Annotated in this window: 47 protein-coding genes (1 of these 47 cut by a window edge); 28 read left to right on the plus strand and 19 right to left on the minus strand. The window is 46.0% G+C overall.

Annotation, left to right across the window (positions count from 1 at the left end; translation table 11 throughout):
- Positions 1–393: PUA domain-containing protein (locus K339_RS0112110; RefSeq protein WP_028523811.1), on the plus strand; the 393-nt coding region annotated here is incomplete at its 5' end.
- Positions 394–469: 76 nt separating this feature from the next.
- Here the strand turns inward: K339_RS0112110 and K339_RS0112115 are convergent.
- On the minus strand, positions 470–901 hold the full coding sequence (locus tag K339_RS0112115; protein WP_028523812.1) for an Hsp20/alpha crystallin family protein: 432 nt from the start codon (positions 899–901) through the stop codon (positions 470–472).
- A 203-nt stretch (positions 902–1104) separates the two neighbouring features.
- Here K339_RS0112115 and K339_RS35930 point away from each other — a divergent pair, with 203 nt between their 5' ends.
- Complete coding sequence (locus K339_RS35930) at positions 1105–1959, plus strand: CPBP family intramembrane glutamic endopeptidase (protein WP_051397976.1); 855 nt, start codon at positions 1105–1107, stop codon at positions 1957–1959.
- A 697-nt stretch (positions 1960–2656) separates the two neighbouring features.
- Positions 2657–3823 carry a ComEC/Rec2 family competence protein gene (locus tag K339_RS0112125; RefSeq protein ID WP_229598733.1) on the plus strand — a complete coding sequence of 389 codons (1167 nt, stop codon included), beginning with the start codon at positions 2657–2659 and terminating at the stop codon, positions 3821–3823.
- Positions 3824–3844: 21 nt separating this feature from the next.
- On the opposite strand, the gene K339_RS0112130 is transcribed toward K339_RS0112125, so the two are convergent.
- Both K339_RS0112130 and K339_RS0112135 read right to left on the minus strand, forming a co-directional pair.
- Positions 3845–4537 (minus strand): response regulator transcription factor, encoded by a 693-nt coding sequence (locus K339_RS0112130; protein WP_157607609.1) that lies wholly within the window; start codon positions 4535–4537, stop codon positions 3845–3847.
- A gap of 7 nt (positions 4538–4544) precedes the next feature.
- Positions 4545–6302, minus strand: a complete 1758-nt coding sequence (locus tag K339_RS0112135) for a sensor histidine kinase (protein WP_229598734.1) — start codon at positions 6300–6302, stop codon at positions 4545–4547.
- Between the two features lie 134 nt (positions 6303–6436).
- On the opposite strand from K339_RS0112135, the gene K339_RS0112140 reads away from it, so the two are divergent.
- Entirely contained in the window at positions 6437–7321 is an 885-nt protein-coding gene (locus tag K339_RS0112140; RefSeq protein WP_028523816.1) for a T9SS type A sorting domain-containing protein, read from the plus strand.
- A gap of 178 nt (positions 7322–7499) precedes the next feature.
- Here K339_RS0112140 and K339_RS0112145 read toward each other — a convergent pair whose 3' ends face one another.
- The 6 genes from K339_RS0112145 to K339_RS0112175 form a co-directional block, all read right to left on the minus strand.
- A complete protein-coding gene (locus K339_RS0112145) occupies positions 7500–7916 on the minus strand; it encodes a hypothetical protein (protein ID WP_157607569.1) in 417 nt (138 codons plus the stop codon).
- A 110-nt stretch (positions 7917–8026) separates the two neighbouring features.
- On the minus strand, positions 8027–8449 hold the full coding sequence (locus tag K339_RS0112155) for an Ig-like domain-containing protein (protein ID WP_028523432.1): 423 nt from the start codon (positions 8447–8449) through the stop codon (positions 8027–8029).
- 188 nt (positions 8450–8637) lie between these two features.
- The gene (locus K339_RS0112160) at positions 8638–9006 is read right to left on the minus strand and encodes a hypothetical protein (RefSeq protein ID WP_157607548.1); all 369 of its coding nucleotides are present in this window, start codon (positions 9004–9006) and stop codon (positions 8638–8640) included.
- A 282-nt stretch (positions 9007–9288) separates the two neighbouring features.
- The gene (locus tag K339_RS0112165; protein ID WP_157607570.1) at positions 9289–9705 is read right to left on the minus strand and encodes a hypothetical protein; all 417 of its coding nucleotides are present in this window, start codon (positions 9703–9705) and stop codon (positions 9289–9291) included.
- A 111-nt stretch (positions 9706–9816) separates the two neighbouring features.
- Positions 9817–10224 carry a hypothetical protein gene (locus K339_RS0112170; protein WP_028523819.1) on the minus strand — a complete coding sequence of 136 codons (408 nt, stop codon included), beginning with the start codon at positions 10222–10224 and terminating at the stop codon, positions 9817–9819.
- 71 nt (positions 10225–10295) lie between these two features.
- Positions 10296–10766 (minus strand): Lrp/AsnC family transcriptional regulator, encoded by a 471-nt coding sequence (locus K339_RS0112175; RefSeq protein ID WP_028523820.1) that lies wholly within the window; start codon positions 10764–10766, stop codon positions 10296–10298.
- Between the two features lie 183 nt (positions 10767–10949).
- On the opposite strand from K339_RS0112175, the gene K339_RS0112180 reads away from it, so the two are divergent.
- Complete coding sequence (locus tag K339_RS0112180) at positions 10950–11894, plus strand: NAD-dependent epimerase/dehydratase family protein (RefSeq protein ID WP_028523821.1); 945 nt, start codon at positions 10950–10952, stop codon at positions 11892–11894.
- Positions 11895–11898: 4 nt separating this feature from the next.
- Entirely contained in the window at positions 11899–13092 is a 1194-nt protein-coding gene (kbl, locus tag K339_RS0112185; protein ID WP_028523822.1) for a glycine C-acetyltransferase, read from the plus strand.
- Positions 13093–13209: 117 nt separating this feature from the next.
- Here the strand turns inward: kbl and K339_RS0112195 are convergent, their stop codons facing one another.
- Positions 13210–14082 (minus strand): AraC family transcriptional regulator, encoded by an 873-nt coding sequence (locus K339_RS0112195; RefSeq protein ID WP_028523823.1) that lies wholly within the window; start codon positions 14080–14082, stop codon positions 13210–13212.
- Positions 14083–14204: 122 nt separating this feature from the next.
- Between K339_RS0112195 and K339_RS33535 the strand changes: the two genes are divergently transcribed.
- The 6 genes from K339_RS33535 (at position 14205) to K339_RS0112225 (ending at position 21367) form a co-directional block, all read left to right on the plus strand.
- Positions 14205–15878 carry an alpha-L-fucosidase gene (locus tag K339_RS33535; protein WP_051397979.1) on the plus strand — a complete coding sequence of 558 codons (1674 nt, stop codon included), beginning with the start codon at positions 14205–14207 and terminating at the stop codon, positions 15876–15878.
- A 156-nt stretch (positions 15879–16034) separates the two neighbouring features.
- Complete coding sequence (locus K339_RS0112205) at positions 16035–17261, plus strand: enolase C-terminal domain-like protein (protein ID WP_028523824.1); 1227 nt, start codon at positions 16035–16037, stop codon at positions 17259–17261.
- 12 nt (positions 17262–17273) lie between these two features.
- Positions 17274–18038, plus strand: coding sequence for an SDR family NAD(P)-dependent oxidoreductase (locus K339_RS0112210; protein WP_028523825.1), 765 nt, complete (start codon positions 17274–17276; stop codon positions 18036–18038).
- 5 nt (positions 18039–18043) lie between these two features.
- Entirely contained in the window at positions 18044–18400 is a 357-nt protein-coding gene (locus K339_RS0112215; protein WP_037300240.1) for an L-rhamnose mutarotase, read from the plus strand.
- Positions 18388–19632 carry an L-fucose:H+ symporter permease gene (gene fucP / locus K339_RS0112220; RefSeq protein ID WP_028523827.1) on the plus strand — a complete coding sequence of 415 codons (1245 nt, stop codon included), beginning with the start codon at positions 18388–18390 and terminating at the stop codon, positions 19630–19632. The genes K339_RS0112215 and fucP overlap by 13 nt, the downstream gene beginning before the upstream one ends.
- Before the next feature lie 16 nt (positions 19633–19648).
- Positions 19649–21367 (plus strand): alpha-L-fucosidase, encoded by a 1719-nt coding sequence (locus K339_RS0112225; RefSeq protein WP_028523828.1) that lies wholly within the window; start codon positions 19649–19651, stop codon positions 21365–21367.
- A 103-nt stretch (positions 21368–21470) separates the two neighbouring features.
- On the opposite strand, the gene K339_RS0112230 is transcribed toward K339_RS0112225, so the two are convergent.
- Entirely contained in the window at positions 21471–22616 is a 1146-nt protein-coding gene (locus tag K339_RS0112230; protein ID WP_028523829.1) for a LacI family DNA-binding transcriptional regulator, read from the minus strand.
- 292 nt (positions 22617–22908) lie between these two features.
- On the opposite strand from K339_RS0112230, the gene K339_RS0112235 reads away from it, so the two are divergent.
- The 3 genes from K339_RS0112235 to K339_RS0112245 are packed head-to-tail and all read left to right on the plus strand — an operon-like array spanning position 22909 to position 29958.
- Positions 22909–25926, plus strand: a complete 3018-nt coding sequence (locus K339_RS0112235) for a SusC/RagA family TonB-linked outer membrane protein (protein WP_028523830.1) — start codon at positions 22909–22911, stop codon at positions 25924–25926.
- Between the two features lie 27 nt (positions 25927–25953).
- Positions 25954–27441 carry a RagB/SusD family nutrient uptake outer membrane protein gene (locus K339_RS0112240; protein ID WP_028523831.1) on the plus strand — a complete coding sequence of 496 codons (1488 nt, stop codon included), beginning with the start codon at positions 25954–25956 and terminating at the stop codon, positions 27439–27441.
- Entirely contained in the window at positions 27442–29958 is a 2517-nt protein-coding gene (locus K339_RS0112245) for a glycoside hydrolase family protein (protein WP_028523832.1), read from the plus strand. It abuts the gene before it with no gap.
- On the opposite strand, the gene K339_RS37135 is transcribed toward K339_RS0112245, so the two are convergent.
- Both K339_RS37135 and K339_RS0112255 read right to left on the minus strand, forming a co-directional pair.
- A complete protein-coding gene (locus tag K339_RS37135; protein WP_157607571.1) occupies positions 29959–30105 on the minus strand; it encodes a hypothetical protein in 147 nt (48 codons plus the stop codon).
- A gap of 33 nt (positions 30106–30138) precedes the next feature.
- Complete coding sequence (locus K339_RS0112255; protein ID WP_051397980.1) at positions 30139–30579, minus strand: DUF6934 family protein; 441 nt, start codon at positions 30577–30579, stop codon at positions 30139–30141.
- 37 nt (positions 30580–30616) lie between these two features.
- Between K339_RS0112255 and K339_RS0112260 the strand changes: the two genes are divergently transcribed.
- From K339_RS0112260 to K339_RS0112270, 3 genes are all read left to right on the plus strand, one after another.
- On the plus strand, positions 30617–32332 hold the full coding sequence (locus K339_RS0112260) for a sodium:solute symporter family protein (RefSeq protein ID WP_028523834.1): 1716 nt from the start codon (positions 30617–30619) through the stop codon (positions 32330–32332).
- 207 nt (positions 32333–32539) lie between these two features.
- Positions 32540–34549: a glycoside hydrolase family 2 protein gene (locus K339_RS0112265; RefSeq protein ID WP_028523835.1), complete on the plus strand. Its 2010-nt coding sequence runs from the start codon at positions 32540–32542 to the stop codon at positions 34547–34549.
- Positions 34550–34669: 120 nt separating this feature from the next.
- The gene (locus K339_RS0112270) at positions 34670–37000 is read left to right on the plus strand and encodes an FAD-dependent oxidoreductase (RefSeq protein ID WP_028523836.1); all 2331 of its coding nucleotides are present in this window, start codon (positions 34670–34672) and stop codon (positions 36998–37000) included.
- 266 nt (positions 37001–37266) lie between these two features.
- Here the strand turns inward: K339_RS0112270 and K339_RS0112275 are convergent, their stop codons facing one another.
- On the minus strand, positions 37267–38688 hold the full coding sequence (locus K339_RS0112275; RefSeq protein ID WP_028523837.1) for an SGNH/GDSL hydrolase family protein: 1422 nt from the start codon (positions 38686–38688) through the stop codon (positions 37267–37269).
- Between the two features lie 254 nt (positions 38689–38942).
- Positions 38943–39230: a hypothetical protein gene (locus tag K339_RS37140; protein ID WP_157607572.1), complete on the minus strand. Its 288-nt coding sequence runs from the start codon at positions 39228–39230 to the stop codon at positions 38943–38945.
- Between the two features lie 347 nt (positions 39231–39577).
- Between K339_RS37140 and K339_RS0112285 the strand changes: the two genes are divergently transcribed.
- From K339_RS0112285 to K339_RS0112310, 6 genes are all read left to right on the plus strand, one after another.
- Entirely contained in the window at positions 39578–40147 is a 570-nt protein-coding gene (locus K339_RS0112285; protein WP_028523839.1) for an adenylate kinase, read from the plus strand.
- 102 nt (positions 40148–40249) lie between these two features.
- The gene (obgE, locus tag K339_RS0112290) at positions 40250–41242 is read left to right on the plus strand and encodes a GTPase ObgE (protein ID WP_028523840.1); all 993 of its coding nucleotides are present in this window, start codon (positions 40250–40252) and stop codon (positions 41240–41242) included.
- Positions 41243–41364: 122 nt separating this feature from the next.
- Positions 41365–45195, plus strand: a complete 3831-nt coding sequence (locus tag K339_RS35940; protein WP_051397981.1) for a T9SS type A sorting domain-containing protein — start codon at positions 41365–41367, stop codon at positions 45193–45195.
- Positions 45192–45947: a shikimate dehydrogenase family protein gene (locus tag K339_RS0112300; RefSeq protein ID WP_028523841.1), complete on the plus strand. Its 756-nt coding sequence runs from the start codon at positions 45192–45194 to the stop codon at positions 45945–45947. Before K339_RS35940 ends, K339_RS0112300 begins: the two co-directional genes overlap by 4 nt.
- 215 nt (positions 45948–46162) lie before the next feature.
- Positions 46163–46951: a metallophosphoesterase family protein gene (locus K339_RS0112305; RefSeq protein WP_028523842.1), complete on the plus strand. Its 789-nt coding sequence runs from the start codon at positions 46163–46165 to the stop codon at positions 46949–46951.
- A 114-nt stretch (positions 46952–47065) separates the two neighbouring features.
- The gene (locus K339_RS0112310) at positions 47066–48292 is read left to right on the plus strand and encodes a 4-hydroxy-3-methylbut-2-enyl diphosphate reductase (RefSeq protein WP_028523843.1); all 1227 of its coding nucleotides are present in this window, start codon (positions 47066–47068) and stop codon (positions 48290–48292) included.
- 15 nt (positions 48293–48307) lie between these two features.
- Here K339_RS0112310 and K339_RS0112315 read toward each other — a convergent pair whose 3' ends face one another.
- Together K339_RS0112315 and K339_RS0112320 are read right to left on the minus strand one after the other, a co-directional pair.
- On the minus strand, positions 48308–49873 hold the full coding sequence (locus tag K339_RS0112315; protein ID WP_028523844.1) for a calcineurin-like phosphoesterase C-terminal domain-containing protein: 1566 nt from the start codon (positions 49871–49873) through the stop codon (positions 48308–48310).
- A 147-nt stretch (positions 49874–50020) separates the two neighbouring features.
- The gene (locus K339_RS0112320; protein ID WP_028523845.1) at positions 50021–51001 is read right to left on the minus strand and encodes a hypothetical protein; all 981 of its coding nucleotides are present in this window, start codon (positions 50999–51001) and stop codon (positions 50021–50023) included.
- 250 nt (positions 51002–51251) lie between these two features.
- Between K339_RS0112320 and K339_RS0112325 the strand changes: the two genes are divergently transcribed.
- Positions 51252–52061, plus strand: a complete 810-nt coding sequence (locus K339_RS0112325) for an SDR family oxidoreductase (protein WP_028523846.1) — start codon at positions 51252–51254, stop codon at positions 52059–52061.
- Between the two features lie 4 nt (positions 52062–52065).
- Here K339_RS0112325 and K339_RS0112330 read toward each other — a convergent pair whose 3' ends face one another.
- Positions 52066–53223, minus strand: coding sequence for an alpha/beta hydrolase family protein (locus K339_RS0112330; RefSeq protein WP_028523847.1), 1158 nt, complete (start codon positions 53221–53223; stop codon positions 52066–52068).
- Positions 53224–53243: 20 nt separating this feature from the next.
- Positions 53244–54002, minus strand: coding sequence for a uroporphyrinogen-III C-methyltransferase (gene cobA / locus K339_RS0112335; RefSeq protein ID WP_028523848.1), 759 nt, complete (start codon positions 54000–54002; stop codon positions 53244–53246).
- A gap of 362 nt (positions 54003–54364) precedes the next feature.
- On the opposite strand from cobA, the gene nirB reads away from it, so the two are divergent.
- The 3 genes in view from nirB to K339_RS0112350 are tightly spaced (at most 34 nt apart) and all read left to right on the plus strand, a layout consistent with a single transcriptional unit that may run on beyond the window.
- Complete coding sequence (gene nirB, locus K339_RS0112340) at positions 54365–56908, plus strand: nitrite reductase large subunit NirB (protein ID WP_028523849.1); 2544 nt, start codon at positions 54365–54367, stop codon at positions 56906–56908.
- Between the two features lie 34 nt (positions 56909–56942).
- Complete coding sequence (nirD, locus tag K339_RS0112345) at positions 56943–57281, plus strand: nitrite reductase small subunit NirD (protein WP_028523850.1); 339 nt, start codon at positions 56943–56945, stop codon at positions 57279–57281.
- A gap of 11 nt (positions 57282–57292) precedes the next feature.
- On the plus strand, positions 57293–57671 hold the start of the coding sequence (locus tag K339_RS0112350; RefSeq protein WP_028523851.1) for an ATP-binding protein. 1058 nt of this gene lie beyond the right edge of the window; only the first 379 of its 1437 coding nucleotides appear in the window; it begins with the start codon at positions 57293–57295; its stop codon lies beyond the right edge, outside the window.

The following is a 57671-nucleotide window of genomic DNA, read 5'->3' on the forward strand; positions in this document are numbered from 1 at the left end:
ACGCGTATGGGCATTCGTACCATTATTTTTGGAATGAACGTGCCCGATGGCATTCTTTGTGCGATTCGTGAGGAAACGGGGACGGTGTTTGCCCCTCAAGACAATAGCCTCTCGGCGCGTAATCGCTGGTTGGGGAGTGGTAGCTTAGTGGCGGGTCGTATTACGATAGATGAAGGTGCGGCACAGGCGCTCCAAAACCGTAAAAGTTTACTGGCTGTGGGTATTAAAAACGTTTCGGGAGATTTTGAGGCAGGAGAGGTGGTCGAGCTGCTGGATGTAGAAGGAAGCCTACTGGCAGTTGCCAAAGCCCGCGAATCGTCGGTGGTGATTGCGCAAAACCTTCGTACTCAGAATTTTGAAGTGGCAAATGCCAACGACATCGTATTATTATAAAAAAAATGTCGGGGTGTAAGCACCCCGACACACGCCGTATGAGCTGGGGTACTCGTACCCCGACATACAGGCTTACTTACGCAATTTCAATCAAGCGAGGAGTTTTCTTCGCTTCTTCTTTTTTAGGAAGCTCTACGTTCAATACCCCGTCGGTATAAGTAGCTGCGATTTTCTCGCCGTCGATGGTATTCGGCAAAGTGAATGAGCGACGGAAGCTGTTAAAGCTAAACTCTTTGCGGGTATATTTTTCGGTAGTTTCTTCGTTTTTTTGCTCCTTTTGAGCCGAAATGCTCAGTACATTATTTTCCAAGTTGATTTTAAAATCTTCCTTCTTCAAACCTGGAGCAGCTACCTCAAGACGGAATCCGCTTTCGCCTTCCACAATGTTTACGGCAGGTACACCGTAGTTTGTCAAGTTAGCGGGAGCAAAAAGCTCGTTAAAATCTTTTCCGAATACGTTGCCGAACAAAGTGGGGAAGTTGCCGTTGGTTTTTACTAAAGTTGCCATGGTTGCTAGTAGTTTTAAGTTTTTATGTTGTTTGTAATTGAGTTGTGCTAGTTATTGTCTTTTTTTACTGCATCAACGCCTTACTAAGGTCAAATCCTGTACCACGCGATTTTTTTGATAATTTCAATGACAAAATGTCGCATTTAGTGGTTTTTTTATTTTTTGTTAATGACAAAATGTCTTAATTTACTACAAATACCCCTATGTTTCCACTTCAACCCAACTCCTTTATTGACGCTTCCAAGCAAGGCGACAATCGCCTTGGCCTTTACGTAGCGGTTTTTTTGCTGGTAATTATTGCCAACGTCGTTGGGTCTATCCCAGGCGCTTGGGCAATGGTCGAACTGCGCTCAAACGAGCTGTCTTTGCCCATTTATTTGGTGATGGCGTTGGTTTTTCTCTCCTTCGTAGTAGCCTTGGGCACGCTTTGGTTTTGTGTACAGTACATTCACAAGCGCTCACCGTTTACGATGATTGTCCCCTCGGGGCAAGTCAACTGGAAACGCGTGGCGGCGTCGGGTGGGCTGTGGCTTGGCTGTTCAGTAGCCGTGGAGCTAGTTACTTACTTGCTTTTTCCTGATAAATATCGTTTGAGCCTAAACTGGTCGGAATTTTTACCGTCATTGATTGTGGGGCTGCTTTTTATTCCTTTTCAAACCTCTTTTGAGGAGTTGTTTTTTCGGGGGTATTTGATGCAGGGCATTGGTTCTTGGAATTTTTGGGTAGGAGTGACCATTCCCGCTATCTTGTTTGGGTTGGCGCATAGTTTCAACGATGAGGTAGAGGCGGCAGGCTCGCTGGGCATTGCCATGATTTACTACATTGGCGTAGGGGTCTTTTTTGGTCTTCTTACGGTGTACGACCGAAGTCTTGAGCTACCTTTGGGGGTTCATGCGGCCAACAACCTGTACGCGTTTTTGGTGGTGGGTTATCCGAGTAGTTCTATTCCTACGGCGACCATTTGGATGATGAACGAGCTTAATTTTCCCTTGATGATTGGGCAATGGTTACTGACGTTAGGACTATATCTTTTGTTGCGCAAACGACTTGTGAAGTGAGTTTGGTTGTCTGGTTTTCAGTTTTGGGTTTTCAGTTTTGGGTTTTTCGGCTGAATAATGTGCTTTTCCTTCTTAGTTGCTGGTCGGGTTGTGAGCAACCCTTCACACATTAAGTTCGGTCTTCAAAATGGCTTTTGGTTCTCTCTTTCGTTTTCTTACTCGTCGGTTTATGACTAACGCTGCACAAATTAGCCCTTCTGCCCTTTGCACTCGACATTCTCAGCATTCGTCGGGTTGTGAGCAACCCTCCCCACGGAGGAGCATTCGCCCTTCTGCACTTTGCACTCGACATTCCCAGCATTCGTCGGGTTGTGAGCAACCCTCTGCACGGAAGAACATTCGACATTCTGCACTCTACCCTCGACATTCCCAGCATTCGTCGGGTTGTGAGCAACCCTCTGCACTGTGGAGCATTCGCCCTTCTGCCCTTTGCACTCGACATTCCCAGCATTCGTCGGGTTGTGAGCAACCCTTTCCACGGAGGAACATTCGCCCTTCTGCACTTTGCACTCGACATTCTCAGCAGGCGTCGGGTTGTGAGCAACTCTCCCCACAGTGGAACATTCGACATTCTGCACTCTACCCTCGACATTCCCAGAAACCGTTCTCCCCTTGGCTTGCCTTTCGCCCTTTCCTCTTTGTCCTTTGTCCCTTACTTTTTGCCTTTTGCTCCTTGGCACAGCAGGTCGGGCAGCCGTTGCCGAAGTGGAAAGAAGGTGGGTTGGATATTCACCATATCAACACAGGACAAGGTAGTGCTACGCTGCTGGTATTTCCCGATGGAACAACCTTACTGGTGGATGCGGGTGCTATCAATTCACGAGATTGGCGGACGAATAAACCCCGAAATATCCCAACAAAACCCTCCAACGAACGACAAGCAGGGGAGTGGATAGCGCGCTATGTACAGAAAGCATTGGGGCACCAGACTTCACCCGTTATTGACTACGCTCTAATTTCTCATTTCCACGACGACCACATGGGGACACCTCTCAATGTTACCAAGCAATCGAGCGCTGGATATACCTTGGCAGGAATTACAGAAGTGGGGGAGTTTATTCCAATTCGAAAAATCATTGATCGGGGCTGGCCTGATTATTCGTACCCTGCTCCCATGACGGCTGATTCGATGGTGAGTAATTATCGGCGGTTTTTGCAATGGCAACAGCAGCGTAAAGGCTTAATTGTCGAGAAATTTCGGGCAGGAAGTAACGATCAAATTGTGCCCTTGAAAAGCAAAAAATATCCTTTTGAGGTGCAAAACATTGCCGTTAATGGGGAAATGTGGATGGGGGTAGGTAATCAAACAACATCACTTTTTCCACCGCTGTCTTCGCTAAAACCCGCTGATTTTCCCAACGAAAATATGTGTAGTGCCGTGTTTCAAATTCGCTATGGGAAATTCGATTATTTCTCGGGGGGAGATTTACAAGGGGTGATTCGATTTGGAGCGCCTGCGTGGCACGATGTAGAAACGCCGATTGCCCAGGTAGTAGGGCCAGTAGATGTTCAATTGGTTGACCACCACGGCTATCCCGATTCCCAAAATGGTACTTTATTGGCTCGTTTACAGCCGCGCGTGATGGTGGTTCCGAGTTGGGCATCGTCGCACCCAGGGAAGGATGTTCTTGAGCGGATGTTTTCGGAAGAGTTTTACAAAGGCCCGCGCGATGTATTTATGACCAACTTGCTTCCAGAGGCCAAAACTGCCATCGCTGATTTGTTGCCTCGCCTCAAAAGCGAAGGTGGACACGTGGTGATAAGGGTCGAAAAAGGCGGAAAAACGTACCAAATAATGGTGTTGGACGATACCACCGAATCGTTTCGTATCAAGGCAGTCTATGGCCCGTACCAGTCGAAGTAAATAAAACCTTATAGGTCTAAATTATAGGTCTTCCAACAACTTAAACCCTTCGCCGTGCAGGTTCATAATTTGAAGCGCGGGGTCGTCTTTGAGGTATTTTCTTAGCTTGGTAATATAGACATCCATGCTTCGGGCATTGAAGTATGAATCATCTCCCCAAATCAATTTTAACGCAAAACTGCGGTTGATGGGTTGGTTTTTATTTTCGCAAAACAACTTCAATAAGCCCGATTCTTTGCTCGTCAGCTTCTGCGGAACGCCGTTTCTTGTGAGTAATTGATGGTCTGCGTCAAACGTATAACTTCCCAGTTGAAACACACTCGGCTGAGACTCCAAAGTAAAAGTTGTTTTTTGATAACGACGCAGCACTGCCTGAATCCGAAGCAGCAATTCTTCCATGCTAAACGGCTTGGTGATGTAGTCGTCTGCTCCCACTTTAAAACCCTGAATCGTATCTTCTTTCATACTTTTGGCCGTCAGAAAGATAATGGGGACGTCTTTGTCGGTCAGGCGAATTTCTTTGGCCAATGAAAACCCGTCTTTTTTGGGCATCATCACGTCAAACAAACATAAATCGTACGTTCCCTCTAAAAATGCCTTTAACCCCGCATTCCCGTCGGTGGCCAATTCTGTTTTATAGCCTTTACTGATGAGGTATTCTTGTAAAAGTTGCCCCAAATTCGGGTCATCTTCAGTCAAAAGGATACGGGTAATGGGTGGTTTAGTCATGTTTCAATGGCAATTTTACGGTAAATGTACTTCCTTTTCCTAGTTTACTTTCCACGTCGATGGCTCCACCGTGTGCTTCTACCATCTTTTTGACGTAGCTAAGGCCAAGGCCAAAGCCTTTCACATCGTGAATATTTCCCGTTGGAACGCGGTAGAAAGGGTCAAAAATTTTGGTTTGTTGCTCTTTGGTCATTCCGCGCCCTTGGTCACTTACGCTTACATAGACAAAATTATCATCGCTGTGGGTGCCTACGGCAATGTGAGGTGCTTCGGGCGAGTACTTGTTGGCATTATCAAGCAGGTTGGTCAAAATATTGGTCAGGTGCAATTCGTCGGCTTCCACCAATTCGTTGGTGGCCTCAAAACTCAATTCAATTTCGCCCTCCCGTTGCTCCAATTGTACCCCCAAATTGTTGAGCACTTTTTCAATCACATCATGGATGTTTACTTCGGTAGGTTTGAGTTTGATTTCGCCACGGTCGAGCAGCGCCATTTGTAGTACCTTCTCTACGTGCCCGCCCAAACGCAGCGTTTCGTCCCGAATGATGCCCAAATACCGTTGGATTTTACTTTTTTCACTTTGCGGCGTTTCCACTTGTTCGCGGGCCATGCTCACGGCCAACGAAATCGTCGAAAGCGGCGTTTTGAACTCGTGGGTCATGTTGTTGATAAAATCATTTTTGACATCCGAGAGTTTTTTCTGCTTCAAAATGGTCGTCACCGCCACGTAAAAACACCCCAAAATCACCAATAATAACAAAGCGGAGCTAATCAGCGTAAAGCTCATGTTTTGTAAAATAAATGCTTGCCGTTCGGGAAAATAGACCAGTAACTGACTCGGTAGCGTATTGATTTCGTTGGGGAACAAACTCGCCCGAAACAGCTCACTCCCCGTCGTGTCGGGGCGGTAAGCAACGGTCGAGAACAGCACATTCGACTGATTGTTGTTTTGAATCGCAAATTCATAAGGTAGTCCAATGCCGCGTTCGGCCAACGATTTTTTCAACAACGAATCAATCATCAAACGGTTGACGCGTTGCTCCATCGGGCGTTTGCTAAACAGCAGGTCTTTGAATACATCTTTCAACAAGTCGGTCTGCGAGGCCAGCGTTTTTGATTTTGTATCGTTTTCGTCACGTATTGCTCTTTTTTCGAGCGGTTGACGGGCTTTTTGAACCGACGAGCGCACTGCCATCATCACCGAACTATTGCCGAGCGTATCAGCGGGCATCAACACGCGCCCCATTTGGTCAAACCATGCTTCAAACATCCGTTCTTGTTCGGCGTGAATCCGCAAAAACCGCTCAATGTGAGGTAATTCGTCGTTTCGTTGTCTTAAAATTTCATTGATAAGGTTGGCCTGAAAATCGGTCATCGACCGATTGCGCGGCGTCAGTGCATCGGTCGGGTTGGTGCCCGTCAGGTTGCCATCTCGCCCCGCTGAGGCCGTATATTCGTCGGGTAGTCGGTGCTTGGGTGTTTGCGTTTTTTGGGCCAAACGGTTCTTATTCAGCGCCTCCAGTTTGCGCTGCTGCTGTTCGATTTCCTCGCGTTGTCGAATCAAATAAATGATTTCTTGTTTCTCCAGTTTGCGGACGACATCTTGCAACGCGTCCGAGACTTTGAGCTCAAACTGCTCATTGCGCAACGCCAACGCACTCGTAATCCAATACCATTGAAAACCCATCAGACTAAGCGCCGCCAGCCCCATCAGAGAAATCAACAAGCGTATTTTTTGTTTCGTCATCATTTTTTTTTCAACTCATGCAACGTTTCGTTTCCTAACCCCGACTTTCTAAACGTATCCGTCGATTGCACCTCCAAAATAACGCAATTCGGTCAACCCTTTAACACATTTTAAGAAACTTTAACACGGTCAATCCTATGAAAACAAACATGACTTTTTTTGCGCTGGTAGTAGGGCTGGGAGTAGCCACTACGGCAATGTCGCAAGACGTTAAAAAAGAAGAAAAAGCCGCCGACAAAGACAAAGTGACGATTCGCGTGCGGATGTCGGAGGAGAAAGACGGTAAAGTAGAAACCTTTGAGCGGACTTATACCTACAACGGACTTTCGGAAGAAGAACGGGAGAAAAAGGTAAAAACCATCATGGATTCGCTCCGAAACGACAGCAAAGCAGCGGCCAATCGTCGTTTAAGCGTCGAAATTGAGGAGGGGTCGAGCGTGGTGCGTGACAAAGAACGTTGGGGCAACCAAGAACATATTGCCGTTATCCCGAAAGATGGCCGCAAGCGTGACGTACAAATTTATCGCTACGAGCAGCCGTCTGACCGACGCGAGCGCAATGGTGACCGCAAAAGTGAACGTACGTACGAATTTAAGTTTGACGACGAAGCCTTTGCCGACCGTATGCAGCGGGTTGAAAAGCGAATTGAGCCCCAAATGCGTAAATTAGAACGTAACATGGAAGAATGGAGTCGCGATTTTGAGCCCAAATTCAAAGAGTTTTGGCACGGCGATGTCAACATCAGCGGGGCAGGAAAACCTGCCTCCATCCGTGGCTTAGAGGCGTATCCCAACAACCCCGAAAAAAATGAATTGAACATTCGTTTTTACGCCCCCGCCAAAGGCGACGTGACCATCTCAGTCACTGACACCAAAGGCAAACAAATCGCCAAAAAAGAAGTGAAAGATTTTACGGGCGATTACGTAGGTCAGTTGGATTTAGGAAAAAATGTGAAAGGCACTTATTTTATCAGTGTTGTTCAGAATGAAGACGGCACGGTGAAACGCGTAGTGGTAGAGTAAAATAACTAAATACATAACATAAAAAGGCGATTCTCTAAAAGAGTCGCCTTTTTATGTTAAACTAAAAATATTATTTGACAATCAAAAACTTCCGCGAGACTATCTGTACGGTCTTGACGGCAGTAGCGCAGATAAGGGTGGATGGATGTCCAAAGGTAAGTTTTACGTTGAGGCAATTTTATTTGGGAAGCATAACGAAATCATATTGCGTTTTTGAGCCGATTTCTACTGGACAACAAAAATTTGTTCGCTTGCCGTCTTTTAAAGTAGAATAATCACGGTATTTAGAAATAAACTTGTATTCATATAAATTTATCACACTAAGTTTGTGAAATTCTTTAGGAGCATCAACGACAACATTGTACTTGCCATTGGCATCTGTAAATACAGTTTTTAGTGGGTGGCTTACAGACCCTAATATGCCTTTTTCGCCATCAATTGCAATTTCAAGATTAGCTACTGGCAACTTGGTATCAAAATCCGTCACTGTCCCAAATACAGTAGTTTGTCGGCTTTTGGTGGGGTCAGAGAAGCAGCCTTCTGTTAGTAGCAGCACTCCCGCTGCATAGAGCCAAGGTTTTACTAATCGTTTCATTTTCAAACGTTGTTTTCGAGAAGTGAAGTTTTTGAGTTTTAGGAACATGAAAGGCTGGAAGCCTTTTGATAATTATCACGAGTCGGGCCTCGCGCTATCGGGTATGGATTTTATTTGGGAAGCATGATGAAATCGTACTGCGTTTTTGAGCCTATTTCTACTGGACAACAAAAATTTATTCGATTACTGTCTTTTAAAGAAAAATAGCCCTTGTATTTTAAAGTGTACTTTAATTTATCAAAGTACCTATTTATTACAGTTATTTTATGATAACCATTAGGAACATCAATCGTAGTAGAGTAATAGCCTTGTTTGTCAGTATAAATTATCTTCAGTTGATCGGCATTAGAAGCAAATACTCCTTTTTCTCCAGTAATCATAACTTGCACACTATCCACTGGCAACTTGGTATCGTTATCGGTCACTGTACCAAAGACGGTGGTTGTTCGGCTTTTAAAAGGGGTCGAAAAACAGCCTTCTGTCAGTAGCAGCACTCCCGCTGCATAGAGCCAAGGTTTTACTAATCGTTTCATTCTCATACGTTGTTTTCGAGAAGTGAAGTTTTTGAGTTTTAGGAACATGAAAGGCTGGAAGTCTTTTGATAATTATCACGAGTCGGGTCCTCGTGCTATCGGGTGTGGATTTTGAGTTATTAGTCGTCTTTTTCTATAGTTTATAAATAAAAGACAAAATAATACAGTATTTTCATGGTGAAAGCTGTTTAATCGATCTTGACAATTTTGTCAATTACAATGTAAGGGGAGGCGCCAACCCCAAAGGTAGGACAAGCATCACAGTTAAAGATTCGTCCCCAAATTCGATATTTAAAAGGCTGAGGCTTTCCCCTCACATAGGTATTCTCATAAGGTAAGATTTTTTCTTCCTGAAAGGGACAAATAAGCGGCGCATCACCTCCTTCAATGACAAACCCAGCACTTTGGTATAAATCAGCACGGGCATTTTTAACTGTTTTGATGTAGTTGTAATGTCCATTTTCAGGTCCACAGGAAGTTGGGTCTTTTTTCTTACAACTCACGCTCATCAGCAGCACAGCGGCGGCGTAGAGCAGAGGCTTAAATAATCGTTTCATGTTCATACGTTGTTTTTAAAAGTGAAGTTTTAATGCAAAAATCAGGGTTTTTCATAGGCAGCAGCGTGGATAAGGGTGGATGGATGTCCAAAGATATATGCTTTAGTTATAAAGTCAATATTGTATTTTGATTATTTAGTAATTGATAACTATATAAAACATTGTTTGTAATAATGACCCAAAAATGGGTATTTTATATATATTGGTTGTAAGTAATGTGCTTGGAAGCGAAGAGAATAAAGTTTTACATACTTTTCTGTAGTATTTTACGTTAAGGGGGTTTTATTGGGGAAGCATAATGAAATCATATTGCGTTTTTGAACCTATTTCTACCTTGCAGCAGTTGCCTGTTCGCTGTCCATTTAGATATGTTTGATAGCCTCGGTATTTGGGGTAAAACTTACGATCCCATAAATTTCCTACGTTAAGTGAATGAAATTCTTTTGGGGCATCAATGACTACATTGTATTTACCGTTGGTATCTGTATATACCGTTTTTAGTTCGCTACTCACAGATCCTAATATACCTTTTTCGCCATCAATTGCAATTTCAAGATTAGCTACTGGCAACTTGGTATCAAAATCCGTCACTGTCCCAAATACAGTAGTTTGTCGGCTTTTGGTGGGGTCATAGAAGCAGCCTTCTGTTAGTAGCAGCATTCCCGCTGCATACAGCCAAAGCTTTACTAATCGTTTCATTTTCATACGTTGTTTTCGAGAAGTGAAGTTTTTGAGTTTTAGGAAAATGAAAGGCTGGAAGCCTTTTGATAATTATCACGAGTCGGAGCCTCGCGCTATCAGGTGTGAATTTTATTTGGGAAGCATGATGAAATCGTACTGCGTTATTGAACCTACTTGAACAGGGCAACAAAAATTTGTTTGTTTGCCATCTAAAAAAAGTAAAAAATCCCTATGTTTATAAACATTAAAAATATTATCTAAATTAAGGGAATGGTAGTTTTTAGGAACATCAATTACGGCTGAATACTTACCATCCTTATCTGTAAATACAGTTTTTAATTTTATGCCTTTGAATGCCAATACGCCATTATTTCCCCAAATAGCTATTTCATTATTTTCGACTGGTAATTTGGTATCATTATCGATGACTGTTCCAAATATTGTTGTGGTTTGGCTTTTGGTGGAGTCAGAGAAGCAGCCTTCGGTCAGGAGCAGTACTCCCACTGCATACAGCCAAGGTTTTACTAATCGTTTCATTTTTATAAGTTGTTTTTAAAAGTAAATATAAACAACTATAAGGAGAATAAATGCTAAAAAAATAATTATCATCACTTTACCGTATAACTCCAACTGTGCTTAATGACTTTGAGTGAAAAGGTACTGTTGAGCGTGCCTATATTTTCAATTTTTGACAATTTGTTTCGGACAAAGTGGTGGTATTCGTCCAAACTCCCCACGTTGATTTTTAACAAGAAATCTACTTGCCCCGCCATGTGGTAGCACTCTTGTACTTCCTCCAACTTTTGAATTTCTTCTTCAAAGCTCTCAATAAATGCCTTGTCGTGGTAACGCATCGACACTTGGCAAAAGATTGTAATGGGCTGTCCAAGCAAGTCTTTGTCCAAAATAGCCACGTACTGTTTAATAAACCCAAGCTGCTCCAAACGCTTGATTCGCTCATAAACGGGCGACAAGGTAAGGCCCAACCGAGCCGCCAATTCTTTGGTCGTGAGCTTGGCATCGGCCTGCAAAAGCCGCAGTAGTTTTTTGTCAATGTCATCAAGTGATTCGAGTGCCATAAAATTTTCTTTTTATACTATCTCAATTTAATCCTGTTTAGTGATATTTTCTTTAAAAGAAATAAAATTCAGTAAAATTAATGGATTTTTTGGGATAATGTGCGTCAATAGTAGTGTCTATATAACTTTGCGCCGTTAATTACACTTCATCAAAAGTTAAAAATCAGCTAAAACGCCACAGTTATGAAACAGGAAACGATTTTAGTGATTGGCGCAAATGGTCAGATTGGAACGGCATTGTTGCCTCATTTACAACGCCTCTACGGCTGGGAGAATGTCATTGCCAGCGACCTCCGAGCGGGAGAAAACCAACAAGCAATTTTTGAACGCCTAGATGCCACCGACGCCACGATGCTCGCCAGCGTTGTGCAACGTTACCGCGTTACTCAAATTTATCATTTGGCGGCGATTCTTTCGGCCAAAGGCGAGGCTGACCCGCTTTGGGCGTGGAACCTCAACATGCAAACCCTGCTCAACGTACTGGAAGTAGCTCGCCTCCACCAAGTCAAAAAAGTATTTGTACCGAGTTCTATTGCGGCTTTTGGCACGCAGGCTCCCAAGTACGAAACGCCGCAATCGGCCCTGCTCGACCCCTCAACGGTCTATGGCATTAGCAAAGTGGCCGCCGAAAACTGGTCGGTTTATTACCACAAACGCTATGGCCTCGATGTGCGCTCGCTGCGCTACCCAGGCGTTATTAGTTACCAATCTATGCCTGGTGGCGGCACTACCGACTACGCCGTTGCCATTTACCACGAGGCCGTCCAAGGCAACCGTTTCGAGTGCTTTTTAGCGGCTGATACCTTGTTGCCCATGATTTACATGGACGATGCCCTCCGCGCTACGTTGGAATTGATGGAAGCCCCCGAAGCGGCCATCACGGTACGGACGTCGTACAATTTGGCTGGCATGAGCTTTACCCCTGCCCAAGTGGCGGCTTCTATTCAGACGTATTTTCCTGATTTTCAGGTTGACTACAAACCCGATTTCCGTCAAGCGATTGCTGACTCATGGCCCAAAACCATTGACGATTCGGTCGCACGGCGCGATTGGGGCTGGAAACCCCGCTTCGATTTGCCCAAAATGACGAAAGAAATGATTACCCACCTCACCGAAAAAGTTATCTAAACGTATGTACGCAAGCATCAAAAACGAACTCCAACAGGAACTAAACGCCCTCAAAGAAGCAGGGCTTTATAAATCAGAACGTATTATTGTATCGCCACAATCGGCAGAAATCACCGTGCAAGACGGCCGCGAAGTACTGAATTTTTGTGCCAACAATTACTTGGGATTATCATCTCATCCTGAGGTTATCAAAGCTGCCCACGAAGCCCTCGAAACGCACGGTTTTGGCCTTTCGTCCGTACGGTTTATTTGTGGTACACAAGATATTCACAAAGAACTTGAGCGCCAAACTGCCGCTTTTGTGGGGGCCGAAGATTGCATTTTGTACGCCGCTGCGTTTGATGCCAACGGCGGTGTTTTTGAGCCGTTGTTGGGAGAAGAAGACGCCATCATCTCCGACGAACTCAATCACGCGTCCATCATCGACGGGATTCGTTTGTGCAAAGCCAAACGCTTCCGTTACCAGCACAACAACATGGAGGATTTGGAAGCGCAACTCCGCGCGAGTGCCTCGTGTCGCCGCCGATTGATTGTCACCGACGGCGTATTTTCGATGGACGGAACGATTGCTCAATTGGATAAAATCTGCGACTTGGCCGACCAATACCAAGCGTTGGTGATGGTGGACGAATGCCACGCCAGCGGTTTTATGGGCAAAACAGGCCGTGGTACGCCCGAACACAAAGGTGTTTTGGGTCGAATAGACATTATCACTGGTACGTATGGCAAAGCCTTGGGTGGCGCGTCGGGTGGTTTTACGGCGGCTCGTAAAGAAATCGTTGAGTTGTTGCGTCAGCGTTCACGGCCGTATTTGTTTTCCAATACCCTCGCTCCTTCCATCGTAGGTGCGTCGCTCAAAGTATTAGAATTGCTCCGCCAATCGACTGCTTTGCGCGATAAACTCGAAGCCAACACCCGCTATTTTAGAGAAGCCATGACCGCAGCGGGTTTTGACATTTTGCCAGGCGAGCACCCGATTGTTCCCATTATGTTGTACGACGCGCCTCTGGCGCAGGAGTTTGCCAAACAATTGTTGGAAGAAGGTATTTACGTCATCGGCTTTTTCTATCCAGTAGTTCCCAAAGGCAAAGCCCGAATTCGGGTACAAATTTCGGCGGGTCACGAGCCAGAACACTTACAACGCGCCGTCGAAGCGTTTGTAAAAGTGGGACAACGTCTGGGGGTTATTGCTGGCTAAACTTTTCCCGCAGATTGACGCAGATTTTAAACCGCAGATGTTCGCAGACTATTATCAGCGCTACTCTGCGAGTCAAATCTGCGTCAATCTGCGGGGAACAATAGATAAAAAAGCCATCTAACGTAAAGTACTTATTTGAGCCCGAAACTCTCTGGGCGTACGTTGGTGTATTTTTTTAAACGAACGGTTGAAATATGAGACGTTACTGTACCCACTCTCGAAAGCTACTTGCGTAATCGGTAAGTCAGTTTGCTGTAAAAGCTGACAGGCAAATGCGATGCGTACTTCGTTTAAAAAATCTGAAAAAGTGCGGTAAGTAAGGTTTTTAAAGAAACGGCAAAACGAATGTAATTGTAACCCTGCCACCGAAGCAGCTTGCTCAATGGTGAGGTCTTCCCTGAAGTTTTGCTGAATGTACTCCATCAATCGCGAAACGCGGTTTTGATTTTTATCCGTAAAAGTAGAAAGCAATGGGGCTCTATTGAGCCAAATCATGTCTTCGGGCTCAAGTAAAAGCACCATAATCTGTAAGAAAGAGGACAATAACTGCATATTCTTACTGTTTAACATGTCTTGCAAGTAGCCAATAATGCGCTCCTTTTTCTTCCCAAAAAAGCTAATTCCTTTTTTAGACTGCACAAAAAACTCTTCCAACAACTTTGTGTCCATAAAAGGCTTTAAGTATTCCGTTAACGTAATGGGATTGATGTATAAAGCCACTGACACCGCAGGCTCATGCTCGCTGGCGGCGTTAAATTCACTGTACCATACGTGAGGGACATTGGGCCCAACAAATGTTAAATCTCCGCACTCAAAGCGTTCGATAGTTCCCCCAATAATCCGAGTACCAGCACCCGATAAAATATAAACTAGCTGACATTCATTGTGAAAATGGAAGTCGGTGGCAAACGATGACCGTACAATTTGCTTGACCACAAAGGGTTTTTGAGCGGTTGTAAAATCGGGTAAAAGGGTATAGGTAGCTTTCATTTTTACGGGTGTGTCTCATTTTTGCAAATATAGTATTGATAAATAGCAACCTAAAATAGGTTTTTGCCAAAAAACGCCCATTATTTTGTACAATTCCTTTGACTTACCCATTATTCTTTCCAATGAAGAAGCTTTTTATTATTCTTTGCCTGTTTGTCCATGTACAAGTATCGGCCCAGCAATTGGCCAAACCCTCTGCTGTTCAGTACAAATGGCAGGAACAAGGACGCATTATGTTTATCCACTTTGGGGTGGCCACTTGGCTCGGCCAAGAGTACGACGAGACGGGCGAATTTGACATTTCTCGCATCAATCCTACCAAACTCGACACCGATCAATGGTGCGAGGTAGCCAAGTCGTGGGGTGCCAAAGAAATCATTTTTGTGGCCAAACACGCGGGTAGTTTTTGCTGGTGGCCTACCCACACCACCGAGTATTGCGTCAGGAATATTCCGTGGAAAAACGGCAAAGGAGACCTTATAAAAGATTTGGTAAGTTCCTGCAAGAAAGCGGGGTTAAACTTGGGTATTTACATTTATCCTGGTGACATCAAATGGGGGGCAGGGCTCGGAAGCGGAGGAATCACCAAAGACCCTTCCAAACAGGAGGCGTACAACAAGATTTTCAGGCAACAACTCACCGAGGTGTTGGCCAATTATGGCGATATGCTCGAAGTCTGGTTTGATGGCTCTTGCAAGGTGCCCGTGAGCGATATTTTGCAAAAATATGCTTCCAAAGCGGTCATCTTCCAAGGCTCCGATGCTACCATCCGTTGGCCAGGCACGGAGAGCGGTATCCTTCATTATCCCGTTTGGAATTCCCTCCAAGGAAAGGTTTTAAAGTCGGGCGTAGCAACCCAATACGATGATGACCCCGATGGCGACGTTTGGGCACCTTTGGAAGCCGATGTCACTTTGTACAACCACAATTGGTTTTGGTCACCCAAAAACGAAGCCAAGCGCCGCTCGGTGGAAGAGTTGATGGAGATTTATTACAAATCGGTTGGCCACGGAGGTACGTTACTGCTCAATTCTACCCCCGATACGACGGGGCTTATCCCAGCAGGAGATGTAAAAAGATATGCTGAGTTTGGGGCAGAAATCAACCGACGGTTTAAGCAACCTTTGGCGGAAGTAAAAAATAAAGCCGCCAACGAAGCGATCTTGTCGCTTGAAAAACCAACGAAAATTAATCACCTGATCTTGAAAGAAGACTACCGACAAGGCCACAGAATCAGAAAATATGAAGTGTGGGGACTTACCAAAAACAAGTGGGAAAAACTGACAACAGGTAGCTCCATTGGTGTCACCAAAATTGATTATTTCGACGACGTTGAAGTTGCGGCGATAAAATTAAAAGTGACCGAGCACAAAGGTACTCCCCTGATTAGGAGTTTGGCAGCCTATTACGTGCCTGATTTTGAACTTCCAAAAGCTGAGAAAGAAGCCAAAGAATACACCATTTTGCAGGAATGGGATACCAAAGGTTTTGTCAATGGTAAAGGCCAAATGAGTATTGATTTAGGAAAGTACATCACCGCACCGGGTCAATACGAAGTGAGTTTTACCAATGCGGTCAGCGTGACGGGGATGTGGGTAGAAAAAGCTGAAATTATTTTTGACAAAGACCCCAATACGCTTCAGGAATTTATTCAAAGAAAACCCAAAGAAAATGTATTTTTTATCAATCGAACGGGCCAAATTGACAAAGGGACAAGCTCAATCCTGAATGTAGTGATGCGCTCGGATAATAGTTCTTTTCAAAATAAAGGTTTTGTGAAAATCAGAAAACGTTGACAAGGAAGTAAGTAATTGTGCAAAAATAGACTTTCCAAGTTTTATGCTTATACTATTGATAATCAGAAGATTTATAAACTTGGAAAGTCTTGTCTAATTCTGCTCATATACTTAATCCGTTAAAGAAATAGAAACAATTATACCCTCGAAACCTTTATGGTTATCTCTGCTATTGAGGTACTTGACAGACGTTTTGACCTCCCCAATGGGTCGGGCTCAGATGCAACCCACACTGATCCACAATATGCCTATGCGGTTTGTGTGTTAAAAACCGACACCTCCTTGGAAGGAATAGGGTTGGCTTTTACCTTGGGGGCGGGCACTGATTTGGTTTGTCAAGCCATTCAATTTTTATCCGAAAAATTGGCAGGTCAGGAGATTGAAGCCTTAATGGCCAACTTCGGGACTACCTATCGCTCGCTGGTTGACTCTCCTTCTTACCGTTGGTTGGGACCCCACAAAGGCGTCGTTCATTTAGCATTGGCCGCGATTGTCAATGCTTGCTACGATCTTTGGGCCAAATCGCGTCAGATACCTCTTTGGAAACTATTGCTGGACTTATCACCCGAAGAGCTCGTAAATACGCTGGATTTGAGTTATTTAGAAGACGAACTCACCCGTGAGCAGGCCATTCAATTACTCAAAGAACAGTATAAGACGCGAGACAATAGAAATTCGATACTTACTACTGGCTACAAAGGCTACGATACCTCGGTGGGTTGGTTTAATTTTTCGGACGAGCTCATCGTTGAAAAAACCAAGCAAGCCCTCGACAAAGGCTTCACCGCCCTGAAACTAAAAGTAGGTTCGGATGACCCTCTCCGCGACCTCCGCCGTGCCGCGTTGATTCGGCAAACGGCAGGAGATGCCGCCACCATCATGCTGGATGCCAATCAAAAATGGAATGTACCGCAAGCCTTGGATATTTGTCAGCGGCTGGGCAGTATCAACCCGTATTGGATTGAAGAACCTACGCACCCTGATGATGTATTTGGGCATCAGGCCATTGGCCGAGCCATTGCCCCTTTTAAAGTGGCCACGGGCGAGCACATTCCCAATAAGGTAATTTTCAAGAACTTTCTGCAAGCCAAGGCCATGGATTTTTGCCAGGTTGATGCCGTGCGGGTAGGGGGAGTTTCGGAGTTTTTGACGGTTAGTTTATTGGCCAAAAAATTCAATATTCCAGTACTCCCCCACGTGGGCGACATGGGCCAGATTCATCAGCATTTGGTGCTTTTTAATCACATTGGGATGGGGCACGAAAACCTGTTTTTAGAGCATATTCCGCATTTACGCCCCTATTTTGTGCATCCAGCCAATATCGTTGGGGGCTATTATCAAGTGCCTCAGGAAGCAGGCAGCAGCAGTGATTTGAAACCCTAAGCCACCAAAAATATGACACTATTGACCCATAAAGTGATTTTTCTCACGGGAGGTGCTTCGGGCATTGGCGAAGCTTGTGCTGATGCGTATGTAAAAGCGGGGGCTCGGGTTTTGGTGATGGACAAAGACGAAACTTCTTTGAATCAGCTAATGAGCCGTTTAGGCAACGAACACGCTGGTTTTGTCGGAGATGTGCAACATGAAGCAGACGTAAAATTGGCGATTGAAACGGCCATTGCTCGGTTTGGTAGAATAGATGTGATTCATAACAATGCTGGGATTGCTAGTCCCTCAAAACCGCTCGACCAAACCACCGAAAACGAATGGGATAGCTTATTTTCCATCAATTTGAAAAGCGTGTATTGGACTACCCGTTATGGCATCGAAGCCCTGAAAGCGACCAAGGGTTGTATTTTAAACACCTCCAGCATGGTAGGGACGATGGGGCAGGAAAATCACGCGGCTTACGTGGCTACCAAAGGGGGGATGAGCGCCCTAACCAAAGCCATGGCCTTGGATTATGCTCCTTTTGGTATTAGGGTCAATGCTATCTGTCCTGCGGGTGTATGGACGCCTATGCTGCGCAACTGGGCAACACAACAGCCTAATCCAGAGGTTATTGAAAATTATTTGGACAACATTCACGCCCTGGGCTACTGTCCCGAAGGCGATGTCATTGCCGATGTGGCGGTGTTTTTGGTCTCTGAGGCCGCTCGGTTCGTAACGGGCTGTATCATGCCCGTAAGCGGAGGGGCGGAATTGGGTTATAAAAAATAAAGAAGATGAAAACACACAGAACTTGTTTGGCGCTCGATTTGAAAGACGACGACGAACTCATTGCCCAATACGAACATTTTCATCAGCCAGAACACATTTGGCCCGAAATTCCCCGAGGAATCGGGGCGGGTGGAATCGTAGATATGCAAATTTATCGCATCGGGACGCGGCTTTTTATGATTGTCGAAACCGAAGAAGGTACTGACCTGAATACGGCTTTTGAAGCCATTGGCAAAATGCCTCGACAACCAGAGTGGGCCGCTTTTATGCATGGATTCCAACAACGGTTGGCGAATGCGAAACCTGACGAGCATTGGGCTGAAATGAAACCAGTTTTTATGCTAACCGAATGTCTGAAGTGAAAAACCGAAACCAATTTCTGATACCGCTTTTGGTGGTAATGAGCCTGATGTTTATTTGGAATTTGAGCCGAAACATCAACGATGTGCTTATTCCACACCTCAAAAGAGCTTGCCAATTGACTGATTTTCAGTCTTCGCTGGTGCAGTCGGCTTTTTTTGGTGGGTATTTTTTGTTGGCTTTGCCCGTGGGGCAATACATCCGTCGTTTTGGGTATAGGGCGGGCATGATTACGGGGCTTTTTATGGCTGCATTGGGCGCATTTTTATTTTTCCCAGCGGCCGAAACACGCTTTTATCCGCTTTTTTTGACTGCTTTGTTCATCATGGCTGCAGGTTTCACCTTTCTGGAAGTGACCGCCACACCGTATGTTTCGGTTTTGGGGGATCCCGAAAAAGCCTCTGGACGGCTGAGTTTGGCGGCGGCTGTGGGTTCTGTTGGGGCTACCATCGGCCCCTACCTTGGAGCGGTGTTTTTGCTTCATGCCACTGACACGCCCGAAACGGCTGTTCAGCAATTTAGCCCGAGCCAATTAGCCGATTATCTCAACGCCGAAGCCCAATTGGTCAAAATGCCTTACCTGAGTTTAGGGGCTTTGTTTATGGTATTGGGGGGGATGTTATTTTTTATCAAAATGCCCGCCATTCATGAAGAAGGAGAAGAAAATGTTCGGTTAAAATCCATTTTTAAGTTTAAACATACGGTGCTGGGCGCACTGGGCGTATTTTGTTATTTGGGTGCCGAAGTAGGGATTGTCAGTTTTCTAATTCGTTATTCCAAATCACTACAAATTGATGGATTAGGGGAGCAGAAAGCCGCGTTGTTTATCACCTTATTTATGGCCTTGGTCTTGGTGGGGCGCTTGGCTGGAGCGTATTTTCTGCAAAAAGTAAATCCCTCCAAAGTGTTGATAGCCTGTGCGTTGGGCGCGATTGCGCTGGTTGCAGTTGCTATTGTGAGTACTGGTTATGTTTCGATTTTTTCTCTTTCAATCGTGGGGCTTTTTACGTCGGTGATGTACCCCATCTTGTTTACGTTAAGCATTAAAAACCTGGGTGCTTATACCAAAACAGGTTCGTCGTTGATTATCATGAGCATTGTAGGGGGAGCCATTGTACCTCCACTTATGGGACTCATTTCTGATATGTACAGCATTCGCTTTGCTTTTTTGCTACCCGTTTTGTGTTATGCTTACATTTTGTATTACGCCCAAAAAGGCCATATTATCAGGTAGTTAAACGCCATTTTCAATGAAAAAAATATCCGTCATTCTCCTGCTTTGTCTAATTGCTTTTAAAGGTATTACTCAAAAAAACAGTTCAAAAGAGCAGCGCCTAAAGTGGTGGCAAGATGCCAAAATGGGCTTGTTTGTCCATTGGGGGCCTGTGTCACTGATTGGAAAAGAAATTAGTTGGTCGCGCAATGGCTACGGTAAAAGCAAGTACGATTCGTTGTATTTGCGGTTTAACCCCAAGCAATTCAACGCTAAAGAATGGGTAAAGTTAGCCCAGGCAGGGGGAATGAAGTACTTGGTTTTGACGTCAAAACACCACGATGGTTTTTGCCTTTTTGATACCAAAACCACGTCTTACAACATCATAAACAGCCCTTTTGGAAGGGATGTTTGCAAAGAACTTGCCCAAGCTGCCCACGATGCAGGGATGCCCATTGGCTGGTATTTTTCGGTGGCCGACTGGAAAGACCTCGATTGTAGGAACCCCAAAACTAACGATATTTTTGCCAATCGGGTGGAGGAGCAGGTGCGTGAATTGTTGAGTAATTATGGCAAAATTAGCTTGTTGTGGATTGATTACGAAGGGGCGCCCAGCCCCATTCACCCCAAAAGAGTGTTTGAGTTGGCACGTAAGTTACAGCCCGAAATCATCATCAACAATCGGCTCGAACCTTTCAATCCCGACGAATCGCACGCTCGGGTAGGGGCTTACGCCGACTATGCTACGCCCGAAGGGTTTGTGGCTGGGTATGGCGCCGTGCCTTGGGAAACCTGCACCAACATGGGGCATCAGTGGGCGTGGCGTTTCAACGATACCCCGCGCAGTTTGAAAGAATCGGTGCATACGTTGCTTCGGTGCGTAGGTGGAAACGGCAACCTTTTGTTCAATATCGGCCCCGATAGTTTGGGCGTTTTTCCACCCAACTTTGTAGCACGGGCAACCGAAATGGGCGATTGGCTAAACAAAAATGCGGAAGCCGTTTACCAAACCAAAGGAGGCGTTTATACCCCCGCAAAAAACTACGTGAGTTCGTACCGAGGCAACAAACTGTATTTGCATTTATTGAACAACACGGGCGACGAAATCAAACTCCCGCCCATGACAGCCAACGTCAAAAAAGTGTCTTTGTTGAATGGAGAGGCTATTTCGTTTACGCAAACCAAAACCGATGTAACCCTGAAACTTCCCCAAAACGGGCGCGATTCCATCGCTACAATTGTGACACTTTCGTTGGATAAACCTGCTGCGCAATTGGGTCAAATTATCCCTTTTACGACCACTCATTCATTGGCTTACGGCAAAAAAGCGACCGCTTCGAGTTCAATGGGTGAATTTTTGCACGACCCCTCGGCGGCTTTTGATGACAACCCCGCAACTTGTTGGAAAATGGGGCGGCGTACCGACGTCGATTTTGAGGCGTATTATGGAAAAGACGTACATTACCAGTCAGAAGCGGCTTTCAATTTATTTCAAAATAAGGGTTGGATAGAAATTGATTTGGGTACAAAACAAAGAGTTAAACAGCTCAAAGTAAGCGAATTGGTGTATCAAAAATCTCAAATCAAACGCTTTGAAATTCAGTACGAAAAGGACGGCCAATGGCTGACGCTGGCCCAAGACGAAAAAATGGGCAATTGGAGCAAAGACATCAGTCCCGTTGTTGCGCAAAAGTTTCGGTTGGTGATTTTAGACTCTTATGGTTTTGCAGGGATTCGGGAGTTTCAGTTGTTTTGAAAAGCATATTGTAGAGAACTATGTTTTCCCGCAGATTGGCGCTGATAGTAGTCTGCGAACATCTGCGGTTTAAAATCTGCGTCAATCTGCGGGGAAAAAAAACTCAACAATTCACAGATGATCCGCGCACAACCAATCTCGTAGGCAACTGGTAGGTTTCGATGTGAGGATTTTCCATCTGTTCCAACAAAATCCGCGCGGCCTGTCGCCCCATCTCCCAAACGGGTTGCTCAACGGTAGTCAAAGGTGGTTCAATAATGGCCGAAATCGGGTCGTTGCTAAAACCCACGATGCCTAGTTCTTGCGGAATTTTCACGCCTCGGCTTTTGGCCACCAACATGATTTCGATGGCCGTGGGGTCGTTGATGGCAAAAATAGCGTCGGGAGGCTGCGCAAGACTCAACAGGTAATTGGCATAAATCCGCGCTTTTTCTTCGGTCAAATCGTAGTGAATAATCAACTCATTGTCCACGGGCAGCCCGTGTTTTTGCAAGGCATCCAAGTAGCCTTTCATCCGCAACCGACTCACCAACAACGACACGGGCCCCGCCAAATGCGCAATCCGTCGGTAGCCTTGTTGTATCAAATGCTCCACCGCCTGAAACGCCCCCGCATAATCGTCCACAATGACTTGGGGCGTGTCTAGTTCGGGGCACACGCGGTTAAAAAACACCAAAGGCACCTCTTTCCGTAGTACCGTCCGAAAATGGTCCACGTTGTTAGTTTGGGTAGTGACCGACACCAGCAAACCATCCACACGGCTGTTCATCAACGCTTTGACGTTGGCCACTTCGGTTTCGTACGATTCATCCGACTGACAAATCATCACGTTATAACCCGCTTTTGACAAAATTTCCTGCGCGCCCATGATGACAGTGGGAAAGAAATAGTGCCGAAATTCGGGCACCAAAATCCCCACGATGTTTGTCCGACTTTTTAGCAACGCATTTGCCAAAGGATTAGGCTGGTATTCCAATTGTTGGGCCAAATCCAGAATCATTTTGCGCGTTCCTTCGTGTATGTCCGTATGCCCCCGCAGCGCCCGTGACACCGTCGATTTCGAAATACCTAATTCATTGGCAATATCGATAATTGTGACTTGGTGCCGAGGTTTATTTTTGCGATTTTCGACGACTTCGGGTAGCGTAAAATGATAATCACACGCCTTACAAAAGTAGCGTTGCTTCCCCCGAACAATCCCCGATTTTTGAACAAAATCTATTTGTCGGCATTTCGCACATTTAATCATTATTTATTGTACTTTTTTAATTTTTTGCTTCTTTTTTCTAACTCTATCTCTACCTCAGAGCACTCCCCAACAAAGACGTATAAGTAATGCAATTACTACTATCGCTACCAGTTTCGGGAAAGTTCCCGATAGTTTTTGTGGGTAAAATTCAATTTTTTCTGTTGATTATTTAAAACCTAGCTCTAATTTCCCTCAAAATCGTCATTTCAATAGCTCCTCAGGCATTTTGATAGCCGATGATTCAAACCCTTAAAAATTGTATATTTTCAATTTATTAAAACATTCAAATCCTATGCTCGGAAAATTACGAATATGGTTGCTTGTAGTAGGTCTTGTGACCCATGCTTACGCCCAAGACCTGACCATCAAAGGAAAAATCACCGACAATTCGGGAGCTGAACTTCCAGGAGTAAATGTGACGGTAAAAGGTACGCAGAAAGGAATTGTCTCTGATGCCGAAGGCAAGTACCAACTCAGTGGCGTTCCTGCCAGAGCAACGTTGGTGTTTTCGTTTATTGGTTACCTCAAACAAGAAATCGAGGTCAATAATCGAACCGTAATAGACGTGGTACTTGAAGCCGACGTTAAGTCCATCAACGAAGTGGTTGTGGTAGGATATGGTACGCAGCGAAAAATCGAAACTACGGGCTCGATTGCCTCCGTCAAATCGTCGGACTTGGTGCAAACTCCCGTTGCCAACGTGGCACAGGGGCTACAAGCGCGCGTATCGGGGATTCAGATTAGCCAAAACTCAGGCTCTCCAGGCGGAAATGTCAGCGTCCGAATCCGTGGCACTAACTCTATCAACGGAACTTCGGAGCCACTTTACGTGGTGGACGGAATTCAGATTTCTAACGGTGGAGGTATCAACGACGTGAGTCCCCTTTCGACCATCAACCCCAATGATATTGAGAGCGTCGAAGTGTTAAAAGATGCCTCAGCATCGGCTATTTACGGAGCGCGTGCCGCCAACGGCGTGGTACTAATCACCACCAAACGCGGTAAAAGTGGCGGAACGCGCGTGACACTTGATAGCTATTTTGGGGTTCAAAAAGTAACCAAAACGTTGCCTGTGCTCAATGCCGCCGAATTTGCCCAGCTAGAAAATGAAGTGTTCAAAAATAGCTATTACAAAGACCCTGCGTCGTTGGGGGAAGGGGTGAATTGGCAAAACCTCATTTTCCGTGAAGCTCCCATTCAAAACCATCAATTATCCATCAATGGCGGTAATGATAAAACCCAAGTAGCGCTTTCGGCCAATTATTTCGACCAAGACGGAATTATCATCAGTTCCAATTTCAAACGTTATTCGTATCGACTAAACCTCGACCATAAAATCAGCAACCGCGTCAAAGTTGGGACGAGTATTTTGGGCAGTTATTCAGTCAACTCGGGGATTCAGACGGGTTCGACCAGCCAAGGTGATGCTGACGTCGTAACGGGCACTATCTTGGGCGCGGCCATCGGTGCACCGCCCACCTTGAAACCTTATCGCTCCGACGGCAGCATTTTTCCCTTTGGCGAGCAAGAAGACGGGCGTTATCGTGAAGTAACGAATCCGCTTGGGCTTGCGGCGGTGCTGAACAAAACTGCCCTCAAACGGACGTTGGTGAATCTTTACGGTGAAGCTACTATTTTGAAAGGATTGACGTATCGGGCGTCTTTTAACGTGGATTTACAGAACAATATCAACGACCGCTATTCGCCGCGTTCAATCGTTAGTTTGAGAGATTTAAACGACAATTCTGGTTCGGGCTCAAAATCCAACAGCAATTTCTTAGGACTATTGCACGAAAGCATTTTGACCTATTCGCAAACCATTGCCACAAACCATAGCCTGAAGTTTACGGGAGTTTTTGCCTCGCAAGCTGAGTTTTCTAATGCCAATTCTATTAGTGCTTCGGGTTTTCCCAACGATGCTACCCAAAACGAAGCGTTGCAACTCGCCCTCAACCGCACCGTCAGCAGTAGCCGTAGCAAGCAACGTTTGGACTCGTACATGGGGCGCGTGAACTATGGCTACAAAGACAAGTATTTCTTGGATTTGACCGCCCGCGTGGATGGTTCAAGCCGCTTTGGTACCAACAATAAATACGGATTTTTTCCTGCCGTATCAGCCGCTTGGCGCTTGATTGAAGAACCATTTTTGAAAAGCGTAACTTGGCTTTCTGACCTCAAACTGCGGGCAAGCTACGGTATCACGGGGAACGCAGGCGGCATTTCGCCGTATCAGTCGCTAAGTACAGTCGCCGCCACGGGAAGCGATTATGTTTTTAACAACGCTTACGTGACGGGCATCAACCCAACGGGGATTGCGAACCCCGATTTACGTTGGGAAAAATCAACCCAAACCAACATCGGATTGGATGTAAGTGTCCTCAACAACCGCTTTAGCTTGATTGTGGACGTATATGATAAAATTACCCGCGACTTGCTGTATATCAAAACCTTACCACTTTCGTCGGGTTATGCAAGCATTACGGGGAATTATGCCTCGTTGGAAAACAAAGGGATTGAATTTGCGGCCAATGCGCGCATTTTGGACGGGCCACTCAAGTGGAACATATCGGCCAATTTTACCCGCAACCGCAACAAAGTACTCGACCTCGACGGAGGCACCACCACGGAGCGTTTTATCACGAGCTACACCATTTTGAAAGTTGGTGAGCCATTAGGTTTGATTAAATCCTACATTTTTGACGGAATCAACCAAACGGGCGAAACCATCTTGCCAGGCTACGATGGGCGTTTGGGTGGCCACAAAGTCAAAGACTTAAACGGAGACGGTACCATCACCTCAGCCGACCAAACCATTACGGGCAATCCTAATCCCAACTTTATCTTTGGTTTATCTACCAATTTGTCATTCAAAGGCTTTGATTTGAGTGCTTTCTTGTCGGGTTCGCAGGGCAATGACATTTACAACCTCAGCCGCTTGTCGTTTGAAAACCCACTGGGGCAACGTAACTTGTTGAAAGGCGTTGTTAATCGCTGGTCGCCTACCAACCCAAGCAACCAGTACGTCAGTGCTGCGCAAGGAGGACGTTTACCCGTGAGCAGTTATTACGTAGAAGATGGTTCGTACATTCGTTGTAAAAACCTCACCCTTGGCTACACGCTTCCTGCCATCAAAGGAGTACAGAATATTCGGGTGTATGTCTCTGGAAATAACTTATTTACCCTTACCAACTACAGTGGGTTTGACCCCGAAGTAAATACGTTTGCGGGTTCTAATACCGTCATTGGTATCGACAACTTTGTGTATCCACAAGCGCGTTCGTTCTTGGGCGGTATTCAAGTAACGTTTTAAGTGTCAATCTTTCAAAAAGCATTCATTATGAAAAAATATAATAGACTCATCGGCTTATGTACTGCCCTTTTGGTGCTTAATACAAGCTGTAATCTAGAAGAAACCATTTATTCCTCCATCTATACCGAGGCTTTTTATAAAACGGCTGCCGATGCCGAAAAAGGGCTTGTGGCCGTCTATGACCCTTTGGGTGACATGGGCGTTGGGCCTGCGCTCACCATTGTGTCCGATTTTAGCGCCGACCAGTCTTATCCACGGGCGGTAGTAGGTCGCAATACCCTGACGCTTTTTGCTTACGACGCCAACTACACCACCCAACGCACGGCAGGACGTACCAACGAATCGCCGCAACAAATTTGGGCGTCGTGTTACGATGGCATCGAAAAAGCCAATTGGATTATCGAAAAAGTGCCCGCAGCGGTCATGGATGAAACCCGCAAAAAACAAATTATTGGAGAAGCCTATTTTATGCGGGCGTTTTACCATTGGAATTTGGCCAAAAACTTTGGAGACGTTCCTGTCAAAACAAAACCAAGTACTTCCGAAGCCGAAGCAACCATTCCCAAAAGTGCCAAGGCCGACGTATATAAACAGATTTACAGCGACTTAGATCAAGCCCTCGCCGCAGGACTGCTCTCATATCCTGCTGTGGAAAAAGGTCGTCCTTCCAAAGAAGTGGTCAATGCACTTTATGCCAAAGCTGCTTTGTATAACGAAGATTGGCAAAAAGCAATGCAAAAAGCCCAGGAAGTCATCAATTCGGGTAAGTACTCACTTATGCCTGATGTGCGCGACGTGTATCGTTATGACAAAGAAGATGCGGCTCGCGTCGAAAACATGTGGGCGTTTGAAGTAGCCCCCATTTCTCCTGGCCGCGCTCACCAGTTGACGGGCCTTTGTGGCCCTCCAGGCAATGCGGGAGCGGACTACGCTCGCACCTCGTTCGGGTCAATGTTTGCGTACCAAACCTTCTTTGATTCGTTTGACCCCGCCGATAAGCGCCGTCAGCTTTTGGATACTACTTACATCAATCGGAGCGGTGCGGTAGTACCCCAGCGCAGCATTACGCCGATTACGACCCAAGGTGTTTTGATTAAAAAATACCAAGATCCCAACACGATTGTAGGACAGATACCCAATATTCCGATTTTGCGCCTGCCTGATATGTACCTCATTGCTGCCGAAGCTGAGGCTCGTTTGAACGGAGCAACGGCCGCTGCGTATGGATTTGTGAATGCCATTCGCAAACGTGCTGGTTTACCCGATTTGAAAGCAGGATTGAGTAAAGATGCGTTCATTGATGCCGTATTGCAGGAGCGTTCTTGGGAGTTTTTTGCTGAAGGTGATCGCTGGTACGACCTGACTCGCACCGACAAATTCATGAGTGTCATTCCAAAAGCAGTGAATAACGTGTATCCGACGCGCACACCAACGGCCAAAAACAAGTATTTCCCAATTCCATTAGATGAGATAAATGCCAATCCAAAACTGGAACAAAACCCCGCGTGGAAGTAAATGTCACTTAAAAAGAACACTTTATTGGTAGTTGCCTTCTTTACAAGTTGGGTAACTCTCCGAGCTCAAGCACCCAAATCGTTGGTGTTGGAAAATCAAGCGCTCCGATTACGTTGGGCTAATTCGCCCAAGGGTTGGCATCTTTCTCAAGTGAGTGTCAAAAAGGGCAATAACTGGGTTTCGCTCAAAAATCCTTCGGGAGAGAGTACATTATTGGTCACTACGGAAAAGCCTAAGCTAGAATCTGACTCCGTGTTTAAGAGCATTACGGGCAACAAATTTCCCGAAGATGCCTACCACTACCAAACCAAACAGTGGGCCGAAAGTACCAATCCTGTCTCGTTGAATACTGTGGGAACGGCTTTTCATTTTTTTCCTAAAAAAGGAAGTCAGAATGCTCCTAACCAACTGACCTTTGAGCACGAAACCGACCAAGCCAAAATAGTTTCTCAATGGCGTTTTGACCCAAAATTCCCCACGGATGTCATCGTAACCCAAAAGCTTACCCCCAAACAAGCAGGCTATTTTTCATTGGCTACTCCTACGTTGAACTCTATCAGCGAGGCTGACATGGCTTGGGTAGCCGTTCCGGGGTATTTTCAGGGGAACTATATGCAACCCAATTTTGCCTTGGCGTATGCCTACGGGCACGGAGTTCCTACGCTGCCCGTGGTCTATCGCGAGCGCTCGGCCAGTACGCTTAGTCCGCTCGTTACGACCAAAACGGGCATCACGGTCTCGGTCATTCCTGACCCCGCTTTTTGCCGCGACCCTTGGGCCAAAGACAAGTTGACCCTGCATGATTGGAATATTGGGATTTCGCACAAAAACCGTAAGTCGCAACTAACTCCCACGTTGTATTATCCCGTTCTTGGCGAACCAAAATCTGACTTAAAAACGGGTGAAACTGTCACATTTACGTTCCGATACAGCCTCTTAGGAAGTGATTGGTTTAGCATGATTAACCACGCCGCCTACGACATTTATCAACTCAAACAGACCTTGGAACTTCGCCAAAGCAAGCAGTCGCTGACCGACCGTATCCAGAAAATGCACCATTATTTAACCAACCCCAAAACGTCGCTTTGGAACATCGAAGAATACAAAGGTTTGAAAATTGGGGCCCAATCGTACTTAGGTGGTGTGGTAGGTTCACAGCGCGATGCCATGAAAAACTCCGATTATGGCGCGATGTGGATGCTGGCCAATGCTACCAAAGACACCTTACTCACCAAAAATGTCCTGCCCTACGCGCTCAATTTTAAGTTTACGCAGCAAATCACCGAGCCAGGCTTTTTTAACGGGGCGTTGGCAGGGCAGTATTATTTGGCCAAACGCAAAAAATTCACCGAAGAGTGGGGCGAAGTAGTCGAACCTATCGCGGTGACGTACTACACCATGCTTGATTTGGGCAATATTTTATTGTTCGAGCCCGACAATCAGTCGCTTAGAGAGCGTTTAAAGGCGGGGGCTGAATGGTTGTTAAAAAACCAAAAAGCCAACGGTAGCTGGGGAGTGGCTTATGACCGCAAAACGGAGCAGGAAGTTTTTCTCGACATTCAGGATGTACGACCAACCTTCTACGGGCTTTTGGTAGCGTACCGTATTTTGAAAGATGCTAAGTATTTGGCCGCCGCCCAAAAAGGAGCAGATTGGTTTGTGAAAAATGCCGTTGACAAAGGTAGTTTTTTAGGAGTTTGCGGCGATGCTCGCTATGCCCCCGACTTTGCCACGGCGCAGTCGGCTCAAGCATTGCTGGATTTGTATGACATTACGCAGAATCCTACCTACAAAACCGCCGCTATCCAAGCCGCCAAAGTCTATACCACCTCGATTTATACCCACCCCATTCCGAACCGTACCTTAAAAACGGTCAACGGCATTGAGCGTGAGGACTGGGAGATTTCGCAAGTGGGTTTGAGTTTTGAACACGGCGGGATTTTTGGTTCTTCAAACGCCCACGGCCCTATCCAACTGGCGAGCCATGCGGGGTTGTTTATTCGGATGTATCAGCTCACGAAAGAACCTATTTTCGCCGATTTAGCGCGTTCGGCTGCGTGGGGACGCGACGCGTTTGTTGAACCCAAAACCAGCGTTGCTTCCTATTATTGGCGGGTGATGAACCAAGGTTCGGGGCCGTATCCTCACCACGCTTGGTGGCAAATCGGCTGGCTTACCGACTACCTCATGTCAGAGGCAGAATTACGTTCGGGTGGGCAAGTGAAATTCCCTCGTGGGTTTGTGACGCCCAAAGTGGGTCCCCACCAAAGTTACGGATTTGAAGCAGGCTTCATCAACGGTACCAAAGCCAAACTCATCATTGACGAAAACCTCGTTAAAATCGACAATCCGACCATTGATTACCTCTTGGCAGAATCGGAGCAGAAAAATACGCTATTTGTGATTTTGTTGAATAACAGTTCTCAAGCAAGTGATTTTCAGGTCACTATCAACGGCAAGTCCTATAAAAAACAATTGGCAGGAGCTGGATTTGAAGTAATGACGGTAGCGAAGTAATTAGGGCTTTTTGGGAATAGGTAGCTCTATTTTAGCTAATACCTCATTGGCTTTAGCTAATTTTTCAGAAAAGGGAGGTTTGTTGTCTTTTGTCTTTAGTGGTAAAGAATCCCTTTTTTCAACCTTAAACTTCGATTCAATTCTCATAGTTCTGTAAATTTTATGGTTAAAGTTAATGAATTATTTTTTTCTAATCAAAAAACCTTCGTAGGCTCTATTGGCTATAAATGACTCAGGCTGAGAATTAATAACTCCCAATACATCAAATTGGGTGGTAATCTCATCCAAACTATGATTTATAGCAATTCTGTAAAGCCGAGTTCGCGAGGGTGAATTGCCAGAGAAATAAATGATATGCTCGGGATTGAGAGAAAGATAGTGAATAACGACTTGGAAAATCGTAGCTAAAATCTTTTCCATATCACCATTGTCATTAATGATTGTATCATCAATTTCTCCAGTATTTGGGTCATAATCTGCTAAACCGAGATTATAAATAGTTGCAACAGAGGTCTGTTGAAAAGCGACAACTTTGTTGATTACACCCTTTGAACCGATACTTTCGAAGTAAAACTCTGTAGAAGACAGGTTGGAATAAAATAAGTAATTTGGATAATTCACGATTCTATATTTAGGCTACAAAACTAACCAAAACATCTTGAACTCACTGATTGATACCGCCGTCATCTTTATTTTCTCCGCTTTTGTACTGGGGATTGGGATGCTGTTTGCCCGCACGGGGCGCAACCTCAAATCGTTTTTTGCGGGGGGAGAAGCCGTGCCTTGGTTCATTGGTGGACTGTCGCTATTCATGTCCTTTTTCTCCGCGGGCACGTTTGTGGCGTGGGGCTCTATCGCCTACAAACACGGCTGGGTGGCCGTCACTATTCAATGGACGATGTGCATCGGAGCTATCATCACGGGGCTGTTTTTATCTCCTCGCTGGCGGGCTACTGGCAACCTCACCGCGGCAGAGTTTATCCGCGAACGCCTCGGCGAACGCGTTCAGAAGACCTACATCGGCATCTTTACTTTGGTATCGGTATTTATCAAAGGCTCGGTGTTGTACCCCGTGGCCAAGCTGGTAAGTGTTTCACTGGGGTTTCCTTTGCTCGAATCTACCATCGTGTTGGGAGTTTTCATGATTGCTTACACGGCCGTCGGCGGACTGTGGGCAGTGATGGTAACCGATATTTTACAGTTTGTTATTTTGACGGCCGCTGTATTTATTTTACTTCCTTTGTCGCTCAATAAAGTCGGTGGTTTTGAACGATTTACCCAACAAGTCCCCGACGACTTTTTCAACCTTCTCCACGGCGAATACACCTTCGGTTTTGTGCTTGCGTTTGTGTTTTATCACATTGCGTACATTGGGGGTAACTGGACATTTGTTCAGCGTTACACCAGCGTCGATAGCCCCAAATCGGCCCGCAAAGTAGCATTTCTTTTTGCGGCGCTGTATTTAGTCAGTCCCATGATTTGGATGCTTCCCCCGATGATTTATCGGGCACTGAATCCCAGTTTAGAAGGATTGGATACCGAAAATGCTTACTTACTGATTTGCAAGGCCGTTCTGCCACCTGGCTTGCTCGGGTTGATGCTTACGGGAATGTATTTCTCGACTTCGGCCAGTGCCAATACCACCTTAAATGTCGTCTCTGCGGTTTTTACTAATGATATTTACAAAGGCTTTATCAACCCCAAAGCCTCTGATCAGCAACTCATTAAAGTAGCAAGACTTTCGTCATGGGGATTTGGATTGGGCATGATTGTGATTGCCTTATTGGTCCCTGCTGCTGGTGGAATCGTGGAAGTGGTGCTGAGTATTTCGGCTATTTCAGGTGGGCCACTGCTGGCTCCGCCGCTTTGGGCGCTGTTTTCAAAACGTATCAACGGAAAAACTACCTTCTGGATTACGATTGTTGGGTTGGTAGTTAACCTATTCTTTAAAGTGCTGTCACCGTGGCTATTGGACTTTAAACTAAGCCGTGCTGTCGAAACCATCGTGGGCATTGGCCTGCCGTTGGTTTTGCTTTCGGCCTATGAATTGTATGCCCGAGCTAACCAAAAAATTGCCGAAGAATACGAGCCATACCTAGCCACCAAAGCAGCCCGAAAAGCCCAAGCCATGCTCGAAAACGAAGAAGAATCGTTGGAAATAAAACGACAAAATCGCTTTGGAATGCAAGTCATTGCGGGAGCATTAGTGTTTGTGGCAGTGGTATTATTTGGATTAAGCGCCTTTGCTACCTCGGGCGGTCTAATCACGGCGGGAATTGCAGTGGTAGTTTTGTTAGGAGCTATTATTCCGTGGCGAGCTGCTAGACGAATTACCGTCATTGGAGAAAAAATAAAGGAAGTCAGTCAGGGCTAAAGCCCGCCTATTCAGTTGCTTATCCCTTGCCACGCCCTAAAGGACGTGGTTAAAAAGAGCGAAACACGAGATATTCCGCTACTCTCCACAGCTTCAGCCTTGGGAATCACGCTGAAAGAGATTCTTTTAACCCCATGGCTTTAGCCTGGGGTAATACAAGTGAACGAAAATGAATGGGCTTTAGCCCTGACAATCAACACATCACACATGAAACTCACAAGTTTATTTTTGCTGTTATCACTTTCTGGTTTTGCCCAATTTAGCATCCGACAGCCCGACGCCATTCTGTTGCATGGACAATGGTCGTTTGCCATGGACCCGCGCGAAGTGGGGGCTACCAAAGGCTGGTACAAAGACGGTTACAACGTCGGAGGTTGGGATAAAGTCAGTGTTCCTCACTGCTTTTCGACCGACCCTCGCTACCAGTTTTATACGGGAACCGTTTGGTATCGTAAGTCTTTTCCGTGGCAGCCTCAGGCGGGCAAACGTACGTTGTTGCACTTTGATGCGGCTTATTATGCCACTACCGTTTGGCTCAACAATCAGAAAATTGGTACACACGAAGGTGGCTATACGCCGTTTCATTTTGACATTACCGATTACCTAAAATCGGGCGATAACGTACTGACTGTTTCTGTTAATAACGATACGTGGCAAACGGGTTCTATTCCTGGCGCGAAGGATAACGGCAATGCCAACGACCCGTTTCCTGGTTGGATTAATTACGGTGGACTGATTCGCCCCGTGTACCTTACCATTGAACCTGACTTATACATCGAAAACCTCAAAGTAGAGGCGGTGCCTGATTTGGCTTCGGGTACGGCAACAGTACGCGTGAAGACCCGCGTTAGGAACACGTCTTCGCAAGCACAAACGCCTAAATCGGCAACGACGGTTGTCTTCAGAAATCAATCGTTGAAGCTTGTTTGGAAAATTACTTCAGCCGCCATCGCCGCAGGACAAACAGGGATTCTTGAGGCTGAAACCTCGCTCAAAGCTACCGACGTACAACTGTGGAGTATTGACAGCCCGCAATTGTACCAGCTCCAAACGGTTGTTGGAGGTGACACGCTTGCCACTTCGTTTGGAATACGCAAAGTAGAAGTTAGAAATGCGCAGTTGCTGCTCAACGGTCAGCCTATCCGTTTGGCAGGGGGAAATCGCGTGGTAGATTATCCCAGTTTAGGCTCGTTAGAACCCGATTGGTTGGTCGAAAAAGACTTTCGCTTGATGAAAGAAGCAGGAATGGAGTTTCATCGCTTGACCCACTATACCCCAAGTGAAACTTTCTACGACCTAGCCGACCGCTACGGAATGCTCATCATCACCGAAGCGGGCAACTGGCAACTCACGCCCAGTCAAATGGACAACGACACCATTCGCCAAAAATTCAAGCAACAATTTCGAGAAATGGCCGAGCGCGACTGGAATCATCCGAGTGTGATTGCGTACAGCGTCGGTAACGAATACTTGTCGGAAACGCCTTCGGGACAACGTTGGACCAAAGACATGATGGTTTATGGCAAAAGCCTTGACCCCAGTCGTTTGTTTACCTTCGCTTCCATGCGTCTCAATATTTTACCTGCCAAACCTGAGGACGAGGCCACGCAATACTGCGATTTTGTTTCCACCAATACCTACGGCAACCACGCCAAAATATTTGACCACATCCACGCACTGTATCCCGACAAGCCCATTCTCATCAGTGAATGGGGTGTTCGCGCTGACACACCCACGGGCGAAGCAGGGCAGGTGAGTCACTTGGAAAACGTCATGGCTGAGATTCGTAAACGCCCGTACATTGTGGGCGCTTCGTGGTGGTCATTCAATGATTACCAAAGTCGCCACGTAGGCACAAATCCCAATGGCTACCGTCCGTGGGGGCTAGTAGGCCCTGAGCGTAACAAGCGTCCGCTTTACCACGCTCACCGCCGTGAGATGTCGCCCATTACGCTCGAAAAAGTGCGTTTTCAGGCTGGAGGGCAAGGCGTTCACCAGTTGGTAGTTCGTATCAAAAACCGTAGCGATTTCCCCGCTTATACGGTCAAAAATTATACCCTAAAAACGCCCGACGCGTCTTTTTCATTCCCAGAACTATCTCCAGGCCAAAGTGCCGAAATCACACTCCTCATCCGTGGTTTTGACCCAAAAATAACCTTAGAGGTAGTTAAGCCTACGGGCTATTCAGTTATGAATGAGACGATTGAGTTAAAATAAAGCAGCTTAGACTTTCCAAGTTTTTGAAACTTGGAAAGTCTGGCATAACCTATAAGGTTTTTAAAACCTTATAGGTTTCGATAAATCATTTACGTTAAAGAATAACTTTTGCAAAAAAGCATGATAAAAGCAGATGCAATCGAAAAAAGAGCCCCCAAAAGCGTCATGTATAACGCCGATTTGGTGGTAGTAGGTGGCGGGCTCTCGGGGCTATGTGGGGCTGTTACGGCGGCACGCGCAGGAATCAAAGTAGTCTTGGTCACCGACCGCCCAGTATTAGGGGGTAACTCTTCGAGCGAGGTTCGTTTGTGGGTATTGGGCGCCACTTCTCACATGGGCAACAACAACCGTTGGGCTCGCGAGGGAGGACTTTTAGACGAGTTGTTGGTAGAAAATATGTACCGCAACCCCGACAGCAACCCGCTGATTTTTGATACTATTTTACTCGAAAAAGTCGTCAATGAACCCAACATTACGCTTTTACTTAATACAACTGTTTATGAAGTAGAAAAATCTACTCCCGATACAATTTCGAAAGTCCACGGGTTTTGTTCGCAAAACTCCACCCACTACGAGCTCTCCGCGCCGTTGTTTTGCGACGCCTCGGGCGACGGCATTGTGGGTTTTTTGGCGGGAGCTGCCTTCCGAATGGGCGCCGAGTCGCGGGAAGAGTTTGGTGAGAAATTTGCGCCTTCGCAAGAATACGGCGAGCTATTGGGTCACAGTCTGTACTTTTATTCCAAAAACGCGGGCAAGCCTATCAAATTTGTTGCCCCCAGTTTTGCCCACGACGTCACGCAAAAAATCCCCAAATTTCGCTCCTTCAACGCCAACGAATTTGGCTGCAAGCTTTGGTGGGTAGAATACGGCGGTCGCCTCGACACAGTCCACGATACCGAAACCATCAAGTGGGAGTTGTGGAAAGTGATTTATGGCGTATGGGACTACATCAAAAACTCAGGCAAGTTTCCCGAAGCCGAAAACCTCACGCTTGAGTGGGTGGGGCAAATCCCTGGCAAACGCGAAAGCCGCCGTTTTGAGGGCGATTATATGCTGATTCAGCAGGATATAGTTGAACAACGCACCCACTACGACGACGTGGCGTTTGGGGGCTGGTCGATTGACTTACACCCCGCCGATGGTGTATTTGCCGAAATTGGACAGTCGAGCTGCAATCAGTGGCACAGTAAGGGTATTTACGGCATTCCGTACCGCAGTTTTTATTCACGCAACATCAACAACCTTTTTCTCGCAGGACGCATCATTTCGGCCAGCCACGTCGCCTTTGCGTCGTCACGCGTGATGGCTACGAGCGCGCACGGTGGACAAGCCGTGGGAATGGCCGCGAAATTGTGCATCGAAAAAGGGCTTTTGCCTCGTGATTTGGCTCAACCCCAGTACATTACATCTCTACAGCAAGAGTTACTAAAAACGGGACAGCACATTCCTCATTTGCCGCTACGAGACGATAACGACTTGCTCCAAACGGCCACAATTTCGGCCAGTAGTGAGTTGGTAGTAGAAGAACTCCTTCCCTCGGGCGAGCCCGAAACAATGGTTTTTTCGGTAGCGCAGCTCCTTCCATTGAGCGAGTCACCCTTGGGCAAAGTGATTCTTCACCCTTATGCCGACGAGCCGACTGAGCTTCAAGTGGAACTACGGGTTTCGAGTAAAGTCAACAATCATACCCCTGATGTAACGCTTTGCCAACAAACCATTTCACTCCAAAAAGGCCGAAACTGTATCCATTTGGCATTTGATGAAGCTGACTACCGTCCCCAACTCGCCCAACTTCGAGCTGCCCAATCCGAAAGCGCACTAGGTTATGTGTTTTTGACTATTCTCAAAAATGAAAAAGTACGCTTGCAGTACTCCGACCAACGCATAACGGGGCTGCTGACCGTCTTCAATCAAATCAACGAAGCGGTTTCTAACTACGGAAAACAAGAGCCAACCCAAGACATCGGCGTAGATACGTTCGAGTTTTGGTGCCCCCAACGCCGTCCTGCGGGTAAAAATTTAGCGTTAAAGCTCGACTCACCTTTCAACCTATTTCAAGCCAATCACCTGCGCAACGGTCTGCAACGGCCCACGCACCAGCCCAACGCGTGGGTAGCCAGTCCAGCAGATGCGCACCCAGCAGTGCAACTCTCGTGGGACAGCCCCCAGCAGATTCGTGAACTTGTCCTGCATTTTGACACCGATTTTGACCACCCGATGGAAACGGTCTTGATGTCACATCCCGAAAATGAAATGCCGTTTTGTGTTAAAAATGTACGGATTCTAAATGACCAAAAAGAAGTCATTGCTGAAATCAAAGACAATCACCAAAGCCAACGCGTTATTACGTTCCGCGAGCCGATTGAGACCACTTCGCTCACGATTCAAGTAGAACATCCCTCAAACGTAGTTCCTGCGGCTTTGTTTGAGGTTCGGTGCTATGGAAGCTAATCTGGAGTAGCGAAAAAAGGTATTCAGCATTTATAAAAAGGCGATTTTTTTAGGGAGTCGCCTTTTTATTATAGGTATCATCTCAAATGAATGAAATTATTTAGGAAGAACAATAACTATATTATAGCTTCTAATTCAGCTCGTACATACAGTTTTTAAATCGCCACTAACAGAACTCCATGGCCCCTTTTGGACATAAACCATCATGGTTTGGTTAATCGTTTCATCTCATCTTCATACGTTGACCGATACTTAGATGTAGGTAACTATTTACCCATAAAAAAACGGGTTTGTAGGAGCTGAATCTGCAAACCATAGTGTTTGTTGAGGGTTTTGATAACCTCGTTGGCAATGACAGCTTGTCCGAAAGCCGTGGGATACACTCCATCCGCCGAAAAGAAATTACCGCCCCGTGGCCACGCTGGATTAACTGCTACGTCATCATCTGTCACATAACCTCCTGCCTGAATACGCTTGTAAAGACTATAAATATCGACTACGGGCCAACCCGTGTCTTTGGCCGCTGTGCCAATAAAGTAAGTATTGTAAAGTTGCGGCGAAAGCCTTTGCAATTCGCTGTTAAAATCATTGCCAGTGATAACATCATGGGTACTCAGTACCACTCTGCCCCACACATTAGCTTTCAATTCGCCTTTTAATAATTTCTCAATCGTAGGTGTAGGAATCAACCGATGCAGTGTAGCGTCATATTCGTATTGCTCCACAAAGAGTTTAACCCCCGATTTTTTGACCATCTCAGCGGTGATTTGCTTAAAGTAGGGAAAATCTAGTACTTCGGGAACATTCAATATCACCCCTTTGTGTTGTTTCTTGGCTAAGCTTCGCGCCAGTTCGTATTCGGGTGTAAAGTAGTAGGGCAATTGGCCTCCTGAAGCAATAGAGCCACCACCATATGAAGCAGATTTAAAAGTATCGTCCATGCCAAACTCAAAGATAAATAAATCAGCATTTTGGTCATTGACCCAATCCCAAGGTTTCGCATATTGAGCTTTCGTTTCTTCACCTGCTACCCGATCAATATATTTGTAATATTTAAACTCTTCCGATGGGTATCGAAAAAACTGTAATCCTTTTTGAATCTCGGGAAAAGCCAGCTGGTCAATTTGTGCTTTATCTTTTTCTATAAAATCGGAGTAAGCCGTTTCTCCATTCTGCTGGGTTACCCCCAAATTATTGGTCACCATATTGAATTTAACCAAGGGGCCATCCGTGGATGATATCGTTTTATAGCCCGTACCATTGCCTTCTATTTGTGAAAACAGCGGCTGAATAAAACCCACTTTCATTTGCCCCGCAATCAGATTTGGGAAGGCGGTTAATTGACCTTCTCGGTAAAGCCCCCCGTCTCGAAACCCTGCTGATAGACTCCCTCCTACCGCTACGAGCCTAAATTTGCCTGGTTCTTTTTGGATTTTACTTAAATCGGGCGCTTGGGCGGGTTTTTCGGGTAAAACCTCCTTATCAGGTTTTACTTTAATGTTGATATCCCCAGCGTTAAACCAACCCAACCAATGGTTTTCGCTTTTGATGGCTTGAACCAATGAGGGGCTGGATGGAATCATCGAAGGGTCGATGGCTTTGCTAGCCTCTGCGATTGGAGGAGTACAGGATGGGAAGTTAAGCAAAAGAAAACAACTAAGTATAACTAAATAAAAGGCTTTTTTCATCTTTATACATTTACAAAAATGATGTTTTATTACAAAATTAGAAGTGTTTTACACGAAGGAGCATGGATATGTACTCAAAGATAAGGGCTTTAGTTATAAATACAATATTATATTTTAATAGTTCAGTAAATTATAACTATGTAAAATAGTGGTTGTAATAATAGCTCAAGAAATGGTTTTTATAATGACAGTATCTGGGAACAAATAAAATAAGCTTTGATGTGCTTTTTGTAGTGTTTTACGTTAAAGCAATTTTATTTGGGAGGCATGATGAAGTCATACTGCGTTTTTGAACTGATTCTTACAGGATAGCACAAGTTTGTCTTTGTACCGTTTAAAAGAAGTATGTCATCCCTGTAATTTCTAATATCGAAGTTGTTACGTACATCAAGTGAATGATAGCCCCTAGGAACGCCAATCGTGGCTGAGTATTTTCCTTCTTTATCGGTAAATACAGTTGTTAATTTTGTGCCTTGGAATGCCAATATGCCATTATTTCCCACAGGGAATTTGGTGTCATTATCGGTAACTGTCCCAAACACAGTAGTTGTTCGGCTTTTAAAGAGATTTGAGAAGCAGCCTTCGGTCATTAGCAGTACTCCCGCTGCATAGAGTCATGGTTTCAATCGTTGTTTCATAGGAAGTTGTGTATAAGGGTGGACGGATGCCTAAAGGTAAATAATTTAGTCACAAAATGACAGTGCGAAATGGGAGACGAGGCCAGGGCAAAATAGCTACGCAATAGCCCAGCTGAGCAAACCTACTCCATTTTAGCAAATTCCTTTGTTAATTTGTGGGGAAAAACCGTTGAGGAGTGTTACGAAATTGTAAATTTGCATTTTATACACTTTAAACCGTAAGACTCCCTCTTCAAAACATCCCTCATCAGATGCTTAACATTGTACTTTTTGGCCCTCCCGGTGCGGGCAAAGGCACCCAAGCGGCAAAGCTCATCGAGAAATACCAGCTATTTCACATTTCTACGGGAGATTTGTTCCGGATGCACATCAAAGAGCAAACCGAGCTCGGTAAGCGGGTGAAAGATTTGCTCGATAACGGGATTTTGGTTCCAGATTCCATCACCATCGATATGTTGGAAGAGGAAGTTCAGAAAAATCCTGACGCAAAAGGAATTATTTTTGACGGATTTCCCCGTACTGTTCCCCAAGCTGAAGCCCTCGATGCGTTTTTAGAGTCAAAAAACACCAATATCAAAGCCGTTTTACAGCTGGATGTCAACGAAGAAGAATTGAAACGCCGTATTGCCGAACGCAAAAAAATAAGCGGACGGGCCGATGACGACGAGGATAAACTGGTAAAGCGTATAGATGAATATTTCAACAAAACGGTTCACGTACTGCCTTATTATGAAGCTCAAGGCAAGCTGACGGTGGTGAACGGGATTGGCGAAATCGATCATATTTTTGGTCAACTTTGTGAGGCAATCGAGACCGTATAATAAATTTTAACGGGAGTTTCATACAGACTCTCCCTTTTCTTTCTCAACTTTGTAACTCGTGTGATGCCATTTAGGTCCATCACGCGAGTTTTTTATTTTACTATGGCAACTTCCAATTTTATAGATTACGTTAAAATAAACTGTCGCTCGGGAGCGGGTGGAGCAGGTTCTGCACACTTCCGACGTGAAAAATTTGTGGACAAAGGTGGCCCAGATGGGGGCGACGGCGGACGAGGTGGGCACATCATTATGAAAGCAAACTCGCAGCACTGGACACTCCTCCACTTGAAGTACCGCAAGCACATCAAAGCGGATGCTGGTGTAGGTGGTAGCGGGGCGCGTTGCAACGGAAAGCAAGGAAATGACGTCATCATAGAAGTACCGCTCGGAACCATCGCGCGCCACCCTGAAACTGGGGAGGTGATGGGCGAAGTAACCGAGCATGATCAGGAAGTGATTTTGTTGAAAGGAGGACGCGGCGGTTTAGGAAACTGGCACTTTAGATCAGCAACCAACCAAACGCCCCTCTACGCTCAACCTGGCGAGCCTGGACAAGAAGAATGGATTGTTTTGGAGCTAAAACTCCTTGCTGATGTGGGATTGGTTGGGTTTCCAAACGCTGGAAAATCAACGTTGCTCTCGACGGTATCAGCGGCACGACCCGAAATTGCCGATTATCCGTTTACAACGCTTGTCCCTAACCTCGGAGTGGTGGCTTACCGCGATTTTAAATCGTTTGTAATGGCCGATATTCCTGGGATTATCGAAGGGGCTTCGCAAGGAAAAGGACTAGGATTACGCTTTTTGCGACACATCGAACGCAACTCCATTTTGTTGTTTTTGGTGCCCGCCACTAGCGAAAATGCAGGGGACGAGTATCGTACTTTGCTTCGTGAATTAGAATTGTATGACCCAACTCTATTAGATAAAGAACGACTTTTGGCCATCTCGAAAATGGATTTAATCGACGACGAAGCCAAAGCCGATCTCATCAAAACACTTCCTACCGACATACCGTACGTATTTATTTCGGCGGTGATGCAAGAAGGAATAAACGAGCTAAAAGATTTGATTTGGAAGGTTTTAAATCCTTAAAAACAGGTCCAATAAATCAAAATAAGGTGGGTTAGTACCAAGCGTAAATAGCTATTTATTTGCGCTGTTACTAACCTTTTTTTTGCGGTAGTAAACATATATTCCACCATAAAGCTGAACAAATGAAATTTAGTAAAGCATACTTATTCTATTTTGTCAACTTTTTACTATGGCTATTTCTACCACTTACTATAGTTGCTCAAATTCGCATTACGTTCCCTAGTAGTCGAATCGTTTTTCAGCGCGACAATGCGGGCAACGGAACGATTCCTATCACGGGGCAGTATGCTCAAAGCATCGACCGAGTAGAGGCACGGGTGGTGCCAATGGTCGGTGGGCAAGGAGAGCAAACCGACTGGCGAACTATCCAAGAAAATCCGCAAGGTGGGTTTTACTCAGGAAGTATTTCGGTCAGGGGAGGCTGGTATGAACTGCAAATCAGGGGAATGGCTAATGGAAATGTGGTTACTACTACCGAGCTCCAACGGGTGGGTGTCGGAGAAGTATTTGTCGTGGCGGGCCAATCCAACGCTCAAGGCTTCTTCAACTACGGTGCACCCAGTCCTGGCGATGACCGTGTCAACTGCGTCAATTACTACAATGGCACGCACCAAAATAATTCACTCCCCGCCCCGTCGTTTGTCAAAATGAGCGACAACAGCAATATAAGCCCGCGCGGGTTGTCTTCTTGGTGCTGGGGAAGGTTGGGGGATATTTTGACCAATCGGCTGAATGTTCCAGTGCTATTTTACAATGCAGGTTGGGAAGGAACTGCTTCCAAAAACTGGTCTGAAACCGTTGACGGTGGCACCACAAGTAGTATTTATATCAATGATACCTATCCACCTGGACAACCGTATGCCAATTTACGTTTAGCGCTCAACTACTATGCGAGTCTTACGGGCGTGCGGGCAGTGCTTTGGCACCAAGGCGAAGCCGACAATATTCTCAATACCAACGCCAATCTTTACGTGTCTAATTTGCAGACGGTGATTAATAAATCACGGCAGCATTTTGGCAAAAATGTAGGTTGGGTAGTGGCGAGGGTTTCTCATTATAAAGGGAAAAATAGCCAAGAAGTAATCAATGGTCAAAATCAAACCGTTTTTAATACTTCGGCTGCTTATTTTGGCCCTAATACCGACGAGGTTCAGATTCCTCGTCCTGACGGAGCGCACCTTCAAAATGGAGGGTTAGCAGATGCGGCCAACGTATGGGCTAATTCGCTCGATAATAATTTTTTTAATAATTGTTCGCCCCAAACGGGTACTTATCCTGCTTTTTCGGTTCGTTGTGCGGGAGGAAATCAACTTAATATCAACGTTCAAGGGCCGTTTGTTTCGGTGCAGTGGAACAACGGTGCCACGGGGTCTTCTGTCAACTTTGGTCCAGGTACGTATCAAGCTACTGTCCGCGATGCTTCGGGAAATACTTATTTTACACCTTCCATTACCGTTCCGAACGACTTACAAAGTGCGCCCGTTAGTATTGCGGTTGACGGGAAAGTTCCTCTTTGCCAAGGAAGTAGCATTGGCCTGACGTCGAGTAGCAGCATTGATAACAATTGGAGTACGGGAGCCACCAGCCAACGTATTGATGTGTCTTCGGGAGGAACATATACGGTGACTACTAGAAACCTGTATGGTTGTAGTAGCGCGGCCTCGTTTACTGTGAGTACTGTCAATTCGCCTCCGCCAGCCAAACCTACCATCAATGCTTCAGGAGCGCTTACTTTCTGCCAGGGTGGTTCGGTAAGCTTAACGGCCAGTGGTGCCAACGAATACCGCTGGTCAAACGGCGAGCGTGGCCAAACGATTGCCGCCCGCACGTCGGGAATTTATGAAGTACGGGTGCTCGATAGCCAAGGCTGTACGTCGGAGCCTACGAGTGTTGTGGTGGTAGTGAATACGCCACCTGCCGCCCCAAGTATTAGTGCTACGGGCAATACATCGTTTTGTGAAGGAGGAGAAGTGACATTATCTTCCAATTATTCGGCAGGAAATGTGTGGAGCAACGGTGAACAAGGCACTAGCATTAAAGTAACAACGTCGGGTACATACAATGTTCGTTTTAGGGATAACAATGGTTGCGATGCCATTTCTAACTCCATCAAAGTAACGGCCAATCCGCTTCCCGCCAAACCCGTGATTACGGCGGAGCGCCCACTTACTTTTTGTGAAGGCGATAGTACGGTTCTGACCTCTACCAATTCGGCTCAGTACAATTGGAATAATGGAGCTCGTAATCGCCGCATCAGTATTTTACAGGCGGGGACTTTTACTGTGGCTATTACAGATGCCAATGGCTGTTCTTCGCCTGTTTCTGACCCCGTTACGGTCAAGACTAATCCTTTGCCAGCTGCCCCAACCATCAGTGCTGATCGAACGCCTAATATTTGTGAAAATGAAGTGATTACGCTGACTTCTTCTGCTCAAGCGGGCTACATTTGGAGCAATGGTCAGAATACTAGGACTGTGACGGTCAACCTCACGGGGCGTTATTCGGCCCGTACAGTGGACGCCAATCAGTGCCAATCACCGTCTTCTAATGTCATTGCAGTAACCGTTAACCGCCTTCCTGACAAACCTACCATTACGGCGCTGGGTGCTACAACTTTTTGTGTAGGTGGGCAAGTACAGTTGACAACCAATTACAATGCTGGAATTTCTTGGAGTAATTTTCAAACAACCCAAACGGTCACGGCTATTACTGGGGGAGACTACCGAGTGCGTTATCGAGATGGCAACAACTGTGAGGCAATTTCTGACCCATTTAAAGTAACTGTTCACCCTTTACCCACTGCGCCTTCGGTGATTAGTGAAAGACCTACTACCTTTTGTTTATTCGATAATACTGTACTCACGATTACCTCGGCGGGGAGTTCGTTTAAATGGAGTACGGGCGATGAAGGCCGAAGCATAAAAACGTACTCGGCGGGCAGTGTTACGGCCACCGTTTATGACCCAACTACTGGTTGCACTTCACCTGCCTCTAATCCCATTAAGATTACGGTTAATCCGCTTCCTGACAAACCGACGATCAGTGTAACGGGCTCAACGACGATTTGTGCGGATAAATCTGTAACCCTCACAGCCTCGCAAGCGGCGGGCTATCAGTGGTCTAACTCCGCAACGACGCAAAGCATCAACGCCAACGTGGCGGGAAATTACACGGTTGCTGCCAAAAATGAATTTGGTTGTTCTTCGTCGGCTTCCGATCCTATTACGGTTCGAGTGATTCAGCTGCCTAATCCGCCGTCGGTCATTGCTGAGGGGCGCACTACTTTCTGTGAAGGTGAACAAGTGGGACTAAGAGTGGAAAGTCCGTATCAGGTTATCTGGAATACGGGCGAAACAACAAGTAGAATTATTGCCAAGCAATCAGGAAATTATGCGGCTAGTATTCGCGATGATTCGGGCTGCCAATCGCCTTATACGGGGGCGGTTCGGGTAGAGGCTAAAACCCTTCCCGCTACGCCCGTCATTCAAAAATCGGGAATTTATGCCTTACAAGTGAGTAACCCAACCGAAGGCGCGACTTATGCTTGGACAAACAACGGCCAAGCCCTGAGCGAAACCGCCGCTACCATCCGAACGATACAAGCGGGAAGTTATACGGTGATTTCGTCAATTAAGCACAGTGCTACGTTGACTTGCACGTCCAAAGCATCGGCGGCGTATGAGTTTGTGCTGGAAAGTGGCAACGCCCGCATAGGTGTTTTTCCCAACCCAAGTACTGATGGCAATGTAACCATCGAAGCATTAGAAAATTTGAGCGATGTAACCATCATCGTCTATGACCAAACGGGGCGTACGCTGATGACCAAAACGTTTGCTAGTTTGGTAGGTCAACAAAAACTAGATCTGAGCGACCTGCCCTACGGAACGTATCATATCAAAGTCCGAACCTCAACATTTAATGAAAGTAAAAAAATTGTTTTAAGCCAACCATGAGATTATTTGCCCTAATTGGATTTCCGTTGACTCACTCTTTCTCAAAAAAATATTTTACCGAAAAATTTGAAAAAGAAGGCATCAGCGGATGCCGCTATGAGTTGTTAGAATTGCCGAATTACCAAGACTTTCCCCAACTTATTGCCGCACATCCCGATTTGGTTGGCCTCAACGTGACCATTCCGCATAAGCAAAACGTCCTTCCTTTTCTCGACGAATTGGATGCGGCCTCTGCGGCGCGGATTGGAGCGGTCAATACCATTAAAATTCTTCCCAATGGGAAATTAAAAGGCTATAACACAGATTATTATGGTTTTCGGTCGTCGCTGGAGCAATGGTTCGACTCGTTGCAAAGAACGCCTGTCAATCTCAAAGCATTAGTATTGGGCAACGGAGGTGCTGCCAAGGCAGTTTTTGCGGCTTTGAACGACTTGCAAATTGCGTATCAAGTGGTTTCGCGCCAAAAAACCGAAACGACCATCGGTTACGATGACCTCACTGAGGAAGTTATCCACAGTCATTCGTTGATTATCAACACTTCGCCCGTCGGAACTTACCCCAAGGTAGAGGATTGCCCCGCGATTCCGTATCATTTATTGGGGGAGCAGCACCTTTTGTATGATTTGGTCTATAATCCTGCGGAAACGTTATTTTTGCAAAAAGGAAAAGAACAAAACGCCCAAACGCACAATGGCCTTCCGATGCTACATCTACAGGCTGAAAAAGCGTGGGAAATTTGGAATGCGGAATAACAACGTCTTTTATTTCACTCATGTATATTTTTACAAGCGAGCGTCTGGGGTTTCGACAATGGCAAGATAGCGATGTCCCTCTCGTATCCAATCATCCGTTGAGTAATCATGTATTGTATGTAACTTCGGGGCGGGTTGTGACTAACTCTTGACAGTTAATCGGGTTGTGAGCAATCCTCAACACTTAAAAAAACCTCAACACATAGCTCATTTTTATGTTACGTCGCGAATTTCTCCAGCTCTCTGCGGGTCTTGTGGCCTTCGGTTGCCAACAACCTTCGACCAAATCTTCCCGTCGGTTGCGTTTTGCCGTGGCCTCCGATGGTCATTATGGGCAAGCGAAAACTGATTATAAAACTTACCACGAAAACATCATCAAGTACTTTAAGCAAGAACGGGCTGAAAAAGGGCTTGATTTTGTGGTGTTTAACGGAGACTTATTTCACGATAACATTCAGTTTTTGCCCGAAGTCAAGCAGTACTTTGACCAATTGGGCTTTCCCTACTACGTCACGCGTGGCAACCACGACCACGTTACGCCTGCCCAATGGCGCGAAACCTGGGGGTATGACCTTAATCACAGCGTAGAAATTGGTAAAAATGCCATTATTTTGGCCGATACGTCCAACGAAAAAGGAGAATACCTTTGTCCTGATATTCCGTGGATTGACGCTCAATTGGCCAAATTCACCAAAAAAGAACACGTATTTTTGTTCATGCACATTCCTGCCAAACTTTGGTCAGAGCACGGCACTACTTGCCCCGAATTGGAAAAAACATTGGCTAAATATCCCAATCTCCGAGCCATGTTTCATGGGCATGACCATGCCATCGACATGGGAAAAACGCTCTCAAAACCTGCCTTTTTTGACGGGCATTTTGGTGGAAACTGGGGCGTTGACTACAAAGGGTACCGCATCGTAGAGGCCCGTAGTAGCAGCAGTTGCTACACGTTTCAGTGGAATCCCGACAAACAATTGAAAATTAACGAGCAAGTATTTTAGATTTTGCCGAAACAAAGTGGAAGGGTAGCGTGTTATAAAAACGTTCGTCGTACCTTTGCAGCGACGGTCTAAGCAACCCATTTTTTTATCCACGTCTAATTCTGCTCCAACAGCATGAAGACTTTTCAAATACCCGAATTTTATCGTAGTCGGATTATCACTCCTATCAAAGAGCTACGTCGCAAAAACGATAAGTTGAAGCGCGATTTGTCGCCGACCGTGCTGGATTTCGGGTCGGTAAAGTTTCTCATTGCGCGGCATTTTGGGTTTTGCTACGGCGTCGAAAACGCCATCGAAATCGCCTACAGGGCCATTGATGAAAACCCCGATAAGCGTATCTTCTTATTGAGCGAAATGATTCATAATCCTGACGTTAATCGGGATTTATTGGAACGTGGCGTGCGTTTTTTGATGGAAACCACAGGCCGTCAAATCATTCCTTGGGAAGAATTAAAGTCGGATGACATCGTGGTTGTACCTGCTTTTGGAACGACCATCGAAATCCAAAATCGCTTGCAACTTCTTGGCATCGACGCCTACAAATACGATACTACTTGTCCGTTTGTGGAAAAAGTGTGGAACCGCGCCGCCCAAATCGGTCAGAAAAATTATACGATTGTCGTACACGGAAAACCGTTACACGAAGAAACGCGCGCTACGTTTTCTCATAGTAAAGAAGATGCTCCTACGGTGATTGTTAAAAACCAAAAACAAGCCGAGCGTTTGGCCCGTTACATCACGGGTGAAGCAAATAAAGAAGAGTTTTTTGAGGAGTTTAGTGGGCAATATTCCGTAGGTTTTGACCCAGAACAGGATTTACAACGTATTGGAGTTGTCAACCAAACAACGATGCTGGCTTCGGATACGCAGGGAATTGCGGATTATCTCAAACAGGTAATGATAAAACATTTCGACCTTGCCCCATACGAAGTAGAAAGCCGCTTTGCCAATACGCGTGATACCCTTTGCTACGCCACCAACGACAACCAAGATGCTACCTACGCTTTGTTGAAAGAACAAGCTGATTTTGTGTTGATTGCGGGTGGTTATAATAGCTCCAATACCTCCCACATTGTAGAACTTTGTGAGACCAAATTCCCAACGTATTTTATTGAGTCGGACAATAAAATTTTGGATCGTAACCTCATCAAACACTACGACTTACACCGAAAGAAAGAAAAAGTCACCGAAAACTTCATTCCAGATAAAGATTCGGTGACTGTTATGCTCACTTGCGGGGCGTCTTGCCCTGATGCCATCATTGAAGGCGTCTTGACGCGGATGTTGTCGTTTTTTCCCGATGCCCGTTCGTTGGACGAAGTAATGGGAGAGGTGTTGTAAGGTCGAACAAAAACATTACGGTTTTTCTACCCGAAATGTTTTTGTTTGGGTAAACGTCCGTCCAAACATGTCTTTGGCACGAACTTCAATTGTGTGCGTACCTTCTACTTTTGTATTTGGAAAAGCTACCGACCACAAGTGCGTTGACTTGACGGGATTGCTTGGGCGACGCCCAGGCATCAATTTTTCGGAGGCATCCCAGCGGTAAAGAGCCGCCACATAGCGAGGATCGGCTTCCCGTGTGTAGGTCATTGGTTTCCAATCGCCGTTATCGAGGCGGTATTCAACCACGTCTTTTTCACTTCCCATAAAAAAGTTGGCATACACTTTGGCCGCCGTTCCACGGTCAGATGGAATGACGTTTGGCGCATAAATATCAATCTGATAATCGCTAGGTTTGCCCACTACTTTGTAGTCGATGGTGTATTGATTACCGTTGAAATTTAGGAAAACGTAGCCCTTGGGTGTGCCATCGCGCATGGTGGAAGCGGGAACGCCTTGGTCATTTTTTTCACCCGAATACCAGTCGCCCGAGGTTGTTCCAACGTTAAATTCATAAAAAGGTTTAGCTCCTTGCCATCCCTCTTTTGCACCGAAAAAGTTTTGTTGTTGGAAGTGCGTGTGGGCCGAAAGAGCGAGTGTATTGGGATATTCTTTGAGGATAGAAAAAAGACGTTGACGGTCTTCCAAACGAAATGATTCACCCTCTAATTCCAGAGGAATATGGAACGCCAATACCACCAAATTTTCTTTTGGGACAAACTTGAGGTCATTTTCTACAAAATCAAGCTGGTCTTTGCGGAAGCCACCCCAATAGCCTTTGCCATCGCGCGGGTCAGGATAAAGGATGTCGTCAAGCACGATAAAATGGACTTTGCCGTAATTGAACGAATAATTAACTGGGCCTAAATGCGATTGAAACGCCTCGTTGGCGTGTTCGTCTTGGGTCACGTCGTAGTTCATGTCGTGGTTGCCCGTAAGATTATACCAAGGAAGTCCCACTTTCCGAATCGTTTCTTTGTAAGCTTGGTGAAGGTCGAGGTTATCACCCACCAAATCGCCCAAACTCAATCCAAAAGCAACTTCCTTGATGCCTGCTACCTCTTGGACAACCCCTTTTTCAAAGTGTTTTATTTCGTCTAAAGTATAGGGCTGTGGGTCACCAAAAATGAGGGCTTTGAAGTTGTCGGCTTCGGGAGAGGCCGTCAGGGCAAAATCCAATGAAGCAGGAAGCGCACCCGTCGGTGCTGCTCCTTTGTACTTCAATTCGGGCGCACCTTTGGGTTTGTGTAAATAGTAAGACTTGGGAAGATTATTTTCGTCCAAGGCTACTTTATAACCTGTGGGCTTGATGACAAAGAAGACATTGTCGTCGCCAACGGGCAACTGATATTCTCCTTTTGCATTGGTGAGTACCACGTCTGTACCGTTGGAGACGGCTACGTTGGCAATGCCTTTTTCTTTTTTGTCTTTCTTAAAATTGCCATTTAGGTCTTCGTAAACAATTCCTTTGGCGACATTTTGGGCCGAAGCAGTACCGACCAGAAACGTCGATAAGAGCAGGAGTGTAAATTTGTTCATAGGGGAGAGGTTTGATTGAAACGGGGATAATTAACTGCAAAAGAACAATTGGTATGTTAACTCATGATGAAGGCAGGATTATTATCCGTGCCAACCCATAAAAAAAGGCAGCTTTTGAGGGCTGCCTTGGGGTTTCGCGCGGAAGGTTTACCAGTTGATACCTGACTCTCCAAATCCTAACTTCCTAGTAAACTGCGACGAAAGCTTTGACTTACTTGAGATATAACGCACACTGGCCCCAATGAAGGGCGCAATGTTAGGGTTCTGAGTTCCGAGATTTTGGCGGGCGGCGTTGAAGGTACGGACTTGGCGGAAGGTTCCCAAGCCTGCTTCTAACGACACGTTGAAAACTGTAAACAAGTGTGCATTGGCTGCCACCGAGAATTTTACTTGCTGATAGTTGCTGCGTCGGAGCATTTTTTCTACGCTAGTTACTTCTTGAAAACCAGCACTGTAGCCATCAAATGCCCCAATCATGTCGAAGTTTAGCCATTCATTGAAACGGTAGTTGACATCCGCACGAAACGGTAACAACGCCGACACGCGCCATTGTTTATTGATTCGTTTGTTGATTCCAAAGATGGGTACAAAGCGGATTTTTTGGTTATAAATCAATACCGTTCCGTAAGCGATTTGGGTATGGATTCCCAAAATGCGCATCCGCGCCCCACCGCCCCAAAAGAAGGGCTGAGGCGTAAAAAACGTCTCATTTGACTCAGTTAACCCTAAGCCACCGCCGTAAATCCACAGGCGGTCGCGGAGGCTTGCTTGCAGCATCAACACACCCGCAGAAAACGTTTTATAGCCGTTGTCGGGGGTGATGGTACTATTAATGCTTGGATTAATTTGAGAGGCATTGGCCAACATTAAAAAATGACGAGCGCGTAAGTCTAGTTTTTTACGCAAACTAAACGCCACATCAACTTCGCTACGAAGTGGAATGATGGCGTTGAACGAGGTTCTAGTAAGCCCAAAACGTTGGTTGTTTCCCATGTTGGCATCGGCCATCAAATCGGCACGAAGCGTAGCATTGGGATAAAAAAGACGACTCAAGGCAAAGTGCTGGGCGCGAGCGTGGGGAAAAATGAAAATCAAGAAAAAAGGAACGCACAAACGCAGTCTGGTCATAAAAATGTCATTTGGTGGAATTAACGTGTAAAAATGCACGATATTGCAGGAAAACTAAATTTAGAATGTCGGATTAAATGTGGGGAGGGTTGCTTACAACCTGATGGATTGTGAAGAGGGTTGCTCACAACCCGACGAGTCGTTAATGTGAAGAGGGTTGCTTACAACCCGACGAATAAAAACAGTAAATAGATGCTTCCTATCCAGCATGACAGTGAACTCTAAACAAAAAACAGGAAACCGAATATAAATGAACCTAACCAATAAAGTTGTTTGGATAACGGGGGCTTCGTCGGGAATTGGCGAGGCTTTGGCCCATGAATTTGCCAAAGAAGGCGCCAAGCTAGTGCTTTCGGCGCGGCGTATCGAAGAACTAGAGCGCGTCAAACGAGAATTGTCTTTGCCAGAAAACGCCGTGATGACATTGCCGATTGACATGCTTCGTCCTGAAGAATTTGCCGCCAAAACTGAAAGCGTCTTGGCGTACTTTGGACGAATCGACGTGCTTGTTCCCAATGCGGGCGTTAGTCAGCGTGAAAAATTCTTGGATATTGCCCCTGCGGATTTTAAGCGATTAATGGACACCAACTTCACCAACCTTGTGCTGCTCACGCGCGAAGTACTGCCGCATTTATTGGCACAAAAGTCGGGTGGAATATTGGTAACAAGCAGTGTAAGTGGAAAAATCGGGACATCATTCCGTACGTTTTACAGTGCTTCAAAACACGCCATTCAAGGTTTTTTTGATTCGTTGCGCGGGGAAGTGTGGCAAGAAGGCGTGCAGGTGACAATCGTTTGTCCTGGCTATATCAAAACCAATATTTCGTACAATGCCATTGGAAAAGATGGAAAGCCCTTTGGCAAGATGGACGAAAACCAAGCCAAAGGGATTCCAGCCGATGTATGTGCGCGTAAAATGGTGACCGCCTTTAAAGCAGGAAAGCGTGAGGTTGTCATTGCGGGTTTTATGGAAACCCTTGGCACGTACCTCAAGCGCTTTGCGCCTGCGTTGTTGTGGCAGTTTACCAAAAACTACAGTATCAAATCCGTTGACCAATAGTTGATTACCAATTTAGCAAGGCCGTCACCGCCGCATCGCCCATGGCAGCATTGCTGGGGCGCGGGTGTTCGACGTTGAATACTTCCAGCAGCTTACGGTCGAGCAGCTGCGCATTGCTTTCGTCAATAGTGCCATCCGCTTTGGTTACTTTTGAGACATCTAAACGTAAATGTTTTGCCAAAAAACGATAGGCTGCGGCTCTTTTTGAAGGGCCGTAGTCGTGTTTTTCGGTGGGTAAATGGACGTTTTCTACCAAATTAGCTTTTCCGTATAAGCTATAAATCTTCTGCAAATGCGGGTATTCCACCTCAGGATTGTGCTTGGTCCAGTCGGCGCCATCCGAAACGATTAGCAAGGGCCGAGGTGCAGCAAGGGCAGCAATTTCTACGTTATTGGTCTGAAAATCCCCTTTTTTATGCACAGGCATACCACTTTCGCAAGTACATCCGCCAAAAAAGTGCGCCGAAACCATCACGACAGGCACGGCTACTTTTACGCGTGGGTCGAGCGCCGTTAGCATAAAAGTTTGAGTTCCGCCGCCCGATTCACCCGTCACACCCACCCGATTTTTGTCGATGCCAGGTTGGTCAAGCAAAAAGTCCAGCGCCCGAATGCTGTTCAATGCCTGGAGTTTAAATGCTTTGGGAAGTTTGTGTTGGCATTGTTGGGCGTCGCTGTACCCTAGCATGTCAAACGCAAAAACAACCGCACCCATGCGGGCTAGGTTGGCACAACGAAACTGCATTGCCTCCAGAAAACGAGCATCGGCGTTTTGGGTATGTCCGTGTGGACAAAGCACCGCCGCAAACGGCCCTTTCTGTTGGAGTGGGCGATACAAATTTCCCGTTACATAATAACCCTCTACACTCTCAAAGGCCACATTTTCAACGCTGTATCCGTTTAGCTCTCGTCGGCTGTGGACAATAGGTTTCGATGTTGGGCGGGGCGGAAGGTTTTTGAGTTCACCCCCTTCCAAAATACGATTACGGATTTGGGCAGCGCGGTTTTCCCATTCTTTTTTGGAAGAAGGAACGTGTTTTTCTAAAAATTCTTTGCCCTGTGCTTCGGTAAAATAAGCGCCCTGACATAATTCTGGCGCCGCTTGACCAAAGACAAACTGATAACTCATGCCAACAATGAGAAAAGATAAAAGACGGTTCATGGTGATGGGAAGGATTGGTTTTATCCAAAAGCCATCGTTACTTCCAACCTACCGTTGGGATAGGCAGGATGTAACCGTACAACTTCGCCGATCACGATGATGGCAGGGTTGGTCAATTGCTCTTTTTCAACCACTTCCACAATCGTATCAACGGTGCCTAGGCCAAGTTTTTGGTAGGGCGTGCTGCCGTTCTGGATAATAGCGACGGGTGTATTGCCGCGTCCTGCCTCCGAAAGTAGGGCGGTGATTTGGGGAAGGTGCTGCATTCCCATCAAAATCACGAGGGTAGCCGTGCTGTGAGCCGCCTTGGCGACGTCGTTGGAGAGGCTGTGGTTTCTGGTGGTGCCCGTGAGTACCCAAAAGCTTTCGCTTACTCCTCGGCAGGTAAGCGGAATACCCGCCAAGGCAGGCACCGAAATGCTGCTCGAAATGCCAGGAATGACGGAGGTTTGAATGCCAAATTCTTGGGCGAAGACGATTTCTTCGTAACCCCTGCCAAAGACAAAAGAGTCGCCGCCTTTGAGACGAACGACATGCCCGTAAGTGAGGGCATAGTCAACAATGAGTTGGTTGAGGTCGCTTTGGGCAAATTCGCAGCGCCCACGCCGTTTGCCTACATAGACCAACTGCGCGTGAGCAGGGGCATAGGAAAGGAGTTCGGTGGAGACCAAAGCGTCATACAGCACCACGTCTGCTTGTTGTAATGCTTTAATTCCCTTGAGTGTGATGAGTTCGGGGTCGCCAGGGCCAGCCCCTACAAGTGTCAATGTTGGTTTCATAATCAGTCCCTAATTTAACTTATTTACTTACCAAAGAGCCGCCACTCTTTTGGTGTATTTTGTACTTTATGAATACTTTTTTGAAATATTATTTTACCAATGTGCATATTGATAGAATAATAGATTAAAATTAAGTATTTTTTCAAAATTAAGTATTATTTTTAAGTATTTGTAGGAAATAATATTCTATTTTTGCAAAAGCTGGTTTTAAAAATAACCACCAATGCTGTAAAAATTGTAAAAATCAAAATATTTGGTTTTTGTTCTAAGTAGCACAGGATTCAACTTTTATAAGAATTACTCATTAAAAATTGAAGTACATATAGAGGATTAAATTAGGGATTGTAAAAACAATTTTCTCCATGACACAACCGCTAAAGGTAGTGGTAGTAGGCAACGGAATGGTAGGCTATAAGTTCTGCGAAAAGTTGCTGACAAAAGTAGGTGGCGGCCTATTTTCTATCACGGTAATTGGTGAAGAACCTCGTCCAGCGTACGATCGGGTTCATCTCTCCGCGTATTTTTCGGGCACGTCAGTCGAAGAACTGACAATGGCTCCCGCAAGTTGGTATGCCGAGCACGGCATCCAACTACTTACTGGGGAGTGTGTGGTCAAGATTGACCCCGCAGCTCACTATGTTCAGACCCACACAGGGCTACAAATTCCTTACGACAAGCTGGTGTTGGCTACGGGCTCAGGGGCCTTTGTTCCTTCCGTGCCAGGCGTCGAAAAAGAAGGGGTGTTTGTGTATCGAACCATCGAAGACCTCGACGCCATCATTGGTTATTCCAAAGGCGCAACGCGTGCGGCGGTGATTGGGGGAGGACTTTTGGGGCTAGAAGCCGCCAAAGCAACCCTCGATTTGGGCCTTGAGACCCACGTAGTGGAGTTTGCGCCGCGACTCATGCCACGGCAATTGGACGCGGCGGGAGCTGGTATGCTCAAACGAAAAATGGAAGCCTTGGGGATTCAAATACACCTCAATAAAAACACGTCACACTTTGACGGAGGAGCGGCAGTTGCTAGGCTTTCGTTTGCGGATGGAACCTCCTTGGAGGTGGATATGGTCGTGATTTCGGCAGGAATACGCCCCCGCGACGAGCTGGCAAAACAAGCAGGCTTGGCAGTAGGCCCACGCGGAGGAATTATGGTAAACGACGAGCTACAAACTTCCGATACCGATATTTATGCCATCGGCGAATGTGCTTTACACAAAGGCATGATTTATGGCCTTGTGGCTCCTGGTTATGAAATGGCTGAGGTAGTTGCAAAGAACCTGACAATCCTCTCTTCCAATGGGGAGACTACTATTGTTCCCTCTTTGGGAGAAAGGGGGCTTTTTAAGGCGTTTGATATGTCCACAAAACTAAAACTCATCGGCGTCGATGTGGCAAGTTTTGGCGAGCCTTTCTGTGAACAAACGCCCCACGATACCATTATAGTGGAAGATAAACTCAAAGGTATTTATAAACGTCTGAATGTGACGACTGATGGAAAATACCTGTTAGGGGGGATTTTGGTAGGAGAAGCTGAAAACTACAATATGCTTCTTCAAACGGTCAAAAATCGTTTGGTATTGCCGCCTAATCCCGAAGACTTGGTGCTGCCTGCGCGCAAAGGTGATGGTGCCTCAGCGGGAGCTGGTATTGCCGACTTACCAGACGAGGCCAGTATTTGTTCGTGCGAAAACATTACCAAAGGTGCGATTTGTCAAGCCATTGAAGAACACAACTTGCCCGATGTAGCGGCCATCAAGAAATGCACAAAAGCAGGAACAGGCTGCGGAGGTTGTGTTCCTATGCTATCTGATTTGTTGACAGAAACGCTCAAAAAGCAAGGTAAAGTAGTAAAAAAAGTGCTTTGCGAGCACTTCGATTATTCGCGCCAAGAAATGTATCACTTGATTCAAACGTCGGGGACACGTACCTACGATGAAGTGGTAGCGAAGTTTGGAAAAGGGTGTGGCTGCGAGGTTTGTAAGCCAGCTGTTGCTTCGATGTTGGCTAGTATTTATAACGATGTGATTGCCAAACAGGCGGTGATTCAAGACACGAACGACCGTTTTATGGCCAATATTCAGCGAGGAGGGACGTATTCAGTCGTGCCCCGTGTACCAGGTGGAGAAATTACCCCCGAACAACTTATTGCGCTCGGAACGGTCGCTAAAAAGTATGATTTGTATTGTAAAATTACTGGTGGACAGCGGGTTGATTTATTCGGAGCGCGAGTTGAGCAACTGCCTTTTATTTGGGAAGAATTGCTCGAAGTAGGCTTTGAAAGTGGCCACGCTTATGGAAAATCATTGCGTACGGTCAAAAGTTGTGTGGGAAGTACGTGGTGCCGATTTGGGGTACAAGATGCGGTCGGCTTTGCGATTCGGGTAGAAAACCGATACAAAGGAATTCGTTCGCCACATAAGCTCAAAAGCGCCGTTTCGGGCTGTACGCGTGAGTGTGCCGAAGCCCAAAGCAAAGATTTTGGCATCATCGCAACCGAAAAAGGGTGGAATCTGTACGTATGCGGAAACGGCGGAATCAAGCCTCAACACGCGTTGCTGCTGGCCAGCGACCTCGACGATGAAACTTGTTTGAAGTACATCGACCGTTTCTTGATGTTTTACATCAAAACCGCTGAACCACTCCAACGCACGGCTACTTGGTTCAATAAATTAGAAGGGGGAATGGAGTACCTCCGCGACGTGATTATCAATGATAGTTTAGGGATTGCGGCGGAATTGGAGCAAGAGCTGCAATACTTGGTCGATACGTACCACGATGAGTGGCGAGTGGCAGTAGAAACGCCTGAAATCAGGGCGCGTTTTTCCCATTTTGTCAATGTGGAGGAGCCTGATCCAACGTTGGAGTTTGTGGAGATGCGTGGACAAAAACGCCCTGCAGATTGGTAATCTATCCAAGTTTCACCCTAAAACTGAATTAAAAATGAATAATCAACCTACTACTTGGTTCAAAGCAGCACCCGTTTCTGCTTTTCCCGAAAATGGTGGTGCTTGTGTTAAATACAACGACAAACAAATTGCGGTGTTTCATTTCAAACAACTTGATAAATGGTACGCGACCGACAACGAATGTCCCCACAAACATCAAATGGCCCTGAGCCGTGGGATGATTGGCGACCAGCAGGGGCATCCGAAAGTGGCTTGCCCTTTTCATAAAAAAACGTTTTCCCTTGAGACAGGACTGAATTTACAAGGCGAAGATTATTGCATTAATGTCTATCCCGTCAAGATAGAAGATGGGTTTGTGTTTATCGGAATTTAACATTCCAACTTATGCCATTACGCGTACCTAAACGTTTTACTCGGCTGTATATCATGGCCTTATCGTTGGTTGCATTTCTGACGATACTCGGACAATTATTGGTTCAAAATTCCTTGGAGGGGTCGTTGCACGACTCTTGGCTGGTGAATTATGCGGGCCGCCAGCGCTTTCAAAGTCAGTTGATTGCCAAAAGTGTCCTCTTACTTACCCAGCGACCAGATTTGGCCGATAAAGCAACGCACGTGACAGAGTTAAAAAAGGTGTTACGCGATTGGGAAGATCACCACGACCAATTAAAAACGGGAAATCTTCGGGATATTAAGGCGACATCGGTCAACAGCGATACCGTACGGGCGATGTTTGAAGACATTGATGCGCATTTTCAGGCAA

The sequence above is a fragment of the Runella limosa DSM 17973 genome (genome assembly GCF_000482465.1).
GTDB lineage: Bacteria > Bacteroidota > Bacteroidia > Cytophagales > Spirosomataceae > Runella > Runella limosa.

Excerpts from the sequence above, each read along its gene's own strand:
- K339_RS0112330 (WP_028523847.1), bottom strand. The coding sequence starts at position 53,223 with ATGAACCGTCTTTTATCTTTTCTCATTGTTGGCATGAGTTATCAGTTT.
- cobA (WP_028523848.1), bottom strand. The coding sequence starts at position 54,002 with ATGAAACCAACATTGACACTTGTAGGGGCTGGCCCTGGCGACCCCGAA.
- K339_RS0112245 (WP_028523832.1), top strand. The coding sequence starts at position 27,442 with ATGTCACTTAAAAAGAACACTTTATTGGTAGTTGCCTTCTTTACAAGT.
- K339_RS0112325 (WP_028523846.1), top strand. The coding sequence starts at position 51,252 with ATGAACCTAACCAATAAAGTTGTTTGGATAACGGGGGCTTCGTCGGGA.
- K339_RS0112160 (WP_157607548.1), bottom strand. The coding sequence starts at position 9,006 with ATGAAACGATTATTTAAGCCTCTGCTCTACGCCGCCGCTGTGCTGCTG.
- K339_RS0112145 (WP_157607569.1), bottom strand. The coding sequence starts at position 7,916 with ATGAAACGATTAGTAAAACCTTGGCTCTATGCAGCGGGAGTGCTGCTA.
- K339_RS0112195 (WP_028523823.1), bottom strand. The coding sequence starts at position 14,082 with ATGAAAGCTACCTATACCCTTTTACCCGATTTTACAACCGCTCAAAAA.
- K339_RS0112155 (WP_028523432.1), bottom strand. The coding sequence starts at position 8,449 with ATGAAACGATTAGTAAAACCTTGGCTCTATGCAGCGGGAGTGCTGCTA.
- K339_RS0112165 (WP_157607570.1), bottom strand. The coding sequence starts at position 9,705 with ATGAAACGATTAGTAAAGCTTTGGCTGTATGCAGCGGGAATGCTGCTA.
- K339_RS37135 (WP_157607571.1), bottom strand. The coding sequence starts at position 30,105 with ATGAGAATTGAATCGAAGTTTAAGGTTGAAAAAAGGGATTCTTTACCA.
- K339_RS0112300 (WP_028523841.1), top strand. The coding sequence starts at position 45,192 with ATGAGATTATTTGCCCTAATTGGATTTCCGTTGACTCACTCTTTCTCA.
- K339_RS0112235 (WP_028523830.1), top strand. The coding sequence starts at position 22,909 with ATGCTCGGAAAATTACGAATATGGTTGCTTGTAGTAGGTCTTGTGACC.
- kbl (WP_028523822.1), top strand. The coding sequence starts at position 11,899 with ATGTACGCAAGCATCAAAAACGAACTCCAACAGGAACTAAACGCCCTC.
- K339_RS0112320 (WP_028523845.1), bottom strand. The coding sequence starts at position 51,001 with ATGACCAGACTGCGTTTGTGCGTTCCTTTTTTCTTGATTTTCATTTTT.
- K339_RS0112215 (WP_037300240.1), top strand. The coding sequence starts at position 18,044 with ATGAAAACACACAGAACTTGTTTGGCGCTCGATTTGAAAGACGACGAC.
- K339_RS0112210 (WP_028523825.1), top strand. The coding sequence starts at position 17,274 with ATGACACTATTGACCCATAAAGTGATTTTTCTCACGGGAGGTGCTTCG.
- K339_RS0112275 (WP_028523837.1), bottom strand. The coding sequence starts at position 38,688 with ATGAAAAAAGCCTTTTATTTAGTTATACTTAGTTGTTTTCTTTTGCTT.
- K339_RS0112315 (WP_028523844.1), bottom strand. The coding sequence starts at position 49,873 with ATGAACAAATTTACACTCCTGCTCTTATCGACGTTTCTGGTCGGTACT.
- K339_RS0112180 (WP_028523821.1), top strand. The coding sequence starts at position 10,950 with ATGAAACAGGAAACGATTTTAGTGATTGGCGCAAATGGTCAGATTGGA.
- K339_RS35940 (WP_051397981.1), top strand. The coding sequence starts at position 41,365 with ATGAAATTTAGTAAAGCATACTTATTCTATTTTGTCAACTTTTTACTA.
- K339_RS0112135 (WP_229598734.1), bottom strand. The coding sequence starts at position 6,302 with ATGATGACGAAACAAAAAATACGCTTGTTGATTTCTCTGATGGGGCTG.
- K339_RS0112115 (WP_028523812.1), bottom strand. The coding sequence starts at position 901 with ATGGCAACTTTAGTAAAAACCAACGGCAACTTCCCCACTTTGTTCGGC.
- nirB (WP_028523849.1), top strand. The coding sequence starts at position 54,365 with ATGACACAACCGCTAAAGGTAGTGGTAGTAGGCAACGGAATGGTAGGC.
- K339_RS0112265 (WP_028523835.1), top strand. The coding sequence starts at position 32,540 with ATGAAACTCACAAGTTTATTTTTGCTGTTATCACTTTCTGGTTTTGCC.
- K339_RS0112305 (WP_028523842.1), top strand. The coding sequence starts at position 46,163 with ATGTTACGTCGCGAATTTCTCCAGCTCTCTGCGGGTCTTGTGGCCTTC.
- K339_RS0112230 (WP_028523829.1), bottom strand. The coding sequence starts at position 22,616 with ATGATTAAATGTGCGAAATGCCGACAAATAGATTTTGTTCAAAAATCG.
- K339_RS35930 (WP_051397976.1), top strand. The coding sequence starts at position 1,105 with ATGTTTCCACTTCAACCCAACTCCTTTATTGACGCTTCCAAGCAAGGC.
- K339_RS0112270 (WP_028523836.1), top strand. The coding sequence starts at position 34,670 with ATGATAAAAGCAGATGCAATCGAAAAAAGAGCCCCCAAAAGCGTCATG.
- nirD (WP_028523850.1), top strand. The coding sequence starts at position 56,943 with ATGAATAATCAACCTACTACTTGGTTCAAAGCAGCACCCGTTTCTGCT.
- K339_RS0112175 (WP_028523820.1), bottom strand. The coding sequence starts at position 10,766 with ATGGCACTCGAATCACTTGATGACATTGACAAAAAACTACTGCGGCTT.
- K339_RS0112170 (WP_028523819.1), bottom strand. The coding sequence starts at position 10,224 with ATGAAACGATTAGTAAAACCTTGGCTGTATGCAGTGGGAGTACTGCTC.
- K339_RS0112225 (WP_028523828.1), top strand. The coding sequence starts at position 19,649 with ATGAAAAAAATATCCGTCATTCTCCTGCTTTGTCTAATTGCTTTTAAA.
- K339_RS0112285 (WP_028523839.1), top strand. The coding sequence starts at position 39,578 with ATGCTTAACATTGTACTTTTTGGCCCTCCCGGTGCGGGCAAAGGCACC.
- K339_RS0112205 (WP_028523824.1), top strand. The coding sequence starts at position 16,035 with ATGGTTATCTCTGCTATTGAGGTACTTGACAGACGTTTTGACCTCCCC.
- fucP (WP_028523827.1), top strand. The coding sequence starts at position 18,388 with ATGTCTGAAGTGAAAAACCGAAACCAATTTCTGATACCGCTTTTGGTG.
- obgE (WP_028523840.1), top strand. The coding sequence starts at position 40,250 with ATGGCAACTTCCAATTTTATAGATTACGTTAAAATAAACTGTCGCTCG.
- K339_RS0112140 (WP_028523816.1), top strand. The coding sequence starts at position 6,437 with ATGAAAACAAACATGACTTTTTTTGCGCTGGTAGTAGGGCTGGGAGTA.
- K339_RS0112310 (WP_028523843.1), top strand. The coding sequence starts at position 47,066 with ATGAAGACTTTTCAAATACCCGAATTTTATCGTAGTCGGATTATCACT.
- K339_RS0112240 (WP_028523831.1), top strand. The coding sequence starts at position 25,954 with ATGAAAAAATATAATAGACTCATCGGCTTATGTACTGCCCTTTTGGTG.
- K339_RS33535 (WP_051397979.1), top strand. The coding sequence starts at position 14,205 with ATGAAGAAGCTTTTTATTATTCTTTGCCTGTTTGTCCATGTACAAGTA.